The sequence below is a fragment of the Crossiella sp. CA198 genome (genome assembly GCF_052078295.1).
GTDB lineage: Bacteria > Actinomycetota > Actinomycetes > Mycobacteriales > Pseudonocardiaceae > Crossiella.
The window spans coordinates 1-40,969 of the sequence record NZ_JBQJIM010000049.1 but is presented as its reverse complement, the minus strand read 5'-3'; the positions used below and the strand labels follow the sequence as shown (position 1 = coordinate 40,969).

At 71.9% G+C, this 40,969-nt stretch carries 34 protein-coding genes; 16 read left to right on the top strand and 18 right to left on the bottom strand.

The genetic code is table 11. The features are described from left to right. Positions 1–163: 163 nt before the first annotated feature. The 4 genes from ACTOWY_RS43185 to ACTOWY_RS43170 all read right to left on the bottom strand — a co-directional run bounded on the left by ACTOWY_RS43185 (position 164) and on the right by ACTOWY_RS43170 (position 7,023). Positions 164–3,055, bottom strand: a complete 2,892-nt coding sequence (locus ACTOWY_RS43185; RefSeq protein ID WP_441315393.1) for a helix-turn-helix transcriptional regulator — start codon at positions 3,053–3,055, stop codon at positions 164–166. An 86-nt stretch (positions 3,056–3,141) separates the two neighbouring features. Beyond that, a complete protein-coding gene (locus ACTOWY_RS43180) occupies positions 3,142–3,369 on the bottom strand; it encodes a hypothetical protein (protein ID WP_185009726.1) in 228 nt (75 codons plus the stop codon). Positions 3,370–3,410: 41 nt separating this feature from the next. Then, positions 3,411–6,392 carry a type 2 lanthipeptide synthetase LanM family protein gene (locus ACTOWY_RS43175; protein WP_441315392.1) on the bottom strand — a complete coding sequence of 994 codons (2,982 nt, stop codon included), beginning with the start codon at positions 6,390–6,392 and terminating at the stop codon, positions 3,411–3,413. Between the two features lie 88 nt (positions 6,393–6,480). Beyond that, positions 6,481–7,023 carry a hypothetical protein gene (locus ACTOWY_RS43170; protein WP_441315391.1) on the bottom strand — a complete coding sequence of 181 codons (543 nt, stop codon included), beginning with the start codon at positions 7,021–7,023 and terminating at the stop codon, positions 6,481–6,483. Positions 7,024–7,128: 105 nt separating this feature from the next. On the opposite strand from ACTOWY_RS43170, the gene ACTOWY_RS43165 reads away from it, so the two are divergent. The 4 genes from ACTOWY_RS43165 to ACTOWY_RS43150 all read left to right on the top strand — a co-directional run bounded on the left by ACTOWY_RS43165 (position 7,129) and on the right by ACTOWY_RS43150 (position 11,300). After that, positions 7,129–7,530, top strand: coding sequence for a hypothetical protein (locus ACTOWY_RS43165; protein WP_441315390.1), 402 nt, complete (start codon positions 7,129–7,131; stop codon positions 7,528–7,530). A gap of 184 nt (positions 7,531–7,714) precedes the next feature. Beyond that, positions 7,715–8,914, top strand: coding sequence for an FIST signal transduction protein (locus ACTOWY_RS43160; protein WP_441315389.1), 1,200 nt, complete (start codon positions 7,715–7,717; stop codon positions 8,912–8,914). Further along, entirely contained in the window at positions 8,914–10,464 is a 1,551-nt protein-coding gene (locus ACTOWY_RS43155) for a diguanylate cyclase domain-containing protein (protein WP_441315388.1), read from the top strand. The genes ACTOWY_RS43160 and ACTOWY_RS43155 overlap by 1 nt, the downstream gene beginning before the upstream one ends. 110 nt (positions 10,465–10,574) lie before the next feature. Beyond that, positions 10,575–11,300 (top strand): DUF2306 domain-containing protein, encoded by a 726-nt coding sequence (locus tag ACTOWY_RS43150; protein WP_441315387.1) that lies wholly within the window; start codon positions 10,575–10,577, stop codon positions 11,298–11,300. Here ACTOWY_RS43150 and ACTOWY_RS43145 read toward each other — a convergent pair. From ACTOWY_RS43145 to ACTOWY_RS43125, 5 genes are all read right to left on the bottom strand, one after another. Then, complete coding sequence (locus ACTOWY_RS43145) at positions 11,259–12,989, bottom strand: DUF4153 domain-containing protein (RefSeq protein WP_441315386.1); 1,731 nt, start codon at positions 12,987–12,989, stop codon at positions 11,259–11,261. The genes ACTOWY_RS43150 and ACTOWY_RS43145 overlap by 42 nt on opposite strands. A gap of 66 nt (positions 12,990–13,055) precedes the next feature. After that, complete coding sequence (locus ACTOWY_RS43140; RefSeq protein WP_441315385.1) at positions 13,056–14,099, bottom strand: HAMP domain-containing sensor histidine kinase; 1,044 nt, start codon at positions 14,097–14,099, stop codon at positions 13,056–13,058. Further along, on the bottom strand, positions 14,096–14,782 hold the full coding sequence (locus tag ACTOWY_RS43135; RefSeq protein ID WP_441315384.1) for a response regulator transcription factor: 687 nt from the start codon (positions 14,780–14,782) through the stop codon (positions 14,096–14,098). The genes ACTOWY_RS43140 and ACTOWY_RS43135 overlap by 4 nt, the downstream gene beginning before the upstream one ends. Before the next feature lie 84 nt (positions 14,783–14,866). Further along, complete coding sequence (locus tag ACTOWY_RS43130; RefSeq protein ID WP_441315383.1) at positions 14,867–15,250, bottom strand: VOC family protein; 384 nt, start codon at positions 15,248–15,250, stop codon at positions 14,867–14,869. Between the two features lie 22 nt (positions 15,251–15,272). After that, entirely contained in the window at positions 15,273–16,082 is an 810-nt protein-coding gene (locus ACTOWY_RS43125) for a poly-gamma-glutamate hydrolase family protein (RefSeq protein ID WP_441315382.1), read from the bottom strand. Positions 16,083–16,119: 37 nt separating this feature from the next. Here ACTOWY_RS43125 and ACTOWY_RS43120 point away from each other — a divergent pair, with 37 nt between their 5' ends. Together ACTOWY_RS43120 and ACTOWY_RS43115 are read left to right on the top strand one after the other, a co-directional pair. Beyond that, complete coding sequence (locus tag ACTOWY_RS43120; protein WP_441315381.1) at positions 16,120–16,683, top strand: MarR family winged helix-turn-helix transcriptional regulator; 564 nt, start codon at positions 16,120–16,122, stop codon at positions 16,681–16,683. Positions 16,684–16,824: 141 nt separating this feature from the next. After that, the gene (locus ACTOWY_RS43115) at positions 16,825–17,406 is read left to right on the top strand and encodes a C40 family peptidase (protein WP_441315380.1); all 582 of its coding nucleotides are present in this window, start codon (positions 16,825–16,827) and stop codon (positions 17,404–17,406) included. 27 nt (positions 17,407–17,433) lie between these two features. Here the strand turns inward: ACTOWY_RS43115 and ACTOWY_RS43110 are convergent, their stop codons facing one another. The 3 genes from ACTOWY_RS43110 to ACTOWY_RS43100 form a co-directional block, all read right to left on the bottom strand. Beyond that, positions 17,434–18,723 carry a M1 family metallopeptidase gene (locus ACTOWY_RS43110; RefSeq protein WP_441315379.1) on the bottom strand — a complete coding sequence of 430 codons (1,290 nt, stop codon included), beginning with the start codon at positions 18,721–18,723 and terminating at the stop codon, positions 17,434–17,436. Next, positions 18,720–22,619, bottom strand: coding sequence for a Pls/PosA family non-ribosomal peptide synthetase (locus tag ACTOWY_RS43105; RefSeq protein ID WP_441315378.1), 3,900 nt, complete (start codon positions 22,617–22,619; stop codon positions 18,720–18,722). Before ACTOWY_RS43105 ends, ACTOWY_RS43110 begins: the two co-directional genes overlap by 4 nt. 114 nt (positions 22,620–22,733) lie before the next feature. Next, positions 22,734–23,492: a L,D-transpeptidase family protein gene (locus ACTOWY_RS43100; RefSeq protein WP_441315377.1), complete on the bottom strand. Its 759-nt coding sequence runs from the start codon at positions 23,490–23,492 to the stop codon at positions 22,734–22,736. Positions 23,493–23,607: 115 nt separating this feature from the next. Here ACTOWY_RS43100 and ACTOWY_RS43095 point away from each other — a divergent pair, with 115 nt between their 5' ends. The 5 genes from ACTOWY_RS43095 (at position 23,608) to lepB (ending at position 27,795) form a co-directional block, all read left to right on the top strand. Next, the gene (locus ACTOWY_RS43095) at positions 23,608–24,177 is read left to right on the top strand and encodes an RNA polymerase sigma factor (RefSeq protein WP_441315376.1); all 570 of its coding nucleotides are present in this window, start codon (positions 23,608–23,610) and stop codon (positions 24,175–24,177) included. Beyond that, entirely contained in the window at positions 24,174–25,214 is a 1,041-nt protein-coding gene (locus ACTOWY_RS43090; protein WP_441315375.1) for a hypothetical protein, read from the top strand. Before ACTOWY_RS43095 ends, ACTOWY_RS43090 begins: the two co-directional genes overlap by 4 nt. Positions 25,215–25,332: 118 nt before the next feature. Next, complete coding sequence (locus ACTOWY_RS43085) at positions 25,333–25,995, top strand: hypothetical protein (protein WP_441315374.1); 663 nt, start codon at positions 25,333–25,335, stop codon at positions 25,993–25,995. 336 nt (positions 25,996–26,331) lie between these two features. After that, complete coding sequence (locus ACTOWY_RS43080; protein WP_441315373.1) at positions 26,332–26,970, top strand: hypothetical protein; 639 nt, start codon at positions 26,332–26,334, stop codon at positions 26,968–26,970. Positions 26,971–27,012: 42 nt separating this feature from the next. Further along, complete coding sequence (gene lepB, locus ACTOWY_RS43075; protein ID WP_441315372.1) at positions 27,013–27,795, top strand: signal peptidase I; 783 nt, start codon at positions 27,013–27,015, stop codon at positions 27,793–27,795. Here the strand turns inward: lepB and ACTOWY_RS43070 are convergent. Together ACTOWY_RS43070 and ACTOWY_RS43065 are read right to left on the bottom strand one after the other, a co-directional pair. Beyond that, entirely contained in the window at positions 27,785–28,381 is a 597-nt protein-coding gene (locus ACTOWY_RS43070) for a DUF305 domain-containing protein (RefSeq protein ID WP_441315371.1), read from the bottom strand. The genes lepB and ACTOWY_RS43070 overlap by 11 nt on opposite strands. A gap of 52 nt (positions 28,382–28,433) precedes the next feature. Then, positions 28,434–28,847, bottom strand: coding sequence for a hypothetical protein (locus ACTOWY_RS43065; protein ID WP_441315370.1), 414 nt, complete (start codon positions 28,845–28,847; stop codon positions 28,434–28,436). A 154-nt stretch (positions 28,848–29,001) separates the two neighbouring features. Between ACTOWY_RS43065 and ctaD the strand changes: the two genes are divergently transcribed. The 3 genes from ctaD (at position 29,002) to ACTOWY_RS43050 (ending at position 32,926) form a co-directional block, all read left to right on the top strand. After that, positions 29,002–30,798, top strand: a complete 1,797-nt coding sequence (gene ctaD / locus ACTOWY_RS43060; RefSeq protein ID WP_441315369.1) for an aa3-type cytochrome oxidase subunit I — start codon at positions 29,002–29,004, stop codon at positions 30,796–30,798. A gap of 138 nt (positions 30,799–30,936) precedes the next feature. Then, the gene (serB, locus tag ACTOWY_RS43055) at positions 30,937–32,169 is read left to right on the top strand and encodes a phosphoserine phosphatase SerB (RefSeq protein WP_441315368.1); all 1,233 of its coding nucleotides are present in this window, start codon (positions 30,937–30,939) and stop codon (positions 32,167–32,169) included. A 1-nt stretch (position 32,170) separates the two neighbouring features. Next, positions 32,171–32,926 (top strand): peptidyl-tRNA hydrolase, encoded by a 756-nt coding sequence (locus ACTOWY_RS43050; RefSeq protein ID WP_441315367.1) that lies wholly within the window; start codon positions 32,171–32,173, stop codon positions 32,924–32,926. On the opposite strand, the gene ACTOWY_RS43045 is transcribed toward ACTOWY_RS43050, so the two are convergent. Further along, positions 32,910–33,491 carry a GNAT family N-acetyltransferase gene (locus ACTOWY_RS43045; protein WP_441315366.1) on the bottom strand — a complete coding sequence of 194 codons (582 nt, stop codon included), beginning with the start codon at positions 33,489–33,491 and terminating at the stop codon, positions 32,910–32,912. The two genes, ACTOWY_RS43050 and ACTOWY_RS43045, sit on opposite strands and share 17 nt — an antisense overlap. A gap of 30 nt (positions 33,492–33,521) precedes the next feature. Continuing rightward, positions 33,522–34,019: an NUDIX hydrolase gene (locus ACTOWY_RS43040; protein ID WP_441315365.1), complete on the bottom strand. Its 498-nt coding sequence runs from the start codon at positions 34,017–34,019 to the stop codon at positions 33,522–33,524. A 128-nt stretch (positions 34,020–34,147) separates the two neighbouring features. Between ACTOWY_RS43040 and ACTOWY_RS43035 the strand changes: the two genes are divergently transcribed. Further along, a complete protein-coding gene (locus tag ACTOWY_RS43035) occupies positions 34,148–34,642 on the top strand; it encodes an AMIN-like domain-containing (lipo)protein (RefSeq protein WP_441315364.1) in 495 nt (164 codons plus the stop codon). A gap of 57 nt (positions 34,643–34,699) precedes the next feature. Here ACTOWY_RS43035 and ACTOWY_RS43030 read toward each other — a convergent pair whose 3' ends face one another. Next, complete coding sequence (locus ACTOWY_RS43030) at positions 34,700–35,992, bottom strand: HNH endonuclease (protein ID WP_441315363.1); 1,293 nt, start codon at positions 35,990–35,992, stop codon at positions 34,700–34,702. Between the two features lie 18 nt (positions 35,993–36,010). After that, positions 36,011–37,975, bottom strand: a complete 1,965-nt coding sequence (locus ACTOWY_RS43025) for an ATP-dependent DNA helicase (protein ID WP_441315394.1) — start codon at positions 37,973–37,975, stop codon at positions 36,011–36,013. A 205-nt stretch (positions 37,976–38,180) separates the two neighbouring features. Here ACTOWY_RS43025 and ACTOWY_RS43020 point away from each other — a divergent pair, with 205 nt between their 5' ends. Further along, complete coding sequence (locus ACTOWY_RS43020) at positions 38,181–40,646, top strand: beta-glucosidase (protein ID WP_441315362.1); 2,466 nt, start codon at positions 38,181–38,183, stop codon at positions 40,644–40,646. Positions 40,647–40,969: the final 323 nt, after the last annotated feature.

The window sequence follows — 40,969 nt, the reverse complement described above, 5'->3', positions numbered from 1 at the left end:
CGTACGGAGAACACGCGAGGGCCCTCGTCGTGGGGGTTTCACCCCTCCGCCCCGTCCCGCCCTGTCCCACAACGGCCAACGTGGCGTACGAGTTGGGCCAACTCGCCGTCCATAACGGCCAACACGCCGTACGGCAACGGCCAACACGCTGGTGGGGGTGGGGTTAGTCCAGGTCGGCGGCGTATTCGCTGAGGGCTATTCGGTTGGGGAGGCCGGTTTTGGTGATCAGGTTGGAGACGTGGCGTTCTACCGTGCGGGGGGACAGGTGCAGGCGTTCGGCGATTTCGCGGTTGCCCAGGCGGCCGATCAGGAGGCGGAGCACCTCGAACTCGCGGACGGTGACGCCGACCGAGCGCAGGCCGGGTGGGATGCCGCCGGCGCCCTCGCGGTGCTGGGAGACCCGCACGCCCGCCTTGCGCAGTAGGGCCCGGCAGGCGCCTGCCACCGAGGAGCCTTCCAGGCGGTGGAAGTAGCTTTCGGCGGTGCGTAGCCAGTCCACCGGTTCGCCCCAGCCCGCGCTGAGCGCCTCCTCGCCGACCAGGCGCAGGCCCAGGTGCCTGCTCATCTCGTACGGCTGGCCGACTCGCAGTGCCTCGAAGACCGCCTCGGCGGCCTCCTCGCCGCGGCCTTCCCTGCCCAGCAACACCGCCCTGGCGAAGCTGGCGAACTGGCGGTCCCAGCGCAGGCCGCCCGCCGGGTTGGCGGCCAACTCCTCGTAGGCGGCGCGGCCGGTGCGGCCGCACAGCACGGTGAGCAGCAGGTGCAGGCCGTGCCGGCCGGAGAGGTGGAAGACCGAGCTTTCGGCGTCCTCGCCGTCGAGGGCGCGGGCGAGTTCGGTCAGCGCGCGGGGCCGGTCCTCCTCCAGCAGCGCGCAGAAACTGCCTGCCAGGCCGTGGATGCGGGGGGCGTGCAGGGCCGGGTCGCCGTGCCAGGCGCGGAACTCGGTGAGTGCCTCGTCCAGTTCGCGGCGGCGGCCCTGGTGTCCGGCCAGCACCGCGCGCAGCAGCAGCACGTACTGGGTGGTCTCCAGGAGTTTCAGCCGGGTGGTGGCGGGCAGCACGCCGTCGATGAGGGTCTGCGCGGTGTCGAACTCGCCGCGCAGGATGGAGTGCAGCGCGATGCTCGCCTCGGCCTGGTAGCGGGCGGTGATCGCGCCGGCGGCCGAGGCCAGTTCGCGGGTGTGTTCCAGGCGGTCCAGCGCGCCGGTGCGCAGGGCGTCGTCGTTGCCGAGCCGGATCAGCGCGTGGATCTCCCAGATCGGCAGCTGGTGCCGGACCGCGACCGAGCGGGCCCGTTCCAGGCAGGCGGTGGCCTCCTCCGGGTCGCGGTGCCGGGTGATCGCGCCGAGCAGCTGCCAGGCCTGGCAGGCCACCACCGGCAGCGGCACCGTCTCGGCCACCTCGGCGGCCTGCCGGGCCAGGCGTTCGGCGGTGGCGAGCTGGCTGGGGCCGGGGATGTCCAGGGCCAGGTGCGCGGCGACCACGTCGATCGGCGCGGTGTCCTCGGCGGCCGGGTCCGGGCCGAGCAGCGCGCGGGCCGCCTCGACCTGCACGATCCCGTCCGCGGAGCGTCCGGCCACCGCGGCGGCCCAGCCCAGCCGGGTGTGCAGGTGCGCGCGGCGGCGCGGGTCCAGGCCGCCGACCTGGTCCAGGATGGCCACCGAGTCCAGTGCGCGTTCCACCTCGCCTGCCTCGGCCAGTGCGTGCACGAGCAGTTCCAGGGCGTTGGCCCGGCTGGCGGCCTCGTCGTGCCGGAGCAGTTCCCACGCCTGGTCCAGCAGGGCGACCGCGGAACCGGCCGCGCCCTGGGCGAGGGCGCGTTTGCCGACCTCGGTGTAGAGCCTGCCTGCCGCGCCGTGCTGGCCGGCGGCGCGGCGCAGGGTGGCGACGACCTGGCACCAGGCCTCGGGCAGGCCCGGGTGCACCTGTTCGACCGCGTCGGCCAGCGTGGCGGCCAGTTCGGCCCTGGTGGACTTGTCGATCTGGGCCAGCACGGCCTCGCGGCTGAGCTGGTGGTGGAAGGCGTACCAGTCCGCGGTGGTCTCATCCGGCGCGACCAGCTGGGCGGCCAGGTCGCCGTGCAGCAGGCTGAGCAGTTCCCGGTCGGACAGGCCGGTGACCCGCTGCACCACGGTGAGCGGGAAGCGCTGGCCGAGCACGGCGGCCACCGTGAGCAGGTCGCGGGCCCGCGGGCTGAGCGCCTCGACCCGCTGGGCCAGCGCCCGGGAGACGGTGGTGGGCAGGGTGGCTGGCAGTTCCTCCGCGATGCTGACCACGCCGCCGCCTGCGGTGATCAGGCCGCCCTCGGCCATGCTGGCCACCAGTTCCTCGATCATGAACGGGTTGCCGCCGCTGCCGGCCCACAGCAGGTCGGTGACGGCGGGCGGCACCGTGGCCACGTCCAGGCAGGAGGCGGCCAGCGCGGCGAGTCCGGCCCGGTCCAGCTGGTTCAGCTCGATCAGCACGCACTGGCCGCGCTGGGCGGCGGCGCGGGCGATGCGCAGCGCCGCGCAGGGCTCGTCCCGGATCGCGCCGAGCAGCAGGGTGGGCTGCAGGTCCAGGTTGTCGATCAGGTACTCCAGCACGGCGAGGGTTTCCGCGTCCGCGTGCTGCAGGTCGTCCAGGGCCAGCAGGCAGCCGCGGTCCTTGCCGACCAGCCCGGTCAGCCGCAGCACCGCCTCGGCCAGGATGACCAGCGAATCGCCCTCCCGGCTGCCGCCGTCGCCCCAGCCGGGCAGCAGGCGGCCGAGCACCGGGCCGTAGGGGCCGAGCGCGGCCGGTTGCACGTCCTCGGCGCGCAGCAGCGAGAGCAGCGCCTCGGTGAGCGGGCGGAACGGGGCCATCGGGTCGATCGCGCTGGCCCGTCCGCGCATCAGGCTCATCCCGGCTGAGTAAGCGGATTCGGCGATCGCGGCGGCCAGCCGGGACTTGCCCATCCCGCTCTCGCCCACCAGGAAGAGCGCGCCGCCGCGTCCGGCGCGGGCCGCCGCGAGGACGGCCATCACGGCCTGTAGCTCGGTGTCCCGACCGACCAGGATCGACGAACGGTGCCGCACTCAGCGGACCTTAGCCGCTGCCGAAAGGCCAGTCAGGTCCCGTGACCCGACTGGCCTTTCGGCTGCCCGCTTGGGCAGAGCTGGGATCAGAGGGTGACCGGCGGGCAGCAGGTGGTGATGCCGGCCGCGGTGCTCTCGTCCACCGGCGCGCCCGCAGCGCTGCCGAAGAAGCCGACGGCGAGCAGTCCCACCGGCAGCGCGAGCCGGGTCAGCGCGACCGCGCGGGCGCCGAAGTTCAGTTCGGGCAGCAGCCGCAGGGCGCCGACCGGCTCGGTGAAGTCGTGCAGCTCGGGGGTCTGGATGTGCTTCGACAAGGGAGTTTCTCCTGTCATCGGGGTGTCTGCTGGGGGTCGGATCAGCTTTGGAGCAACAGGACCGAGGGGACCTGTTCGGGGCAGGCGAGGCGGAGCAGGCCGTAGCCGATCCCGGCGAGCCCGTTGAGCAGGCCGGGGGTGGGCACACCGGCGGGTGCGCCGCAGGTCGGGCCGAGCCGGTGCAGGGCGTCGAGTACCTGTCCGGCGCGGCGTCGGCGGGCGGCCGGGGGGCCGTCCAGCACGGTCAGCACTTCCTGCACGCCCAGCTCGCCGTGGCAGAGGCTGAGATCGCGCAGGACGGGGTGGTCGGCGAGATCGCCGAGGTCGCCGGTTGCCAGGGCGAGCCCGGCGGCGCCCGCGCACCAGCCGGGCCCCGCGGCCGAGGACCGGCGCGTGGCCTCGGCCGCGAGGTCAGGACGCCGGCCGTCCTGGGCCAGCGCCCAGGCCAGTCCGGCGAAACCGTTGGCGAATCCGCCGGGCAGCGCCAGGTCCTGGTCCAGGCAGTGCGCCAGGTGTTCGGCGCAGCCGTCGGCCAGGGCCCGCGCGGCGGGCAGTCCGGTGATCGTGTGCACGGCGCGCATCGCGCTCAGGCAGCCCGCGGTGCCGGTGGCCCAGCTCGGGTCCGCGCCCGCGGTGGCGGCGGCCCCGGCCAGGCCGACCGCGGTCCCGGCGTCGGCGCGCAGGGTGTCCTCGGCCAGCAGCACGGACAGGCGGGCCAGGCCGTAGGCGATGCCGCCAAGGCCCTGGGTGCCGCCGCAGCCGACCGCGTCCCGCAGCCGGGGCGAGCGCTCCAGCGCGGCAAGCAGCTCGGGCACCCCGCGCAGGGCCCGGCGGGCGGTGTCGGCGTAGCGGGTCACGCCGGTGGCTCCGGCGAGCTGGGCCAGGAACAGCGCCACCCCGATGTGCCCGGTGGCCAGGCCCGCGCCCATGGGCAGCACCAGCCACTGCCGGTCGTCCACGAGTTCCAGGCCGAGCCAGTTGACCCGGTCGCCGCCGGGGATGCCGCGGGCCACGATCTGGTCGGCCACCGCGGAGGCGGCGGCGAGCAGCCGGTCCGGTTCGGCCGCGCTGCCGGTGCGCGGGCCGGGCAGCGGGGCCGCGTCCTGGTGATCGCCCGCGGGCTGCCGGGTGGCCAGTGCGGCGGAGATGATCCACTCCTGGTCCTGCCGGTCCACCTCGCCGAAGCGGCCGATCGCGGCCAGCGCGGCGGCCAGCCCGGTCCGGCCCAGCGGCACGCTGAGCGGTTTGCCCGCCGCGGTGCGGATCTCGCCGCCGCCGGGGGCGCTGGTGAACAGCGGCACGTCCCCGGCCCACAGGTCGGCCAGCTCGTGCGGCAGCAGCTGGGCCAGCACCGGGTGCGACCGCCCGGACCACAGCACGGACAGCGCGCGGTCCCGGTCCAGGGCGTCGCGCAGCACGCCGGGGTGGGTGGTCTCATCCAGCAGGGTGGAGTAGGTCCAGGTGGGGCGGGTGACCACGCGCAGCGGCAGGTCGGCGGCGGACTCGGCGAGCGCGGCCAGCTCGTCCGGGTGCGCGCTGATCACGTCGTAGACCAGCCGGAACCCGTCCAGCAGCGCGGTCTCGTGCTCGCCGGGGTCGATGGCCCGGCCGTCCAGGACGGGGCGGTTGCGGGCGCCGTCGAAGGTCTTGGCGGCGCGGACCAGGCGCATCGAGTCGGTGCCCGGTTCGGCCCAGTCCACCACGCTGCCCGGGGCGGTCCGGCCGCCGTCGCCGCCGAGCCCGGACATGTCCAGCGCGCCCTGTTCGCCGACCACGATCAGCGGCAGCAACGCGGTCCGGTGCACCGAGGCGGTGAGCGCGTCCGCGGCCGGATCGCCGGTGCCGGGGGCGCCGGTGAGGTCGGGGTGGAACAGGGTCTCCAGGTCGACCAGCACCGGGGTGTCGCTGTCGGCGATCAGGTTCTCGCAGTGGATGTCGGTGGCCTGCACCGCGTGCAGCAGGGCCAGCAGCGCGCCCTGTTTGCGGTAGAACTCGGCCGCCTCGGCGTGGCTGTGCACCGGCGCGCCGGGCAGGTAGGCAGACCAGCCGTAGCCGTCGCGGGCCAGGGTGGGCGCGGCGCGCAGGCCGAGGCCGGGCAGGTGGCTCTCGGTCCAGTCCAGCAGCCTGCCGAGCAGCAGGTGCGCGCCCAGGTCGCGCGGTTTGTAGACCAGTCGCCGCCGGTCGGCGAAGCGCAGCAGGGTGGCCGAGCGCCCACCGCGGTGCGGATCGCCCTTGCCCGCCTCGATCTCCACCAGTGGGCCCGGGTCCGTGCCCTGGAACAGGGTCGCGACCAGTTCGGCGTGGTCGGCGCTGAGCCGGGCGAGCAGTTCCACGGTGGCCTCGGCGGCGTTCACGCTGGTCTGGGCGAGCAGCCGGGCCAGCACCGGGTAGTCGGTGATCAGTTCGGCCAGCCCGGTGGCGTCGGTGAGCTGGTGCGCGAAGTCGGTGAACCGGGCCCGGCCGTCCGGGCCGCGCAGCCGTCCGGTGGTGCGGCGCCGGTGCAGCTCGCCGACCAGGGTGCGGGCGGCGATGGCGAGCAGGCGGCGGGAGAGCGTGCGGCTGAAGCTGTCTGCGACACCGGCCAGGTCCAGGGCACTGGTGGACAGCGTGGCGGCGCCCGCGGCCACCTGGTCCGCGGCGTCGAGCACGAACGGCCGCAGCGGCCGGGCCAGCGCGTCCCGCCAGTCCAGGCCCTCGGCCGAGGACCCGGTGAGCGAGGCCGCGATCCGCACCGCGGTCTCGGCGGAGGCCGCCCAGTCCGGCTTGCGGATCCGCGCGGCCAGCTCGGCGGCGGATTCGGCGCGCAGGGCCTGGGCGGCTGCCGGGGTGAGGTTCAGCTCGGCCAGCCGGAGCGCGAACGCGGCGTCCAGCCCGTCCTGGTCCCAGTGCTTGGGCCGGTGGCCCGCGCCCGCCGGAACGCCATGCTCGGCCCGCTCGTGCAGGGCGAGGGCGGGCGCCCACCAGCTCGGGTCCAGCTGGACCTCGGGGCGGGTGCGGCGGGTGGCGTCAGGCACAGCGGACACGCTGCCACCCCACCACCACGTAGTCATGGGTAGGAAGCACGCACATTTCCGCCGGCCCGGCTAGGTCAGGAACCTGACCAGCCAGATGTCACCTTCCTGCCGCCCGCACCCACCCCCGCCGCGCCGCCGCCACCCCAGCCTCGAACCGGCTGGCCGCCTCCAGCCGCGCCATCAATGCCGCCACCCGCCGCCGCAGTTGCCGCACCGAGAACCCGACGATCCTGGCCGCCGCCTCATCGGTGATCCCGGAGGCCAGCAGCTCCAGGACCCGGCGGTCGACCTCGCTGAGCGGTTCGCCGGGCAGCACCTCGGCGGCGGTGGGGTGGTAGCGGGCGATGAGTTCGGGGAGTTCGGCGCGGGTGTCCCCGGCGCGGCGGTGTTTGCGCAGCAGGTCCTGTTCGACGCGGTTGATGAGTTCGGCCAGTGCGGTGGCCGGGTTGAGCGCGGTGAGTCCGCAGGGGCGCTCCGGGTCGGGGCGGAGGACGCCGAGGTCCAGCAGGGCGTCGAGCACGGGGGCGAGGGGGGCGTTGGCCAGCCAGGCGAGGTGATCGGGGGTGGTGTCGGGGTTGTCCAGGAGGGCGCGGTAGACGGCTTCGGCCGCCGCGCTGAAACCGAGGTCCCGCAAGGGCATCGCACGCACTCCGTCCGGGTGGGGGTGGGGTGAGCGTGCGCGGTGGGGTGGGGGTGGCGCATGCGTGGCGGGCACGCATCTTCCCCGGTGACCACAATGGCGGGCGTGATCGATGTCGAGCGGGTGCTGGAGCGGTGGGGCGAGGCCGGGGTGATGACCCTGATCAGTCTGGGGCCGGGCGGCCGGTGGCGACTCAACCAGTCGGGATCCTCGGCCTGGTGGGAGGGAACGACGCTGCCCGAGTGCTTTGCCGGGCTGGCTGAGGACGTCGGCGGCTCGCTGGACGTCGAGCTGATCATGGCTGAACTGGCCGACCGGGGCTGGCAGGTGCTGCTCAAGTTCGACGCCGAGCGGCCGAAGGACAAGTGGACCTTCGTGGTCAACGGCACTGAGCCGGGGCAGGCTGTCCGCGTGGACGCGGCGACCATGGAGCGGGCGATCGCCGTGGTCCTCCGCACGCTGCGCACGCAGCCCGGTGACTGGGCGTGGACGGCCGAGCTGTCCTGAGCACGATCCGCAAGTGTCCACAGTGGACTCCCGGTCGATCCTGGTTGCACTGCGCAACATTGACCACATCCGGTCACCGGCCCAGACCTCCGATGACTCCGGTGGGTGTCGGATACTCGCGCCTCATGGTGGTGACGCCGGGCTGGCACTACTTTGGTACCGGACTCACCGGCTGGAGGGGTGAATGAGCGGAAACGGCGTCGGGGCCGATGGCCGCTGGCTGGGTGTGGGCTCGGCCGCGGGGCCGGATGCCGCCATCGCGGCCTTCCGGGCCGCCTCGGGTGCGCTCAACGGCGAGGATGCCCGGCTGCTACTGGTCTTCGCCTCCGTGGTCTACGACCCGGCGCAGGTGGCCGAGGGGCTGGCCATGGCCGCGCCTGGGGTGCCGGTGATCGGGTGTTCGTCCCGGGGGGAGATCAGTCCGAGTGGCTCGCGGGGTGGGTCCATCGTGGCGATCGCCTTGGGTGGCCCGGGTTTCTCGGTGACCACCGCGGTCGCCGAGGGGGTGGCCGGGAGGCAGCGGGTGGCCGGGGCCGAGGTGGCCACCGCGGCCGAGGATCGCTCGGGGCTGCCCAACAAGGTGATGTTGCTGCTCACCGACAGCCTGGTGCGCGAGCAGGAGTCGATCCTGCGTGGTTGTTACGGCGTGCTCGGCGCGGGGGTGCCGATGGTCGGTGGCGCGGCGGCCGAGCAGCGGGACACCAGCCGGGGGCTGGTCGCCAGCACCTTCCTCTTCCATGACGGCAAGGTGCACACCGACGCGGTGGTCGCGGCCACCATCGCCTCGGCCGGGCCGCTGTCGGTCTCGGTCAAGCACGGCTGGCGCAAGTTCGGCGACCCGATGATCGTCACCAGCACCGGGGACGGCAGGGTGTACACGCTCGACGACCGCCCGGCCATGGACGTCTACCTGGACCGGCTGGGCGCACCACCGGAGGCTTATGTCGACGCAGCCGAGTTCACCCGGTTCGCGCTGCCCCGTCCGCTGGGCGTGCAACGGCGCAGCGGGGTGCAGCCGCGCAACCTGGCCACCGGGTTCGACCTGGCCGGCCGGACCATCAGCGGTGGCAGCGCGATCGATCACGGCTGCCTGACCTGGGCGATGTGCGGGGACGAGCAGTCCATCCTGGCCGCGGCCGACGAGGCCTGCGCGGAGGCGATCGACGGGCTCGGCGGCACCGAACCGTTGGGGCTGCTCACCTTCAGCTGCAGCGCGTTGCTGCCGGTGCTCGGTCAGGACGGCACCCGCCGGGAGAACGAGACTTTCGCCGGGCGCTGCGCGGGCAAGCCCTTCGGCGGGTTCCACACCTCGGGCGAGATCGCGCGGGTGCGCGGGATCGACGGGTTTCACAACCAGACTCTCGCGGTGCTGGCGCTCGGCTGATGGCGGACTCCCTTGAGGCCCTGCACGGCCAGCAGCTACTGGAGTTGCTGGCCGTGGTCTCGGCCTACCCCGATGAGGATTCGGCGGTGCACGGCGCGGTGGAACGCGCTGCCCAGGCCCTGGAGGCCGAGGTGGCCGCGGTGGTCTTCGGCAGCGAGGTGACCGCCTGCATCGGCTTCCCGGCCGGGGCGGTGCCGGTGGCCGAACTGCTGGAGGTGACCCGGCAGGAGCGCAAAGACCTGGAGGTGCCGGGCCTGGGCCGCACGCACGCGGTGGCCACCGGCTGGGGCGGCAGCCACCCTGGCCACCTGGTGCTGGCCCGCTGGGCGGAGGAGTTCTCGGTCGAGGAACGCCATCTCATGCGCGGGATGGCCCGGCTGCTGGAACTGACCCTGACCATGCTGCGCACGCTGCAGGCCGAGCACGCCATGCGCGAGCGCGGCGAACGGCAGGCCGCGGAGAACGCCGAACTGGTGGCCACCCTGCGCCAGCGGCAACGGCTGATGGAGCACCTGTTCGAGGTGCAGCGGGCCATCTCCCGCCGCCGCCCGCTGCCGCAGATCCTGGACATGATCACCAACGCGGCCGCGGACCTGCTCGGCGCGGGCATCGTCGGGCTGTGGCTGCGGGATTCGGCCGAGCCGGACGAACTGCGGCTGGCCGCCAGTGTCGGCCTGCGCCCGGACCAGCAGGAGCAGCGCTCCGGGGTGCGGCTGGTGGAGACCGGGGCCGCGGGCGAGGCGGTGCTGGTGGAGGACGTGGTGGTGCGCTACGGGCGGCTGCCGGAGGCCGCGCTGCTGCACCGGCTGACCGATGGGCGGCTGCGCGCGGCGATGGCCGCCCCGGTCTATGACAGCGGGGAGGTGGCGGGCAGCCTGCTGATCGGCTCCGGCCAGGCCACTCGCCGCTACGCCAGCGGCGACGTGCAGATGCTGCGCTCCTTCGCCGAGCACGTCAGCCTGGCCCTCACCGACGCCAACACGGTCGAGCAGATGCGCCGGGCCTTCCACGACTCGCTGACCGGACTGGCCAGCCGCGGCCTGTTCCTGGACCAGCTCTCCCAGCTGCTCACCCAGGCCACCCCGCTGACCGCGGGCCCGGACCGGGTGGCGGTGCTGTTCGTGGACCTGGACCGGTTCAAGGCGGTCAACGACACCCTGGGCCACGCGGCAGGCGACAACCTGCTGATCTGCACCGCGGAACGGCTCAAGTCCCAGCTGCGCAGCTCGGATGTGGCTGCCAGGCTGGGCGGGGACGAGTTCGCGGTGCTGCTCACCGGGGTGGAGAACACCGAGGACGCGGTGCTGGTGGCGCAACGAATCCTGCACGCGCTGGCCGAGCCGATGCTCATCGCCGGCCGCCAGCTGCGGGTCAACGCCAGCATCGGCATCGCGCTCAGCCCGCGCGGCACTGCCGATGCCGCCGACCTGATGCGCCGCGCGGATGTGGCCATGTACCAGGCGAAGCGGGCCGGGCGCGGCCGGTACGAGGTGTTCTCCGACGGCATGCTGATCACCGGCTCGGAGGATCTGCCCGATCGGACCGGCTGATCGGAGGTAGGGCTTTGCCCACCGTGAATGCACGGCCTGACGCCATCGGATCCGGGTCGCCCGCTGCCTAATGTTTCCCTCGACCAGCCACGCGAACTCCGGGGGAGACGATGACGGACATCCTGACCGCGCAACGGGAACCGGCCGCGACGCGGTGGTGGCGACGGCCCTGGGTGGCCCCGCTGTTCCTGCTGGTGACGGTGTTCCTGGCGTTCTCCCTGCCGCGCTACCTGACCTTCGACCCGGCCCAGTCCCGGGTGCCCGCGCCCGGGGGCGCGAGCTGGCACTACCCGTTGCTGGTGGCGCACGTGCTGTTCGCCTCGGTGGCGATGATCAGCGGTAGCCTCCAGGTGTGGCCGTGGTTCCGGCAGCGGTATCCGTTGGCGCACAGGTATCTGGGCCGGGTCTACGTCTTCGCCGGGGTGCTCCCGGCCGGGATCAGCGGGTTCATCGTCGGCGCGAACAGCCCGTTCGGGCCGATCAACCAGGTCAGCAACGTGCTGCTGGCGGTGCTGTGGCTGGCCTTCACCGCCACCGCGGTGCACGCGGCCCGGCAGCGCCGCTTCGGCGAGCACCGCAAGTGGATGATCCGCAGCTTCGCGCTGACCATGTCGATCATCACCAACCGGTTGTGGGGCATCCCGGTCGGGCTGTGGCTGGAACCGCAGCTGGCGACCACCTTCGGCGGCAGCGAGGTCGCCCTCGGCCAGGCGATCTCCGGCCTGACCGCCTGGCTGGGCTGGACGGTGACCCTGCTGGCCGCCGAATGGTGGTTGCAGCGCAAGAAGAAGCGCTCAGTACGGCCGCGGCAGGCCTCGGCTGTCGCAGTCGCCTAGCGGCTCCAGCGGACGCCGGGCGAGCAGTTCCCTGGCACTCGACCTGGCCGCGTTCCAGTCCCGCCAGCTCGGGTCGGCGGTCAGGTTGCGGCTGATCGGCCCGAGCACGCAGCTGCGCATGGGTTCGGGCAGGCCGTCCAGCACCGGCACCGCGTCGGCCGACATCTCCGCCAGGTACCACGCGTCCAGTCGCGACACCTTGGCCATGTTCCCTTCCGCCACAATGCGTTCCGGGTTCGCCACCGCGAGTCCGAAAAGGACGGTCAGGGCGGAGGTGACCATGATCCGGGGCACCCAGGACCCGCGCAACCGGACCCCGGCGGCCAGTACCACCAGGTAGACGAAGCCGATCCATAGCTCGCAGGTGAGCACCAGCAGCCGCAGCACGGTGGCGCCGTAGACCTCCTGGTAGGTCAGGATCCGGCTGATCGAGGAGGCCACGATCACCAGGGTCAGCACGGACAGCGCGCCGAGCAGCACCCGCAGCCACAGCCGCTGCGTCCCGGTGTCCTTCGGCGCCCACCGGGTGGCCAGGCCGATCACCGCCAGGGTGAGCACGCTGACCGCGCTGAGCTGCCAGAACCCGCCGCGGGCGTACTGGGCGTAGGTCAGGCCGACGGTCTGCCGCACGTACTGGTCGCCGCCGAACAACGCCGCGATCTGCACCGCGACGAACCCGCCGAAGAGCAGCACCAGCACCGCCACCGGCAACGCCCACTCCAGCAGGGCGATCGTGCGGGCCGACCGCTCGGCGGCCTTGGGCGCGCCCTTGACCGCCACCAGGCAGGCCCCGGCGGTGCCGAACACCAGCACCCAGAACACAAATCCGCCGCGCACGATCGACGGACCGTCCACAGTGGGCAGTACCGCGGCGACCAGTGCGGCGAAGGAGGCGTCCGCCCCGGCGAACAACGCGCCGAAGACCAGCAGCAGCAGCACCGAGACGAGCACCGACACCAGCATCCGCCCCCGGCCACCGCGCACCCGCAACGCCGCCGCGCCTCGGATCACCCAGTCCAGCCGCACCAGCGCGGTCACCGGCACCGAGAAGGCCCCCGCGAACAGGCTGAAGAACGACTTTCCGCCGCCGGCCGCCAGCGAGCCTGCCACCCCCGCGCCGAGCACGCACAATACGAACAGCCAGGACGCGTCCCGCACCGCCCCCACCGCCAGCAACCCGATCGCCAGCAACCCCCAGCCCAGCCGCAGCACCCGTTCCCCGGCGGGCAGTTCGACCTCGCCGTCCCGCCGCGCGACCAGCCACACGGCCACGGCCACCGCCAGCACCAGCCCGACCAGCCCCCAGCCGATCCCCGGCCGGTCCAGCGGCAACGCGAACGCCCCGGCCAGCCCAACTCCGGCCGCCGCCAGCACCACCGCTCCCGGCGCGTACGGCCGCGGCGGCAACGCCGCGAACACCGGCGCCACCCCCGTCGCGAGTGTTGGCCGTTCTGGTACGGAGTCTTGGCCGTTGTGGGACACCGATTCGGCCTCCTCGGACTCGTCCCGCGCCGCGTCCTCATCCTCGGCCCGCGCCTCGACCTCCTCCTTGGCCGCGGCGTCCGGATGCGTTGTGCCCTCGGCGGTGTCCGGCTGCTCCGCACCGGCATCCGGTTCGCCCGGCCCGGCCACCGGTTCCTCGGCGGCGTTGGCGGCCTGGTCCCACCCGTCGTGTGCTTTCCCGTTCATCCTCATCCTCAAGGCAGCAGCCATCGGCCCGGCCACATCCGTGGCCCGGCTAGGGAGAAAACCCGGTCAGTCAGCCAAGTTCGGCAATGTCACCCGGATCCGGCAGCCGCCGGAATCCGGTCCGGCCGCGGCGATCACGCCGCCGTGCAGGTCCACCACCCAGCGCGCGATGGCCAGGCCCAGCCCGGTTCCGCCGCCGCCTGCCCGTTCCCCCCTGGTGAACCGCTCGAACACCCGGTCCCGTTCGGCCAGCGGGATTCCCGGCCCCTCATCGCGGACCTCCAACACCACGGACTCCGCCCCGGCGCTGGCGCTGATCCACACCCGGCCGCCCGGCGGGCCGTGCCGGGCCGCGTTGTCCAGCAGGTTCACCAGCACCTGGTGCAGCCGCGCCTGATCGGCCAGCACCACGGCCTGCGGCGGGTCCACCGCCACGGTGAAGCGCACCCCCCGGCCCGCCACCGCGGTCATCACCTCGGTCTCGGCCACCGCCTGGGCCAGCATCGGCGCCAGCGCCCAGTGCCGCTTGTCCAGGGTGAGCGCTCCCGCGTCGATCCGGGACAGGTCCAGCAGCTCGGTGACCAGCGTGCCCAGGCGTTCGGTCTGCGCCAGCGCGGTGTGCATGGTGGCCGAATCGGGCTGGGTGACCCCGTCCACCACGTTCTCCAGCACCGCGCGCAACGCGGTGATCGGTGTGCGCAGCTCGTGCGAGACGTTCGCGATCAGCTCGCGGCGCTGCTGATCGGCGGCGCCCAGGTCCGCGGCCATCTGGTTGAACGCGGTGGCGAGCTGGCCGACCTCGTCCTTGGAGGTGGCCCGTACCCGCTCGCGGTAGTTCCCGGCGGCCATGCCGATCGCGGCCGAGGTCATGTCCCGCAACGGTTTGGTCATCCCATGCGCGATCAGCTGGGAGGCCAGCAGCGCGCCGAGCAGCGCGGTGATGGTGGTGCGCGGCGGGATCCAGCCGATCTGCCACCAGAAGAAGGCCATCGCCACCGTCACCGCACCCATGACCAGCAGGCCCAGCTTGAGTTTGATCGACCGCACCGGATCCAGGGGCCTGGGCAGCACGTCCCAGACCGCGTTCGCCCACCGCCGCAGCTTCCTCACGGCGTCTCCAGCGCGTAGCCGATGCCGTGCACGGTGCGGATCACATCGCTGCCGAGCTTGCGCCGCAACGCTTTCACGTGACTGTCCACGGTGCGGGTGGCCGCCGGACCGGCGAAGCCCCACACCTCGGTGAGCAGTTGCTCGCGGGGCAGCACCGCGCGCGGCCGTTCGGCCAGCCGGGTGAGCAGCTCGAACTCGGTGGGGGTGAGGTGGACCTCGGTCCCGGCCCGGTGCACCCGCCGTTCCACCGGGTCGATCTCAAGGTCCCCCACCCGCAGCGACACTCCGGCGGTGCGGGCCTGGGCGGCCCGTTCCACTCGCCGGAGCAGCGCGTGCACCCGGGCCGCCAGCTCCCGGATGGAGAAGGGTTTGGTGAGGTAGTCATCCGCGCCGACGGCCAGGCCGACCAGCAGGTCGGTCTCGTCGTCCCGCGCGGTGAGCATCAGCACCGGCACCGCGCGCCGGGCCTGGATCCGCCGACACACCTCCAGCCCGTCGAAGCCGGGCAGCATGATGTCCAGCACCACCAGGTCCGGATCCAGTTCGGCGGCCTTGGCCACCGCGGCCGGTCCGTCGTGCGCCAGCTCCACCGCGAAGCCCTCGGCCCGCAGCCGGACCGCGATGGAGCTGGCGATGGTCAACTCGTCCTCGACCACCAGCACCCGGTGTGTTTCCCCAGCCATGGCCCCGACCCTAGGCGGCCGCCATGGAGAGGGGGCGGAGAGAGTGTGAAGATACTGTGCAGGCTACGACGGGTTGTGATCCGGTCACTCACCGCTGCCGTACGGGCGGGTGATGATCTCCAGCATGTGCCCGTCCGGCCCGAGGAAGTACACCCCGCGACCGCCGTCGTTGGTGTTGATCTCATTCGGCCTGGTCTGCATCGGGTCGGCCCAGTGGTCCAGTCCGCGCTCGGTGATCCGGCCGTAGATCTCGTCGAACTCGGCCTCGGTGATCATGAACGCGTAGTGGTTGGGCACCGGGGTGCCCTCGACGTCGAGGTAGTCGAGAGTGACCTGATTGGACAGTTCCACGGCCAGGAAGGGCCCGAACGGCACGGCGTCCGGCAGGCCGAGCAGCCCGGTGAGGAACTCCGCGGCCGCCTTCTTGTCGGTGGACTGGACGATGGTGTGGTTCAGTTCGATTGCCATACAACGAAGTTAGAATCTCTACCTAACTGGAGGTCAACGCCACATCCGCGATTGCCACCCGGACGGCCGAGACGAAGTCCCAGAAGACTGGAGTCGTGGTGTACCGCCGCTCCGGCCGGGTGTTGGTGCCGAACATGGCATCCCGCAGGCCGGTGGTGAGTTCCAGCTGGCCACCGCCACCGCTGAGCGTGCGATTTGCGATGTTGTCCGGATCCCGCCCGGACAGCGTCGGGTGGCTCACCCCGTCCACGACCTGGAAACCGGCCGCGCCCAGCCGGGTCAGCAGCGCCTGCCGGAGCTGGTCGTCCCGCCCGCCGACCAGCACCGCGCGCGCCCCGGCCGGCAGGCCGAGTGGGGTGGGGGAGCAGCCGTGCACGCCCACCGCCCGCCGCGCCCCGCCGGCCAGCGAGCGCGCGACCGGATCGTCGCAGTGTGTGGAGGTCACGTGCAGTTCGCTGTTGTCGGCCGGGCGGATGCCCTCGAACATCCACAGGTCATACCGTGGCCCGTCCGCCGGCGTGGGTTCCAGGGTTCCGGGGTGGTAGCCGCCGATGGCGTGGCACAGCTCGGAGGTGCCGCCTTCGATCGCGCCGCCGTGCGGGGCCAGGATCGCGGTGTCAGGGAAGGGAAACCGCTTTGACAGGTTGTCGTCGAAGCGTTCCGGTCTGCGGTACCGGCGGGCGTAGTCGATGCCCTCTGCCAGCTCCGGGTCGGCGTAGAGCGCGGTGTTCGACGGGTACTTGTCCGCGGCCAGCGCGGGCCGGGCGGTCAGCACCGGGAGCGCGGTCACGGCGGCCAGCCCGAGGAAGGTTCTCCTGCTCGCGGTGCTCATAAAGGTCATTCTGCGGCAGCGGGCTAGGGTCGGCCGGGTGACGAACACGCCGCCGCCTGATGAGACCGACTCCGGGGTGCCCGAGTGGGCGAAGGTCATCCCCGGCCTGGACCCCGCCGTGGAGGGCGTGGTCGACCGGCTGCACCTGGCCAGCCGCTACCTGGAACGACTGGCCGCGGAATGCGCCGCGCCGCAGGGCCTCAGCTCGGCCGACTACGAGATCCTGGCCCGGCTGTACTGGGTCGGCCCGCCGCATCAGCTCACCCCGACCCAGCTCGCCGCAGGCACGCTCAGTCCGGCCACCACGATCACCAGCCGACTGGAACGCCTGCAGAAGGCCGGGCTGATCATCCGCTCGGTCAGCGGCAACGACCGCCGCTCCACCCCGGCCGAGCTGACCGCGGCAGGGCAGCGGATCTTCCTGTCCGTGGTCACCGAACAGGCCCGCCGGGAGCGGGAGGCGATCAGCCCGCTGGGCTCGACCGAACTGGCCGAGCTGGAGGACCTGTTGCGGAGGCTGATGTTCGTGCTGGAACAGAGCCTCGGCCCGGCGCCCCGCCGCGCGCGCCTGGCCGAGGAAGCTGCCCCGCGGCGCGAGTAGTCACTCCCGCGAGTTGCGCCATTTGGCCGATACTACGAAATCGTAGTAACTCGTAGCGTTGCCCTCGTTCGCGGTGGCCACCGGCGAGCACGACATCATACCCGTTGTCCCGCCGGACATTCCGCTTGTGAGGTGCCTGTCATGTCCCGAGTTCACGCTGTGTCGCGCCGGTTCGCCGCCGCCCTGCTCGCCTTCGCCGCCGCCGGTTCGCTGGCGCTCGGCCTGGCCCCCTCGGCCGCCGCCGGACCGCATTACCCGTGGCAGGACCCGGGCCGCGCCAGGACTTTCACCGAGGCCGCGGTCACCCAGCACGGGCTGTCCTACTGCTGGGGCGGCGGCAACGAGAACGGCCCCACCACGGGCACCTGGGACTCCAAGTGCAACGCCAGCACCGGCGCCGGTTTCGACTGTTCCGGCCTGGTGCACCACGCGCTGGCCAGGGCCGGTCGCAACCCGGGCGACAACACCGCCGACCACTACGGCAAGACCCTCGGCACGATCGTCAACGACGGCAGCCGCAAGCCCGGCGACCTGCTCTTCTACGATTGGGAGAACGACGGCCAGTACGACCACGTGATGATCTACCTCGGCCTCAACCGGGACAACAACAAGATCGAGATCATCGAGGCCAACGGGGCCAAGGGCCTGACCTCGGCCACCGGTCACCGGGTCCGCTTCTTCGGGCTCACCAACCCGCACCGGGTGCGCCGGATCGCGTTCTGACGCCTACGGATCCGGCCTGCCCCCGGCTCACCCGGCCGGGGGCAGCGCCGGTTCGAACAGCCACTTCCGGAACAGCTCGTCCAGCGGGTGCGGGCAATGCCGTTGCGCCAGGGCGATGAAATCGTTGGTGCGCACCGAACCGTGCCGGTGGGTGGCGGTCCATTCCTTGAGTAGCTTGAAGAACGCCGGATCGCCGAGGTGCCGCCGCAGCGCGTGCAGGGTCAGCGCGCCCCGGTCGTACACCTGGTCGTCGAACATCCGGGCCGGGCCGGGATCGCCGATCACCAGGTCCTGCGGCAGTCCGGCCAGCTTGCGCAGGAACCGTTGCGCGGGAACGGATGCGGGCACCCCGTCGGCGAACTCGAACCACAGCCATTCCGCGTAGCAGGCGAAACCCTCGTGCAGCCAGATGTCCCGCCAGTCGGCCAGGGTGAGGCTGTTGCCGAACCACTGGTGCGCCAGCTCGTGCGCCACCAGGCGTTCGTGCCCTCGGCGGCCGTCCAGGTGGTTGCGGCCGAACACGGACAGGCCCTGCGCCTCGATCGGCACGTCCAGGTCGTCGTCGGCGACCACCACCGCGTACTCCTCGAACGGGTAAGGGCCGAACAGCTCCTGGAACACCCGCAGCATCTCCGGCTGGCGCCCGAAGTCGTGCCGGAACACCGATTCCAGCGCCGCGGGCACCCCGGCGGGCTGGTGCACCGGACCCGGCAGCTCCAGGATCTCGTACCGTCCGATCTGGACGGTGGCGAGGTAGCTGGGCATTGGCGCGGACTGGTGGTGCACCCAGGTGGCGTCGCCGCCGTGCTCCTTGACCGAGCGCAGCCTGCCGTTGGCGAAAACGGTGTACTCGCTGGGCGCGGTCACCGCGATCCGGTAGGTGGCCTTGGAACCTGGGCGGTCATCGCACGGGAACCAGCTCGGCGCGCCGGTGGGCTGGCTGGCCACGATGGCGCCGTCGGTGAGCTGGTCCCAGCCGATCTCGCCGAACGCGCTGCGCACCGGGTGCGGCGGACCGGCGTAGCGCACCTCCACGGTGAACTCCGCGCCAGGGGCAAGCGGCCTGGCCGGGCGCAGCCGGAGCTTGCCGTTGGCGTGCGACCACTTGGCTGGCCGTTTGCCGTCGACGAGCACCCGGTCCACCCGGAACCGGCCGAAGTCCAGCACGATCGAGGGCAGCGCCTGCTCGGCGACCGCGATCACGCTGGCCCGGCCGGTCAGCCGGTGCGAACTGGGGCGGTAGTCCAGGTCCAGGTCGTAGTGCCGGACCCGGTACCCCCCGTTGCCGTGGTGGGGGAAGTAGGGCTGGTGGTTCACCCTCGGCGGGATCCTTCCGGCTGCCAGGCGGCGATCGGGTTGCCCAGCCAGCGGGTGTCGGCCGGGACGGTCTCGCCGCGCATCACCAGCGAGCCGGGTCCGACGGTAGCGCCCGCGCCGACGGTGGCCCCTGGCAGCACGATGCCGTGCGGGCCCATGGTCGAGCCCGCGGCCAGGGTGACCGTGTCCATCCGCATGATCCGGTCGTGGAACAGGTGCGTCTGCACCACGCAGCCGCGGTTCACGCTGGCGCCCGCGCCCAGGCTGACCAGGTCGGCCTCGGGCAGCCAGTAGGTCTCGCACCACACGCCCTTGCCCACGCTGGCGCCCAGCGAGCGCAGCCACAGGTTCATCAGCGGCGTGCCGCCGACCGCGCCGGCCAGCCAGGGCACCGCGAGCACCTCGACGAAGGTGTCGGCCAGCTCGTTGCGCCACACGAAGGAACTCCACAGCGGGTGCTCCACCGCGCGGAACCGCCCGACCAGCACCCATTTCGCGGCACTGGAGACCACACAGGCCAGCACCCCGGCCCCGAACAGCACCAGGCCGCTGACCAGCAGCGCGATCCCGAACCCTGCTTGCGCGGCGACGATCTCGAAGGCGGCCAGGGTGAGTACGGCCAGCGCGACCGTGGCCATCACCGGGATCACCCGGCACAGCTCGACCAGCGCGCGGGCCAGCACCAGGCGGCGCGGCGGGGCGAAGGTGCGGCCCTCATCGCGCTTCTCGGTGTTGCGCGGCAGTTTGATCGGCGGCATGCCCAGGTAGGAGCTGCCAGCCTTGGCCCGCCTTGGCGCGGCGGAGAGCACGCCGACCAGGCCGCGGTTGGGCACCGAACGACCCGGCGCGGTCATCCCGGAGTTGCCCAGGAAGGCGCGTTTGCCGATGCGCACCTCGTCGATGCGCAGCCAGCCGCCGCCGAGTTCGTAGGAGCCGACCATGGTGTCATCGGCCAGGAACGCGCCGTCGGCCACCGTGGTCAGCGAGGGCAGCGCGAGCACGGTGGAGGCCTCCACCCGGCGGCCCACCTTCATGCCAAGCATCCGCAGCCAGACCGGGGTGAACAGGCTGGCGTACAACGGGAACAGCGCGGAGCGGGAGTGGTTCATCAACCGCTCCACGGTCCAGGCCTGCCAGGCGATCCGGCCGTGCACCGGGTGGTAACCGGCGTGCAGCCCCAGGCTGAACAACCGCACCCCGACCAGCACGAACAGCGCGGTGGCCGCCAGGTAGGCGATCGCGGCCAGCGGCGCGGCCAGCAGCGCGCCGCCGATCGCCCCGGACAGCGTGGTGTCATCGGCGACGAAGGCGCCCAGCAACGCGATCGCGGGCAGCACGGCCAGCACCGGCAGCAGGTCCAGGCCGAGCGAGGTGCTGCCGTAGAGGAAGGACCAGCGGCGGCTGCGTGCGGCGGTCTTGTTGGGCCGCTTGCTCTTGGGCTTGCTGGACCGGGTGGCGGGCACGCCGCCCCAGTGCTGACCGGCGGGCACCGAACCACGCACCACCGAACCGGCGGCGATCTCGGCCCGCTTGCCGATCCGCGCGCCGGGGAAGACCGTGCTGCGCGAGCCGATCACCGCGCCCGCGCCGATCCGGATCCGACCCACGTGCACCACATCGCCGTCCAGCCAGTGCCCGGACAGGTCGACCTCGGGCTCGATCGCGCAACCCTTGCCCAGCTTGAGCATGCCGGTCACCGGGGGAGCGGCGTGCAGGTCCACGTCCGGGCCGATGCGCACGCCGAGGGCCTTGGCGTAGCTGGTGATCCAGCCGCCGGAGAGCTTGCCGGCGCCGCTGAGCACGGCCAGTCGTTCGGCGGTCCACAGTCGCAGGTGCACGCTGCCGCCGCGCGGGTAGCTGCCCGGACGCAGGCGGCGCAACAGGATCCGCGCGCCACCGGCGGCGATGGCGATCCGTCCCGGCGGGCTGAACAGCAGCGCGGCGCCCGCGCCCACCCACCACCAGGAGATGGTCGGCGCCCAGGAGTAGGAGCCGAACAGGGTGAGCACGTTGTTCAGCGCGGCCAGCGCGACGATCCAGCGCAGCCCGACCAGGGTCAGCAGCGGCAGCAGCACCAGCAGCTGCACGAGCGAGGCCCGGCGCGGGGTCGACTTGACCACCCGCACGGTGGCTTCCGCGGCACCCAGCTCGTCCAGTCGCGCGGCCAGCCGGGCCAGGGTGGAGTGCTGGTACAGGTCGCTCACCGAACTGCCCGGGTAACTGCGCCGCACCAGCGAGATGAGTTGCGCGGCGGCCAGGCTGCCGCCGCCGCTGGCGAAGAAGTCGGCGTCGGCGGATTCCGGCGGCAGGCCGAGGATCTCGGTCCACTGCTCGGCCAGCCAGGCCTGGGTGCCTGCCAGTTGCGGTGCGGCGCCAGGGAGTTCGTCGGTGCTCAGCGGCCAGGGCAGCGCGTTGCGGTCGACCTTGCCGGAGGTGCGGGTGGGCAGCGTGTCGACCACGGCCAGCAGCGGCACCAGTGCCGCGGGCAGCGCGGAACGCAGTCGCGCCAAGGCCGCTGTCTTGTCGAAAGTCTCCTCAGTCGAAGCGAGCGCGAGGTAGCCGACCAGGATCTGGTTGCCGCCCTTGGTGTTCCGCACCGCGGCGGCGGCGCCGGCGATGCCGGGCAGGGCCTGCAGGGCCGCGTCCACCTCGCCCAGTTCGATCCGCCGTCCGCCGAGCTTGACCTGCTCGTCGGCCCGGCCCAGGAACAGCAGGCCCGCTTCCTCGGCGCGCACCAGGTCGCCGCTGCGGTAGGCGCGATCCCAGCCCAGCGCGGGCAGTGGCGCGTACTTCTCCGCGTCCTTGGCCGGATCCAGGTACCTGGCCAGCCCGACCCCGCCGATCACCAGCTCACCAGTCTCGCCCATTGGCACGACCTGGCCTGCCGGGTCCACCACGGCCAGTTCCCAGCCGTCCAGGGGCAGGCCGATCCGCACCGGCGGGGTGCCGGTCAGCGGGGCGGCGCAGGCGACCACGGTGGCCTCGGTGGGCCCGTAGGTGTTCCAGACCTCGCGGCCCTCGACCGCGACCCGCTCGGCCAGTTCCGGCGGGCAGGCCTCGCCGCCGAAGATGAGCAGCCGCACGTCGTCCAGGCATTCCGCGGGCCACAGCGCGGCCAGCGTGGGCACGGTGGAGACCACGGTGATCTCGTTGCGGACCAGCCACGGGCCCAGGTCCATGCCGGTGCGCACCAGCGAGCGCGGCGCGCTGACCAGGCAGGCCCCGTGCCGCCAGGCCAGCCACATCTCCTCGCAGGAGGCGTCGAAGGCCACCGACAGCCCGGCCAGCACCCGGTCGCCGGGCCCGATCGGCTCCTCGGTGAGGAACAGCCCGGCCTCGGCGTCGACGAAGGCGGCCGCGCTGCGGTGGCTGACCGCCACGCCCTTGGGCTTGCCGGTGGAGCCGGAGGTGAAGATGATCCAGGCGTCGTCGTCCAGGGTGGGCGACCCCACCGAACCGCCGGGGGTGGCGTGCGGGGTCAGTTCGCCGTTCGCGCCGAGCACCGCGCACACCACGGCCTCGCCGAAGACCAGTTCGGCCCGTTCGTCCGGATCCTCCGCGTCCACCGGCACGTAGGCCGCGCCCGCGGCGAGCACGCCGAGGATGCCGATGTACAACTCGTTCGTGCCCGAAGGAATGCGCACGCCGACCCGGTCGCCGCGGCCGATGCCCTGTGCGGCAAGGCGTTGCCGCACCGACTCGACCTCGGCGAGCAGGGCGCGGTAGGTTAGGGTGGTGCTGCCGTCGTCGACCGCGGGGGCGGCCGGGTGCCGACGGGCCGTGGTGCCGAGGATGTCGAGCAGAGTCCGTTCAGCCGGGGTCGCACCAGCGCGGAAAACGGCTGGTGCCAAGGTGATAGTCGTGGGGGCGAACAAGGACTCGTCGACTGCGGTCAACTCCGGCCCTTCCGGGAAGTAGGTGTCTCAACGCCGGACAGGCCAACGCCAAACGGACACCATACCCAGGAAAAGTGAACAACCGCACCGCGAACCACTCAGTCGTGGCTCAACTCACGGGTGCACGAGCACCTTCGTACCCACTCGCAGCAGGGCGAACGTCTCGTTGACACTCGCGTCGGTCATCCGGATGCACCCGTTGCTGGCCGGCCAGGTCTCCACCGGTTCCCCGCCGTGGAAGGCGATTCCCTGGTCGCTGCCGCCCTGGCCGATGTAGGAGGGCCGCCACATCGGGCCGAGCCGGGCGTAGCGCCAGCCGTCGATCTGCCGGGTGACCGCGAATTCCCCGGCCGGGGTGTGCTTGCCCGGCTGGTCCCGGCCGGTGGAGGAGTCGTAGATGCGCTCGATCCGGCCGTCCTCGTCCAGGAAGTAGGTGACCTGCTTGGCCAGGTCCACCTCGACCCGGAAACCCTTGCGTGCCTGGGGAACCGGCCGCACCGGGTGGCGCAGCGCGGCCGCGGTGACGGCCTCGATGATCCCGGTCCGCTCCAGCTCGTGCACCTTCTGGAAAGCGATCACCGCGTGCCGCGTCTCGGTGTCGAAGACGCCGTTCACCTCGCGCACCTGGTAGCCCAGATCGGCCAGCACCTTTTGCGCCGCGAGCACCTCGGGCCCGCGCGCGCCCTCGGCCAGCGGGGCCGCGGGCGGCGGCGCGACCTCGTGCACCGGCACCGGCGCGGCCTGTGGCTGCACGGTCACCGGCTGTTCCGCCACGGTCACCGGCTCCCGCGGGGTCAGCACGGTGTAGGCGGCCACACCCGTCCCGCCGACCGCCGCCGCCAGCAACGCACCGACCACATATCGCCCGCGCACGCCCACAGTCCTCACGCCTTTCCGAAAGGTTCGCTCACCAGTGCTTGGCCGATGGCGCGGGCAGCGCAACATTCCCGGGCAACCAAGCAGGTGACTTCGGCGTATTCCGGTCGTGATGGCGGAGGACGAGGACCTGGTGCCGCGCATCGGCCACGACCGGGAAGCGCTGGCCGAGCTGTACCGTCGGCACGTGCGTGCCCTGCTCGGTTACGCCGGGCGCAGGCTCGGTAACCCGACCGACGCCGCCGACCTGGTGGCGGCGGTGTTCCTTGAGGTCATCCGCACCGCCGGGCGCTACGACCCGGCCAGGGGCACCCCGAGGGCCTGGCTGTTCGGCATCGCCGCCACCCTGATCGCCGCGCACGGCCGGTCCAGGGGCCGCGAGGCCAGGGCGTTGCAGCGGGTCTACGGCCGCCGCGAGCTGAGCCCGGAGGATCACGGCGAGCTGGCCGGGCGGATCGACGCCGCGCGCAGCGCCGAACTGCTGCAGCACGCGGTGGACGCGCTGAGCCCGGCCGAACGCGAGCTGTTCCTGCTGGTCGCGATGGACGGGCTGACCTCGGCCGAGGCCGCCTCGGTGCTCGGCATCGCCCCGGCCGCGGCCCGGATGCGCCTGGCCAGGGCCCGCCGCAAACTCCGCGCCGCACTGCCCGCCCCGGTGCTCGCGCTGGTGGGCTCGCTGTGAGCGGGGACCGGGAACCGTTGAGCCCGCTGGAACAACGGATGCTGGACGGGCTGCTCCAGGTGGCCGACGAAGAGTCAGTCCACAATGGACGGAAGAAGCGATCCGGCTTCGCCTGGCTGACGGTGGCCGCGGTCACCGTGCTCGGCCTGGGCGCGGCCGCCGCCGTGCCCGCGCTGCTGCAACCGTCCACTCCGGACACCCCGGCGCAGCTCTCGCCCGCGCCAGGGCACATCGGCTACCGCAAGGTGATGACCGGCAACCAGTACGTCAGCACCAGGCACCTGGGCGGTGACTTCGTGGACATCACCGCGGAGATCCGGGACACCGCCGAACTGTGGGCCGAACTCGGCGATCCGCGGACGATCCGGGCCAAACTCGAACCGCACCAGGTGCTGCACTGCGCCCCGGTGGACAACCGCGGCCTGTGCGCGAACTGGCTGGCCGACAACACCGGCAAGAACCTCGGCCTGCGGCTGACCCCGGAGGACCGCACCGTGCGGGGCGTGGGCTCGCGCACCGATCCCGACGCCAGCGGCCTGAGCTACCAGACCATCAACCTGCTGCCCACCGACCGGGTCGGCAACCGCCCGGTCGCCGAACTCGCCGGGACCCCGGAAGAACTGACCGCCCAGCTCGACGAACTGGCCCGGCAGAGCCGCTACGACGGCCAGAAGCACTTCGAGGGCGCGGTGAGCAGGTGGGACCGGCTCCGGTACGCGGTCGAGGTGCTGCTGGCCATCGGCGCCACCCCGCGGCAGCGCGCCGCCGCCTGGACGGTGGCCACCCGGGCCGCCGAGGTTGCCGAGACCCCGGCCACCGACCGCCTCGGCCGGGCCGGCCGCGCCCTGGTCTACGACACCTCGCCGGGCCTGCGCCGGGAGCTGGTCATCGACCCGGCCACGCACACCCTGCTCAGCCAGAGCGAGACCGTCGCGCCGCCCAAGGACACCCAGCGGCAGACCTACCCGGTGGCCTCGGTCAGCTACACGCTGTACCTGGCCGAGGGCGCGGTGCGTTCGCTGGCAGAGGTCCGCTGAGCGGATTTGCCACGAAACGGCCACGACCTGGCCAAGAGCTGGGTGTCAGCCGGGTGAAAAAGCCCTGTTCAGAGCGCAGGATCAGGCGCCGATCCCGACCTCCCCAGGAGCAGTGGCCATGCGTCCCACCACCCTCTCCCGTCTGCTCGCCCTGACGCTGCTGCTCTCCCTCGGCCTAGTGGGCGCCGCCGCGGCCCAGCCGACGGCCACCTCAGCGGGCGATCCCCGGGCCACCGCCCGCCCCGGCAACGCGACCACCTGCGCCGCCGCCGGGCTGGCCGGCGCCCCGGTGACCGAGCGGCTGGCCGTGGGCAAGACCGGCACCCACCTCACCGTGACCGAGGTGCCGTACGAGTTGCGGATCACCGGCATCGTGGTCAAGGGCGGCCCTGCGCACAACGTGTACCTGCCGACCGCACTCGGTCTGTTGCCCTGGCCGGGCCTGCACTCCCCGCTGGTGGGCAAGGAGAACATCCCGGCGGTCAGCCACTGGTTCGTCTGCGCCCTCACCGCACCGGCCAAGAACGCGGCCGCCGGCACCAGCACCTCACCCACCGCGGCCAGCACCGCCAAGGCCACCAGCACAACGCGGTCGGCAGGCACCCAGCCCGGCAGCACCGCGCCGACCAGCTCCACGGCGCCGGTCCCGGCCGCCGCCACCGGCGGGCTGGCCAACACCGGCTTCGACGGCGGCTGGCTGATCGGGCTGGGCGCCGCACTCGTGGTCGCGGGCGGGCTCGTGCTCGGCCTGACCCGGTTGCGCGGCCGGCGAGGTCGCTGAATCGGGTGGCAGCGTTGCGCGGTGCACACAACGAACGGCTAACGAGCAGGTAGCGAGTGCTGTTCCGGCGGCGATGTGACTGTTGGATTCAACCCTCACCGTCTTGAGCAGGAGCCCTCGCTGATGCACGCCCTCGCGCCCACCCTCCGCCGCGCCGCCGCCCCAGGGCGTGTTTGGCGGCTCCTGGCCGCGATCGCCGGGCCCAGATCGCCCCTGGCCGCGCCGCCGCGGTGGCCACGTACAACACCGGTACGAGGCCACCACGTCGACACGACCAGAAGCAATCTGGACTCCGGCGCTCATCGACCAATACCCGCCAAACGCGCCCTCGCCGCCGTGGTCCTCACCACCTGGCTCGGGGCGGCGGGCGCCGCCGGCGCGGACCCGCAGATCCCCTGGTCCGGGGATGAACGCGCCACCCCGGTCGCCGGGGTGGCCGCCGGGTGCGCGGCGAGTGGGCTCAAGGGCGAGCAGGTCGACGTCACCGTGACCAGGGACTCCCGGTACCTCACCGTCACCGCGGTGGATCCGGGTGTCACTCTCACGGGGGTCGTGATCCAGGGCGGACCCGGCTACAACATCTATCCAGCCTCAGCGTTCACCGCACTGCCGTGGCCGCGGTTGCACGCGCCGCTGGACTCGCCCGCGCAGCCGCAGAAACCCGCGCTGACCACGAACTGGTTCGCGTGTGGAAGCAAGACCCCGCCCACCACGACCAGCACCACCACGACCACAACGAAGACGACCACGAGCACCACCCCGACCACCACCCGCCCGACGAGCACCACCACCACGTCGTCGGGCACCAGCCAGCCCCCGGTCAGCACCACCCCGCCGCCCGTGACCAGCACCAGCAGCCCCGGCCTGGCCACCACCGGCTTCGACGGCGGCTGGCTGATCCCGCTGGCGGCCGGGCTGATCCTGCTCGGCGCGGCCGCGCTGTTCGTGCCGCGCCTGCTCCGTCGCCGCGGCTGAGGCCGGGAAGGGGACCGGAATGACCGTGCACAGGGACGAACGGTGAACGAGGACGAGACCTCTCCGGTCCGGGCGGGCTGGCGGCTGCCGCTGGTGATCTGCGTGCTGGGCCTGGTGCTGGCCTTCGTCGGCTTCGGCGTGCTGACCGACCGCTATGACCGGTTCCGGGTGGAGACCTCCTCGATGGAGAACACCCTGACCGCTGGCAAGCGGGCGATCACCAGGCCGGTGACCGACGGCGGCGTCTCGGTGCAGCGCGGGGACGTGGTGGTCTTCGACCCGAACGAGAGCGGCTGGCCCGGCCGGGAACCCGGCGCGCAGCTGGTCAAGCGGGTGGTCGGCATTGGCGGCGACAGCGTGACCTGCTGCGATCTGGACGGCCGGTTGCAGGTCAACGGCCGCACCATCACCGAGACCTACCTGCGCGCCGACGATCCGGTCACCGGCGGCAAGCACCAGCCGCAGCGGTTCACCGTGCGGGTGCCGCAGGACCGGATGCTGCTGCTCGGTGACTATCGCGGCAACTCCCGCGATTCCCGGGCCTACCTGGACAACGAGTTCAAGGGCTCGGTGCCGCGCAGCGCGATCAAGGCGGTGGTGGTCGCGGTGGTCACCCCCGGCGAGGGCGTGCGGCAGGTCTCGCCGAGCCCGGTGTTCACCGACGCGGGCCTGGCCGGGGCGGCGGCCACCGACTACGGCTACCGGTACGCGTTCTGGACCATCGTGACCGGGGCATTGCTGGTGATCAGCACCCTGCTGTGGCTGGCCGTCGTCGGCGCGCTGGCCTGGCGGCGCCGACGACGGCAGCCGGTGCTCAGCCCTTGAGCAGGCCGGTCATCTCCGCGATCTCCTTCTCCTGCGCGGAGATGACCTCCTCGGCCAGGTGCTTGGCCGCGGCCGACTGACCCTGGGCCAGCTCGGTCCTGGCCATCTGCACCGCGCCGCGGTGGTGCTCGACCATCATGGTCAGCCAGCGCCGGTCGAAGTCGGCCTTGCTCGCGGCGGTCAGCTCTTTCATCGCCTCAGCGGACATCATCCCGTGCGCGCCGTGACCACCACCGTGTTCCGGCTGGACCGGGGCGTTCCACGACTTCAGCCAGCCGGTCATGGTGTCGATCTCCGGCTGCTGCCCGTCCTGCATCCGCTTGGCCAGCTCGCGCACCTTGGCGTTGTCGGTGCGGCTGGGGACCAGCTTGCTCATGTCCAGGGCCTGCTGGTGGTGCGGGATCATGCCCTGGGCGAAGGTGATGTCGGCCGCGTTGTGCCCGGCGTCGGCCGCCGGGGCGCTGGTGGCCGGGTGGCCGCCCGCGTGCCCGTCGTTGTGCCCGGACGACGTCCCGCCGCCGCAGGCCGACAGCGTGATCGCGGTGAGCACACCCAGACCGGCCAGGACCAGCTTGTTCTTGCGCATGACAAATCTCCTCGGCTACTGACGAATGACTGGATGGGGCAACCCGGTCCAGTCAGAGTCGGAGCACGCCGAGGGTGTCGAGGTCGAAGAGCTTGGGTGGCGGCCCACGTGGGACCAGCGAGACCAGTCGCGCGGCCAGTCCGTCCAGGGCGGCCGCCGGATCGCGGCGCAGCCAGCCCAGCAGGACCAGCGCGAGCAGCCCGGCCACCGTGACGATCAGGCCGAGGCAGAGGTGCAGCATCGAGTCGTGCCCGCCGGGCACCGGGTGCTCCGCCGGGGTGGCCGCCGGGGTGGACACCGTCACCAGGCCGCTGCCGTGGTGCTCGTGCGCGGCCGTCCCCGGTTGATGCGCGCCGTGACTCGGATGGGTGACCTGGTGCATCACCAGCACGCTGACACTCACCGTGAACACGAGCAGCGCCAGTCCCAGTACCCGCATCGGGCGTGGTCGCGGCGCCGTGGTCACCCCGCCAGCCTAACGTCACACCGCGACCTGCCAGCCCGACCGAGCCCTGACGGGACTCGCGGTCTACGATTCCCATGCGCGGTCTGCCTACGCATGCCCGCGGTCAGGCAAGTGCAGGTGAATACCAGGTCAACATGCCAGTGCAGGAGGCACCGTGACGGCCGTAGCCCCTCAGCCGATCGCCACGCGTCCGTTCCCGACGCGTCAGACGGTCAAGGGTTCGTTCCTGCTGCGGATGCTCCGCACCACGGACCACAAGCAGATCGGCATTCTCTACCTCGTCACGTCCATGGCCTTCTTCATGGTCGGCGGCGTGATGGCCCTGCTGATCCGCACCGAACTCGCCCTGCCGGGGATGCAGATCCTCTCGCAGGAGCAGTACAACCAGATGTTCACCATGCACGGCACGATCATGCTGCTGCTGTACGCGACGCCGATCCTGTTCGGGTTCGCCAACTACATCCTGCCGCTGCAGATCGGCTCCCCGGATGTGGCGTTCCCGCGGTTGAACGCCTTCTCGTACTGGCTGTACCTCTTCGGCGGCCTCACCGTGGTGGCTGGCTTCATCACCCCCGGTGGCGCGGCCGACTTCGGCTGGTTCGCCTACACGCCGCTGTCCAACGCGATCCACTCGCCCGGCATCGGCGCCGACCTGTGGATCTCCGGTCTGGTGGTCTCCGGTCTGGGCACCATCCTCGGCGGCGTCAACATGATCACCACGGTGCTGTGCCTGCGCGCGCCCGGCATGACCATGTGGCGGATGCCGGTGTTCACCTGGAACATCCTGGTCACCAGCCTGCTGGTGCTGATGGCCTTCCCGATCCTGACCGCCGCGCTGCTCGGCCTGCTGGCCGACCGGCACCTGGGCGCGCACGTGTTCGACCCGGCCAACGGCGGCGTGATCCTCTGGCAGCACCTGTTCTGGTTCTTCGGCCACCCCGAGGTCTACATCGTCGCGCTGCCCTTCTTCGGCATCGTCTCGGAGATCTTCCCGGTGTTCAGCCGCAAGCCGATCTTCGGGTACAAGGCGCTGATCTGGGCCACCATCACCATCGCCGCGCTGTCGGTGACGGTGTGGGCGCACCACATGTACGCCACCGGCGCGGTGCTGCTGCCCTTCTTCGCCTTCACCACGTTCCTGATCGCGGTGCCCACCGGCATCAAGTTCTTCAACTGGATCGGCACCATGTGGCGCGGTCAGTTGACGTTCGAGACGCCGATGCTGTTCTCGGTGGGCTTCATCATCACCTTCCTCTTCGGTGGCCTCACCGGCGTGCTGCTGGCCGCGCCCGCGATCGACTTCCACGTGTCGGACACCTACTTCGTGGTGGCGCACTTCCACTACGTGCTCTACGGCACGATCGCCTTCGCGACCTTCGCCGGCATCTACTTCTGGTTCCCGAAGATGACCGGGCGCCTGCTGGATGAGAAGCTCGGCAAGCTGCACTTCTGGACGACCTTCATCGGTTTCCACCTGACCTTCCTGGTCCAGCACTGGCTGGGCAACGAGGGCATGCCGCGCCGCTACGCCGACTACCTGCCCAGCGACGGGTTCACCACGCTCAACTCGATCTCCACGATCGGCGCGTACCTGCTCGGCGCGTCCACGCTGCCGTTCATCTGGAACGTGTTCAAGAGCTACCGCTACGGCGAGGTCGTCAAGGTCGACGACCCGTGGGGCTACGGCAACTCGCTGGAGTGGGCGACCTCCTGCCCGCCGCCGCGGCACAACTTCACCGAGCTGCCCCGGATCCGCTCCGAGCGCCCGGCCTTCGAGCTGCACTACCCGCACATGGTGGAGCGGATGCGGGCCGAGGCCGAGGTCGGCAAGAAGCACCGGGAGAAGCACGGCGGCGTCGCGGTCAAGGAGGCTCCGGCCGCGCCCTCGCAGATCGCCGCGAACGCGACCCAGCCGCCGGAACAGCACGGTGACGACCCAAAATCACGCTGAGCTGAACGACCTGGGCAGACCCGGGTAGCAAGGCTCGACGAGGAGCCCCACAGCCACCGCACCGGCGGCTGTGGGGCTCGTCTCTTTTCCGGCCAGGGCATCGAGCAGGACGCCGTCCACTAAGGAGACTCGGTAACCGTGAGTACCCGCAAAGCCACCACCGTGCTGATCACCGTCACCGGCCCGGACAAGCCAGGGGTCACCTCGGTGCTCTTCGCCGCGCTGACCCGGCACGGGGTCGAGGTGCTCGACGTCGAGCAGGTGGTGATCCGCAGCCGCCTGGTGCTCGGCGTGCTGGTGTCCACCACGCACGATCCGGAAGGTCTGCAGGAGCTGACCGAACAGGCCATGGCCAGCGTCGGCATGCACGTGGACGTGGAGATCGGCGCCCGCGAGCGTTCCGCGGCCCAGCACGGCTCCAGCCACGTGCTGGTGGTGATGGGCCGCCCGGTCACCGCCCGCGGCTTCACCGAGGTCGCCCGCAGACTGGCCGCGCTGGGCGCCAACATCGACTCCATCCGCCGGGTGGCCGACTACCCGGTCACCGGCCTGGAACTGGCGGTCTCCGCCGGGGACACCGACGAGGCCGACGCACAACTGCGGGCCGCGATGGCCGAGGTCTCGGTGCGCGCCCAGGTCGACATCGCGGTGGAACAGGCCGGGCTGACCCGGCGGGCCAAGCGGCTGGTCGTCTTCGACGTGGACTCCACCCTGATCCAGGGCGAGGTCATCGAGATGCTCGCCGCGCACGCCGGCTGCGAGGAGCAGGTCCGGGAGATCACCGAGGCCGCCATGCGCGGCGAACTCGACTTCACCCAGTCCCTGGAACGCCGGGTCGCACTGCTGGCCGGACTGCCGGCCGACGTGCTGGCCGAGGTCGGCCGCACCCTGGAGCTGACCCCCGGCGCCCGCACCACCGTCCGCACCCTGCGCAGGCTCGGCTTCCGCTGCGGCGTGGTCAGTGGCGGGTTCACCCAGGTCATCGCGGGCCTGGCCGAGGAACTGCGGCTGGACTTCGTGGCCGCCAACGAGCTGGAGATCGAAGACGGCAAGCTGACCGGCCGGGTCACCGGCGAGGTGGTGGATCGCGCGGGCAAGGCGGTCGCGCTGCGCCGCTTCGCCGCCGAACACGACATCCCCCTCGCCCAGTGCGTCGCGGTGGGTGACGGCGCCAACGACATCGACATGCTCAGCACCGCAGGCCTTGGCGTGGCCTTCAACGCCAAGCCCGCGCTGCGCGAGGTGGCCGACACCGCGCTGTCACACCCGTTCCTGGACGCGGTGCTGTTCGTGCTGGGCGTCACCAGGGCCGAGGTCGAGGCCGCCGACGCCGCCGACGGCCTGGTCGAAGAACGCATCGAGGTCAGCTGACATGCTCGAACCCCTGGCCGCCCGCTACGCCACCTGGCTCGGCCTACCCGCCCAGTCCACAGTGGACACCAGCGACGAAGACCCGGCCACGGTCCGAGCCATGCCCCTGATCCTGCGCATCGAACGCCAGGACCCGGCCCCCCGCACAGCCCTGCTGGAAGCCGCCGCGACCGCCTCCCTCGCCGTCTGCCTGGCCCCCGAGGCTCAACCCGAGGGCGAATGGCACGACGAGATCCGGCTCTGGCTGGACAACCGCATCCGCAAGGTCTCCCGCCGGGCCCGCGGCGCACACTGGGACGCCGTCGGGGAACTCCCCGGCATCACCGTGTCCCACCAGGGCGCCGAGGTCCGCGCCCTGGTCCCCGGCCTGGTCGCGGAATCGCCGAAGGTGTTGTCCCGCCTACAGATCTCCGGCAGCGAACTCCCCGACGACACCCCAGGCCCACCCCCGGACGACCGCCCCGTGCTGTGGCTCAACCCCGACGTGGAGATGACCGTCGGCAAGGCCGCCGCCCAGGTCGGCCACGCCACCATGATCGGCGCCGCCCTGCTGCCACCGGCGGACCTGGCCCGCTGGGCCGGCCAGGACTACGCCTGCGCAGTCCGCACCGCCACCCCCGCAGACTGGGCCACACTGCACCCCGGCCCCGACCCGGCCACCGCCTGGCGGGAACGCCGGGTGGCCGCCGTCCGCGACGCGGGTTTCACCGAGGTCGCCCCCGGCACCGTCACGGTGCTGTTCAGCTGGCCGCACTGACCACCGCGTGCAGATGCATGTCATGCCGCCCATCGGCATGCCGCACCGCACTGCGCGAGGTCCCCTCCAGCGCGAACCCGGCCCGCTCCGCCACCCGGCAGGAGCCCAGGTTCGCGGTGGAATGCCACAGCCCCAACCGAGCCAGCCCCAACTCGGCGAAACTCCAGCGCACCACCGCCCGGGTCGCCCGCACCGCCACCGCACGCCCCCGCGCCGAGGGCAACACCCAGTAGGACACGTCAGCGGCCGCCTCCACCAGATCCACACCCCGCAACCCGGCCTGCCCCAGCACCCGGTCATCCGGCCCCACCACGGCCCAGCTGGCGTCCCGATCGGCCCGCCAGCGCGTGGCCCAGCCACCGATCCAGTCCAGCGCCTCGGCGGCGGTGTCCATCCGCCGTACGTGCCAGCGCTGGATGTCCGGGCAGGCGAAGGCGTTCCGGACCGCCTCGGCGTCCCCGGCCTGCCAGGGGCGCAGGGTCAGCTCGTCGTCGACGGCCAGCCGGGGCTGGGGCCGGTCGCGCAGGTGACCGGCAGGCAGCGCGGGTTCCACAAGAATCGGCACCCGGCCATCCTGCCGGACCCCGCTGACGACCTAGCCGAACCAGGTCAACGTGATCGGTTCCACAGGCGGACCGTCCTCGATCACGCGCAACAGCTCGGCCAGCCCGATCGGCAGCACCTGCGCGGGAATCGACCCCAGTTCCGCCACCGGCCACCACCGGTGCCCGAGCAGGTGCGACAGTTCGCCGTCCTCCTGGGCCGTGGTGTCCACGGTGAAGGCGGGCACGCGCAGGTGGAAGTAGTACTCGGTGGCCAGGGTCGGGGTCCGGCTGTAGGTCCACCTGCCCGAGGTGGTCGCCACCACCGGCCCGACCGCCGCCGCGGTGACCCGCAACCCGGTCTCCTCGCGGAGTTCCCGCGCCGCCGCCTCGGCCAGCGGCTCGCCGTCGTTGACCCCGCCGCCAGGAGTTGACCAGCAGGTGCGCTCGTTCGCCCGGCCGTAGCGGTTGTGGAACAACAGGATCCGGTCCTGGTCGTCGAGCAGCAGGATCCGCGCGCTCAGCCGGATGCGCGGTGGTGTGTCCCCCATGACCCCGACCCTAACCCGAAGAGTTCCTGATCACTATTTCTGTGAGGTGAAGAATTCACCGACGATCTTCTGATGTAGTCGGTACCTGACGAGCGGTCATCCCGGCCGCCCAGCCCGAAAGGACCTCGATGTCGAAGGTGCTCTCCCGCAACGGTTTCCGCCGCCTCGCCGCCACCGGCGCGGCCCTGCTCGCCCTGGGCGCCGTGGCCGCCCCGGCGGCCGCCGCGGCCACTCCCGTGGCGGCCTGCACGCCGGTGGTGCTGAAGAAGGTCGTCACCTCGCCGGACAGCACCGGCATCGGCGTCGCCTTCACCTACTCGGCCACCGTCACCGAGAAGAACATCAGCTACCTCCCGGCCGGTGAGAAGCCCACCCAGGACGGCAGTGGCGACCCGATCGCCATCAAGGGCAACGCCTTCATCCGGGTCATCGTCTCCTGCTACAACTGGACCCAGGACACCTACCGCGGCCCCAAGCGCCTGCCCGGCGAGGGCGCGGTCAAGGAGATCGTGCTCGGCGGCACCTTCGAGGGCCAGCAGACCTGGTACATCGGCGTGGACCGCAAGCGCGCCTACGACGACCTGAGCCGCGGCGCGAGCGTCTCGCTCAAGGTGAAGGTCTGATCCACGACTGACTGGGCGGTGGCGCCGAAGTGAAGCCAGGCGCTACCGCCCAGCACGTCACGAAAGGTCAGTCGCCTCCTCGCCCGGAAGCGCATCGATGATCGTGCGTTGGAGCAACCGCAGACTCAGTTCCGGCGTGTTGATGCCGACTGGTCGGGGTGCATCGGGATTCTTCTGGAGTTCGAGGAGATCCTGGAACAATGTGCTTATCTGAGCGAGTTGTCCGGCTAGTTTGGCGTTGCTCGGCTTCAGTTTCGCTATGACACCCACACAGGTGCTCAGCGTGCTCGGGATACTCGCCGGTTCGGCGAGACCGGCTTCGGCTGCGGCGAGCAGACGTCGGCTGCGGACGATGTCTGCCCGCCTGGTGAAACCGGTCGGGTTCCGCTGGTCAACAAGCTTCTTCGCCGCGTCGTAGGCCCACGCGTGCGTCGACTTCTTGTGGCGAACCCCGAAGTGGTCAACCGTGCCCTTGTGGACGAGTTCGTAGTACTCCTCCAGTATCTCCTGCCATCGAGCGCCTTCGAAGTCGCCCTCCGACCAGTCGTAGACGGCGCGCAGCTCCTGCTTGACCCTGGCGAAGAACTTGTCATCCGGATCGTCCGCTTCGGGACGGTTCTTGTTACGGCTCAGAACCGGAGCCAGGTGGGCCAAGTCGTCCGGTAGGAGCTCCCACTTCTGGTGGGAGTCGCGCAGTTCGGCGTAGTCGACCCATTGCCAGAAAGCCTCGGCATCTGCCACATCTGGCGCTTCCTGGTGGTGCTTCGAGCACAGGAGGGCGAAGTTGTTCACGGAGTTGGACCCGCCCAGCGCCCGTGGCACGACATGGGCTCGCTCAACCGGGGTATGCCAGCAGATCAGACATGATGGGTCGGACAGTCCTAGATAGGCGGCGATCTGCTCCTTCGTCGGTGGTGTCTTACGTTCTGGTTTGATCTCCGGACGGCTCCGCGGCTCCATCTTTGCCACGTCGTAGTCGTGGGTTGTCCCGTCCAGCGGTGGAAATATCGAGAGTGCTGGCGGAAGGTCCTCGCGCTGACAATTTCTGTTGTGAGCGCGCAACATCGGTGTTTGCAGCTCGGTGAGAAATGGCATGAGGACGCCCATGAACTCGGTCATGATCTCTAGCGCGTCAGCGTCGAAGCCGCCTGCCGCGTTCCGGTGCCCCTGGACATCCAGGACCAGAATCCTGGGTTTTCCAGGGAAGTTGGTAGCGGCATGTCGGACGATCTCGAACAGGCGCCGGGCGCACCGCTCGAAGTCCTCGTACACGGCCATGTCGTGGTACAGGAGGACTGACTTCCCCGTACCGGCTTGCTTCCCCCTGTTTTTCTTCGTCTTTTTCCCCACGCCGTAAGGATATGCGGATCAGGTGTCGATCCGCTTGAGCGCGGCCTTGACCACCTCGGGATCGGTGGTCATCCAGAACGGCGGCAGTGAGGCCCGCAGGAAACCGCCGTACCTGGCCGTCACCAGCCGGGAGTCCAGCACCGCGATCACGCCCTTGTCGTCGTTGGACCGCAGCAACCGTCCCGCGCCCTGGGCCAGCAGTAGCGCCGCGTGCGTGCCGGCCACGGTCAGGAAGCCGTTGCCGCCCCTGGCCTGCACCGCGCGCTGCCGGGCCGAGGCCAGTGGGTCGTCCGGGCGGGGGAACGGAATCCGGTCCATCACCACCAGTTGCAGCGCGGGCCCCGGCACGTCCACCCCCTGCCACAGCGACAACGTGCCGAACAGGCAGGTCTGGGTGTCCTCGGCGAACTTCTTCACCAGCTGACTGGTCGCGTCCTCGCCCTGGCACAGGATCGGGAACTTGACTCGCTCACGCAGGGCCTCGCTGGCCTGTTTGGCCGCGCGCATCGAGGAGAACAGGCCCAGGGTGCGGCCGCCCGCGGCTTCCACCAGGCCGGTCAGTTCGTCCAGGTATGCCTCGGCCAGGCCGTCGCGGCCGGGGGAGGGCAGGTGCTTGGCCACGTAGAGGATGCCGCTGGCGCGGTGTTCGAACGGTGAGCCCACGTCCATGCCAGTCCACTCTGGACTGTCCGAAGTGGACGGTGGAGCCTTGTCGGTGGCGGTGCCCTCGGCCTTGCGGTCGGCGGGGGCGTCCGGGTCGGACGCGGGTTTTCCGTTGCCCGCCAGGCCCCATTGCCGGGCCAGGGTGTCGAAGCTGCCGCCAAGGGCCAGGGTGGCGGAGGTGAGGATGACCGTGCGCTGGGCGAAAAGCCGTTCGCGGAGCAGGCCGCCCACGCCCAGCGGGGCCACCCGCAGCGACGGGGCCCGGTTGAACTCGCCGAAATCGCCTGCCAGCCAGACCACGTCGTGCCGCTTGTCCGGCTCGGCCTCGAAGGCGGCCAGCAGCCGGACCGCGGTGTCGTGCACCTCGTCCAGCACCGAGAGCGCGAGCTTGCGCGCCGCGGTGCCCTCGATGTCCTCCTTGCGTTCCGGGCCCATCGCGCTGATGCAGGCGTGCGCGGCGTTGCGCACCGCGGCCAGCGCGCCACCCAGCACCTGCGGCAGCTGGTCGATCCGGCCGGGTTCCAGCTCCTGCAGGGTCAGCGACAGGTTGTCCGCGGCTTCCAGCAGCGCGTCGGCGATGTCCTGTTCCACCAGGCGGCCGCAGCGCCGGGCGGCCACCGCGATGGCGGTGCTGGTCAGCTCGGCGGTGGCCACCGAGGTGACCCGGTCGACCAGGTCGTGCGCCTCGTCCACGACCACCACGTCGTGTTCGGGCAGGACCTTGTAGCCCTCCAGGGCGTCGATGGCCAGCAGCGCGTGGTTGGTGACCACCACGTCCGCCCGACCGGCCTCGGCGCGGGCCCGCTCGGCGAAGCAGTCCTGGCCGATCGGGCACTTGGCCGCGCCCACGCATTCCTTCGCGGTGACCGACACCTGCCGCCACGCCTGGTCCGGCACCCCCGGCACCAGCTCGTCCCGGTCGCCGGTCTCGGTCTCCGAGGACCACTCGTGCAACCGCTTGACGTGCCTGCCCAGCGCGGACACCGCGAACGGGTCGAACAGCGCCTGCTCCTCGGGCTCCTCCGGCGCGCCGGTGTGCACCCGCTGCATGCACAGGTAGTTCCGCCGCCCCTTGAGGATGGCGAAGGTGGGTTCCCGGCCCAGCAACGGCTTGAGCGTCTTGGCCAGCCGGGGCAGATCGCGGTCGACCAGCTGGCGCTGCAACGCGATGGTCGCGGTGGAGATCACCACGGTGGCCGCTTCGGTGATCGCGTGGTGCACCGAGGGCACCAGGTAGGCCAGGGACTTCCCGGTGCCGGTGCCCGCCTGCACGGCCAGGTGCTCGCCGGTGCGGATCGCCTTGGCCACCGCCTCGGCCATGTCCACCTGACCTGGCCGTTCGGTGCCGCCGACGCCGCCGACGGCCGCGGACAGCAGCGTGCGGACGTCCGGGACCGTGGTCAGGTTCTGCTGCAGGGTGAGGGCTTCGGGCACGCGAAGAACGCTACCGCGCGCCGCCGACAAGCCCTTCCACCGGCGATACGGTGGTGTCGCAGCCAGTACAACGATGTCTGGAGGAGCCTGGATGAGCAGCGCCGAGGAGATCGAGGACCGGCTGAAGGCCCTGATCGGCGCACTCGACCTACCCGCCAAGGTCCGTCTGCTCACCGGCGCCGACGCCTGGGGCCTGCCAGCGGAGCCCAGGATCGGCCTGCGCCGCCTGGTCATGACCGACGGCCCGGCCGGCGCCCGCGGCACCCACTTCGACGAGCGCGACCCCTCCGCGCACACGCCCAGCCCGACCGCGCTCGCCGCCACCTGGGACATCGGCCTGGTGCACCGGATCGGCCTGCTGCTGGCCGAGGAGACCAGGGCCAAGGGCGCCCAGGTGCTGCTCGCGCCCACCATCAACCTGCACCGCAGTCCGCTCGGTGGCCGCCACTTCGAGTGCTTTTCCGAGGATCCGCTGCTGGTGGGCGAGATCGGCCTGGCCTACGTGCGCGGGGTGCAGGCCGGCGGGGTCGCGGCCTGCGCCAAGCACTTCGTGGCCAACGACTCGGAGAACCAGCGCTTCACCCTCAGCGTGGACCTCGCCGAACGCGCGCTGCGCGAGCTGTACCTGGCCCCGTTCGAGACGGTGGTGCGGGCAGGCGGGGTCAAGGTGGTGATGGCCGCCTACAACGCGGTGCGCGGCACCACGATGACCGAGAACCACCCGCTCCAGGCCGGCGTGCTCAAGGGCGAATGGGGCTTCGTGGGCCCGATCGTCTCGGACTGGACCGCCGCCCGCAGCACCGTGGCCTCGGCCACCGGCGGCCTGGACCTGGTCATGCCGGGCCCGACCGGGCCGTGGGGCGACAAGCTCGTCCGGGCCGTGCGCGACGGCGAGGTGCCCGAGGCACAGCTCGACGACAAGGTGTTGCGGCTGCTCAGACTGGCCGCCGGCACCGGCGTCCTGGACGGCTTCCCCGCGCCCGAGGCGGAGCGTCCCTACCCGGTCGGCTCGACCGCGCAGACCGAGCTGCTGCGCGAGGCCGCCGCCCGCGGCATGGTGCTGCTGCGCAACGAGAACGACCTGCTGCCACTGGCCGAGGGCACCCGGATCGCGCTGATCGGCCCGAACGCCGCGCACACCGCCACCGGCGGCGGCGGCAGCGCCGACCTGTCCCCGCGCCGGGTGGTCAGCTTCGCGCAGGGCCTCGGCCTGGACCCGGTCGAGGGCGTCCGGCCCGGCGGGCGGCAACCGCTGATCGACCTGGCCGACTGCGCCAACCCGCACACCGGTGCACCGGGTTTCCTGGTCGAGTACGGCACCAGGGACGGCGATTTCCTGGGCAGCGAGCAGCGGGAGACCGCCCGGCTGGCCTGGCTCGGCCTGCCGGCGGAACGGTGGCGCCGCGACGACCTGCGGGTGATCATGCGTGCGCACTACCGGCCCAGGGTCGCGGGCACGCACACCTTCGGCGTCACCGCGCTCGGCCCGACCAGCCTCACCGTGAACGGGCAGCGGATCATCGAACCGGTGCGCGCGGGCTGGGGCAGCCTGGTGGACAGCTTCGACAACATCACCGAGCAGCTCGGCACGGTCGAACTGTCCGATGTGGACACTCCGGTGGAGCTGGTGGTGGAACACCTGCCGATCGCCGCCCCACACGGCTACCTGCGCTGCGGCCTCACCCACCGCGCCCCCGGCCGGGACGCCGAGGCCGAGCTGGCCGAAGCGGTCCGGCAGGCCGCCGCGGCCGAGGTGGCGGTGGTCGTGGTCGGCACCAACGCCGATATCGAGAGCGAGTCCCACGACCGCACCACCCTGGAACTCCCACCAGGCCAGGACGAGCTGATCCGCCGGGTCGCCGCGGCCAACCCGCGCACCGTGGTCGTGGTCAACGCGGGCGCACCCGTGCTGATGCCCTGGGCGGACCAGGTCGCCGCCGTGCTCTACACCTGGTTCCCCGGCCAGGAAGCCGGCCACGCCCTGGCCGATGTGCTGCACGGCCGCGCCGAACCCGGCGGCCGCCTGCCCACCACCTTCCCGCGCACCGCCGAACAGGCCCCGGTCCTCGACACCACCCCCGCCGAGGGCGTGCTGCGCTACACCGAGGGCCTGCTGATCGGCTACCGCGCCTACGACCAGCACCGCCTCGACCCGGCCTTCTGCTTCGGCCACGGCCTGGGCTACACCACCTGGGACTACCGCACCGCGCACGCCACCCCCGCGGTCTCCGCCGCCACCCTGCACGCGGGCGAGCCCGTCCCGCTCCAGGTCACCCTGACCAACACCGGCGCCCGCCCCGGCCGCGAGATCGTCCAGGTCTACCTGGGCCGCCACGCCAGCCGCTACGACCGCCCACCCCGGGTGCTGGCCGGGTTCGCGGTGGCCGAGGCCGGACCAGGGGAGACGGTGGAGGTGGAGATCCGCCTGGCCGCCAAGGCATTCGCGGTCTATGACGAACAACGCGGCGACTGGGCCTGGGAACACGGCAGCTACCTGGCCGAGATCGGCCGCAACAGCCGCGACCTGCCCCTGACCGCGGTCGTCACCGTGCACTGACCCCCGGAGTGTTGGCCGAACTCGTACGCCGAGTTGGCCCAACTCGTACGCCAAGTTGGCCCAACTGGTACGCCGGGTTGGGCCTACCGGTACGCCGGGGCTGGCGTGCGCCGGGTTCGCGCGTCCACAACGGCCAACCTGGCGTACGACATCGGCCAACACTCGGCGCACTGAAACGCCGAAGGCCCCCGGTGGCGGGCGGGTTCACGTGGTCGTTGCAACACCTCGATCTGAGGGGTTGCAACGACCATGTCGTTTTCGGAGGACCTTCACCAGCACCGTGACACGCTGCTGAGGATGATCGACGCTGGCGTGCCAGTGGC

Coding starts and splice junctions, on each gene's coding strand:
- ACTOWY_RS43170 (WP_441315391.1), bottom strand. CDS start 7,023: ATGCCCTTGCGGGACCTCGGTTTCAGCGCGGCGGCCGAAGCCGTCTAC.
- ACTOWY_RS43160 (WP_441315389.1), top strand. CDS start 7,715: ATGAGCGGAAACGGCGTCGGGGCCGATGGCCGCTGGCTGGGTGTGGGC.
- ACTOWY_RS43155 (WP_441315388.1), top strand. CDS start 8,914: ATGGCGGACTCCCTTGAGGCCCTGCACGGCCAGCAGCTACTGGAGTTG.
- ACTOWY_RS43150 (WP_441315387.1), top strand. CDS start 10,575: ATGACGGACATCCTGACCGCGCAACGGGAACCGGCCGCGACGCGGTGG.
- ACTOWY_RS43145 (WP_441315386.1), bottom strand. CDS start 12,989: ATGAACGGGAAAGCACACGACGGGTGGGACCAGGCCGCCAACGCCGCC.
- ACTOWY_RS43135 (WP_441315384.1), bottom strand. CDS start 14,782: ATGGCTGGGGAAACACACCGGGTGCTGGTGGTCGAGGACGAGTTGACC.
- ACTOWY_RS43130 (WP_441315383.1), bottom strand. CDS start 15,250: ATGGCAATCGAACTGAACCACACCATCGTCCAGTCCACCGACAAGAAG.
- ACTOWY_RS43125 (WP_441315382.1), bottom strand. CDS start 16,082: ATGAGCACCGCGAGCAGGAGAACCTTCCTCGGGCTGGCCGCCGTGACC.
- ACTOWY_RS43115 (WP_441315380.1), top strand. CDS start 16,825: ATGTCCCGAGTTCACGCTGTGTCGCGCCGGTTCGCCGCCGCCCTGCTC.
- ACTOWY_RS43095 (WP_441315376.1), top strand. CDS start 23,608: ATGGCGGAGGACGAGGACCTGGTGCCGCGCATCGGCCACGACCGGGAA.
- ACTOWY_RS43085 (WP_441315374.1), top strand. CDS start 25,333: ATGCGTCCCACCACCCTCTCCCGTCTGCTCGCCCTGACGCTGCTGCTC.
- ACTOWY_RS43070 (WP_441315371.1), bottom strand. CDS start 28,381: ATGCGCAAGAACAAGCTGGTCCTGGCCGGTCTGGGTGTGCTCACCGCG.
- ACTOWY_RS43050 (WP_441315367.1), top strand. CDS start 32,171: ATGCTCGAACCCCTGGCCGCCCGCTACGCCACCTGGCTCGGCCTACCC.
- ACTOWY_RS43040 (WP_441315365.1), bottom strand. CDS start 34,019: ATGGGGGACACACCACCGCGCATCCGGCTGAGCGCGCGGATCCTGCTG.
- ACTOWY_RS43035 (WP_441315364.1), top strand. CDS start 34,148: ATGTCGAAGGTGCTCTCCCGCAACGGTTTCCGCCGCCTCGCCGCCACC.
- ACTOWY_RS43025 (WP_441315394.1), bottom strand. CDS start 37,975: ATGGCCGAGGCGGTGGCCAAGGCGATCCGCACCGGCGAGCACCTGGCC.
- ACTOWY_RS43020 (WP_441315362.1), top strand. CDS start 38,181: ATGAGCAGCGCCGAGGAGATCGAGGACCGGCTGAAGGCCCTGATCGGC.